The organism is Mycobacterium persicum (assembly GCF_002086675.1).
GTDB classification, from domain to species: Bacteria; Actinomycetota; Actinomycetes; order Mycobacteriales; family Mycobacteriaceae; genus Mycobacterium; species Mycobacterium persicum.
This window is the reverse complement of sequence record NZ_MVIF01000023.1, coordinates 1-57671: the sequence shown is the minus strand read 5'-3', so window position 1 is coordinate 57671 and position 57671 is coordinate 1. Positions and strand designations below refer to the sequence as shown.

The following is a 57671-nucleotide window of genomic DNA, read 5'->3' as shown; positions in this document are numbered from 1 at the left end:
TCAACCCGGCCCGACACCGATAGCCGAAGCGAGGACCAAGTCATGGCAATCACCGAATATCAGCCCGGCACAACGTTTCCCGGTGTGATCGGCCGCACCGCCGACGAGTCGACGCCGGCCTGGCCGGCTTTCAAGCGACCTCCCGAGGGCGCGCCGAACGTGGTCTTCATCGTGCTCGACGACACCGGATACGGGCACCTGGGCTGCTACGGCAGTCCGATCTCGACACCGAACATCGACGCCCTGGCCGCCGACGGCCTGCGGTATTCCAACATGCACACCACCGCGCTGTGCTCGCCGTCGCGGTCCTGCATCCTCAACGGCCGTAACCACCATTCCAACCATTTGGCGTGTCTGACCAACGGGTCGACCGGATTCCCCGGCTCCGACGGCTACATACCCTTCGAGAACGGATTCCTCTCCGAAATTCTGCGGGCCCAGGGCTACAACACCTACTGCGTCGGCAAATGGCATCTGGCGCCGGAGGAAACGATGACCGCGGCCGGGCCCTACGACCGCTGGCCGCTGGGACGCGGGTTCGAGCGCTACTACGGCTTCTTGGGCGGCGACACCCACCAGTACTACCCGGATCTGGTGCGAGACAACTCCCAAACCGAACCCGAGGCCACCCCGGAGCAGGGCTATCACCTGACCCCCGACCTGGTGACTAAGGCAAAAACCATGATTGCCGACGCCAAGCAGGTCGCCCCGGACAAGCCCTTCTTCCTCTACTTCGCCCCCGGCGCGACGCACTCGCCCCACCATGTGCCCAAACAGTGGGCCGACCGCTATGCCGGCAAGTTCGACACCGGCTGGGAGGTCTACCGCCAGCAGGTGTTCCGACGACAAAAGGAACTCGGGCTTTTGCCGGCAACGGCCGAGCTGTCGGCAGCCGATCCCGATGTCGCCGACTGGGAGACGCTGCCGGCCGACGAACGCCGGCTCTACGCCCGGATGATGGAGGTGTTCGCCGGTTTCCTCGAACACACCGACCACTACATCGGCGAACTCGTGCAGTTCCTCAAAGACCTGCAGGAGTACGACAACACGGTGATCATGCTGGTCTCGGACAACGGGGCCAGTGCCGAGGGAGGCCCCACCGGCTCGGTCACCGAGGTCCGCTTCTTCAACAACGTCGCCGACACCGTTGAGGAGGGACTGGCCCGCATCGACGAGATCGGCGGCCCCACGGTGTTCAACCACTTCCCCTGGGGCTGGACGCACGCCGGCAACACCCCGTTTCGGCGGTGGAAGCGCGAGACCTACCGCGGCGGCTCGAGCGATCCGTTGATCGTCACCTGGCCGCGCGGTATCACTGCGCGAGGCGAGGTGCGATCCCAGTACACCCACCTCATCGACATGGTCCCGACGGTGCTCGAGGCGCTACACATCGACCCGCCGACGGCGATCGGCGGTGTCACCCAGTCGCCGATCGAGGGGGTGAGCTTCGCGCACACCTTCGACGACGCCGCCGCCCCCACCCGCCACCTCGCCCAGTACTTCGAGATGCTGGGACACCGCTCGATCAACCACGACGGGTGGCGCGCGGTATGCCCTTGGCCGGGAACCTCATTCGCCGAATCCGAGCACAAATTCGGCGACGTGATCACCGCGGAGATGCTCAGTCAGCTCGATGCCACCGGATGGGAGCTCTACCACGTCGCACAGGATCCCGCCGAGACCACCAACCTGGCCGGGCAGGAGCGGGCACGGCTGATCGCGATGATCACGCTCTGGTACAGCGAAGCCGGAAAATACAACGTGTTGCCGATCGACAGCCGCGGCCTGGCCCGCGCTTTCGTCGAACGTCCGCGGATCGCCGCCGCCAACCGCACTCGATACGTGCTCTATCCGGGCACCCAGGCCATTCCCGCGGCCGCCGCACCCAAGATCCTCAACCGGGCCTACTCGATCAACGCCGCGGTTGAGCTCACCGACGAGTCGTCGGGCGTCCTGCTGTCCATGGGCGGCAATGACGGGGGAATCACCTTGTATGTCAAGGACCGTCGGCTCTGCTATGCGCACAACTACGTCGCCAAGGAGATCTTCACGATTCGCTCGGCGCAACCGATCCCGCCGGGGCGGCACTTCCTCAGCGTGGAATTCACCCCGACGGGCCCGGTGGATCTCAAGAACGGCAGAGGCACTCCCGGCGACGTGACGCTGTTCGTCGATGGCGCTGCGGTCGGCCGCGGCGATTTTCCGGTAACCACACCCCTTCGGTTGGCCCAAGGCGGAGCGATGCTGGTCGGCGCGAATACCGGGTCGTCGGTAACCCCCGACTATGGTCCGCCGTTTGCGTTCGACGGCCGAATCCACCGGGTGATTGTCGACGTCAGCGGCGCGCACGTCGAGGACTACCAAGCCCAGATGAAGATCGCGCTCACCAAGCAGTAACCCCGCGAATGTCGTTGGTGCTCTTCAGGTGAGCCGCGATCAAGAGCACATGTCGACCCGCGCGAGAGCAACCTTTCAGGCGGGCACCCAACTGGTGGAGTCACCGCACACATTCTGCACCCAACCGCTTGGCAACATGGGTACCCGCGCACCGTCACAATGTGTACCGTCGCTCAGCGTGGTCAGCCCTGCGGCTTGCGGGACGGTCCCGCTGGTGACGGTTCCGGCAAAGCCCACCGCCCCGCCCAACTGAGCGGGCGAAACCACGCCGCCAGCAGTTGCAAGCGACCCGACGGCACCAACAGCCGTAGCGCCATATGGCGCCGCCGCCAACTCCAGTGCCACAGCCGTGCCCTTCGACGCGCCGACGCCCAGAGCAGCACCGCTGGACAGCGCTGTCGTCGTCGCCAAGTGAGTCAGCAACCCCGTTGCGCCCATAGATCCTAGATTCCCTAAAAACCATGCGATCACCAATTTGCAAATATCCACCGTGGCCATGACGAAAATCAATCCGGCCTCGGCGAGGAATTGGAAGGGAATAATCGCAAGATTCATTATGAAGCCAAGGAATTGTTCGGCCAGAACAGCATGTCCGGTTAAGAGCGCAACCGCCGCGGCCACAACGCATAGCGGTATGAAAATCCATGCGAGAACAGCAGCCAACAGCGATTCTTTGAGGTAATGCAATACCCCGGCGATGCCGTTCATCAGTATTTCGAGAATCTGCCAGATAGGAAATGGTGTGACGGTTACTTGAGTGGCGTCCGCGGCACTGGCGCCGGGCTTGATGATGGCCGGCGCCGGCGCGGCGTGCGGTGTCGAAGCACGCGCGGGCGAAGAAATGGTTTCATAGACCGTCATGGTGGTAGCGGCCTGGATCCACATTCGCGCATAGTCGGCCTCATTGAATGCAATCGGTATCGCGTTGACACCAAAGAAGTTCGTTGCCAACAACACCGCGTGGGTGGCGTGGTTGGCAGCCAACTCGCCCAGTGTAGGCATTGCAGCCAGCGCTGCCTTGTACGCCGAAGCCGTGATCTCGTGGACAGCAGCGAGCTGAGCGCAATCGGCACTCACCTGCATCACCCATGTCAGATACGGCGCATAGGCCGCGACACAACATTCCGCGGCTGTACCCCACCATGCTTCGGCCCGCACTGCCGTCATCACCGCGGTCAGTTCGGCTGCCACCGCGCCATACTCGACACTTAACGATGACCATGCCTGGGCTGCGTCAATCAGGGACGCAGGTCCGGGTCCGGTGCTCAGCAGTGCCGAATGCACTTCCGGCGGGGACGCCATCCACACTGGCGCGCTCACCGGCACAACTTCTTTTCTGTGTCCCACGGCCGCCGTGCGGAACTCGACGTCACTTCGACCCCCTCACACAGCTGCATCGCAGCTATGGCCATTAACGAACCGGCGCCTTCGATTTCGCGCCGGAAAATCCTGGTGAATTTAAGGGATTGTTTCGGTAAACGAGGATGGGCGGTATCCACCGGTATGCGGATTCCGCTGTCCCCCGATCGGCGGACAAACAGCGTGTGATCGAGTTGATCGTAGATCGATCGCGACCAGCCTGCGGCGAAGGAATTCGCGATAGCCGGTCCGCCGTTACCGCTGGCCGAGTCAGACGTTGAAGTATTTGGCCTCGGGATGGTGCAGGACGAACGCGTCGGTCGACTGCTCGGGATGCAGCTGCAACTCCTCGGATAACGTCACGCCGATGCGGTCGGGCTCCAGCAGCTCCATCATTTTGGCGCGGTCCTCGAGGTCCGGGCATGCCCCGTACCCGAAAGCGAACCGGGCACCCCGGTAACCCAGCTTGAAATAGTCCTCGACGGCGTCGGGGTCCTCGGCCGCCATCGTGCGGTCGGCCGAGTACCGGAGCTCCTCTCGGATGCGCCGGTGCCAATATTCGGCCAGCGCTTCGGTGAGCTGCACGCCGATACCGTGCACTTCGAGATAATCGCGGTACGAGTTGGCCGCGAACAACTCGTTGGCGAAGTCTGCGATTGGCTTGCCCATGGTGACCAGCTGGAACGGCAGCACATCGACTTCGCCGCGCTCGTTAGCCAGCTCGCGGGACCGGACGAAATCGGCGATACACAAGAACCGGCCGCGCTGCTGGCGCGGGAACCGGAAGCGGTACCGTTCCTCGGCGTCGGGTGCGGGCTCGGTGAGCACCACGACCTCATCGCCGTCGGACACCGCCGGGAAGTAACCGTAGACGACGGCGGCGTGCGCCAGGATACCGTCGGTGGACAACCGATCCAGCCAGTAGCGCAGCCGCGGCCGTCCTTCGGTCTCGACGAGGTCTTCGTACGATGGGCCCTCACTATTGGGACCGCCACGTGTTCCCCGTAATCCCCACTGGCCCAGGAACAATGCGCGCTCGTCGAGCATACCCGTGTAGTCGGCGACAGCCAGGCCCTTGACGATCCGCGAACCCCAGAACGGCGGGGCCGGCACCTCGATATCAGCCGCGACATCGGAGCGTTCCGGGATTTCGACCGGCTCTTCGGCAGCTTTGCGTTGCGCGGCAATGCGTTTGGACCGTTCGTGACGGGCCTTGCGCTCGGCTTCCTTCTCGCGGGCCTTGACCGCTTCGGGGCTGTCGTCGTCGGGCGCTTCGCCCCGCTTGGCGCTCATGATGGTGTCCATGAGCTTGAGGCCCTCGAAAGCGTCACGCGCGTAGTGCACTTCGCCTTCGTAGATGTCGGCGAGGTCGTTTTCGACATAGCTGCGGGTCAATGCCGCGCCCCCGAGCAGCACCGGGAATTTTTCGGCGACCCCCCGGGTGTTCATCTCCTCGAGGTTTTCCTTCATCACCACAGTGGATTTCACCAGCAGGCCCGACATTCCCACGACGTCGGCGCTCTTGTCTTCGGCGACTTCGAGAATGGTGGCGATGGGCTGCTTGATGCCGATGTTGACAACCTCGTAGCCGTTGTTGCTCAAGATGATGTCGACCAGGTTCTTGCCGATATCGTGGACGTCGCCCTTGACTGTGGCCAGCACGATCCGGCCCTTACCCGTGTCGTCCTCGGATTTCTCCATATGCGGCTCCAGATACGCCACGGCGGTCTTCATCACCTCGGCGGACTGCAACACGAACGGCAGCTGCATCTGGCCCGAGCCGAACAGCTCACCGACCGTCTTCATGCCGGCCAGCAGGTTCTCGTTGATGATCTCCAGCGGCGGCTTCTGGGTCATCGCCTCGTCGAGATCGGCTTCCAGGCCGTTGCGTTCGCCGTCGACGATGCGTTGCGCCAGCCGCTCGAACAGCGGCAGCTTGGCGAGTTCGGCGGCACGAGATTCCTTCGACGACGCCGCCGACACGCCCTCGAAGAGGCGCATCAGCTCCTGCAGCGGGTCGTAGCCGTCACGGCGGCGGTCATAGACCAGGTCCAGTGCCACGTTGCGTTGCTCGTCCGGGATCCGGTTCATCGGCAGGATCTTCGAGGCGTGCACGATCGCCGAATCCAGCCCGGCTTCCTGGCATTCGTGCAGGAACACCGAGTTGAGCACTTGGCGCGCAGCGGGATTGAGCCCGAAGGAGATGTTGGACAGCCCGAGCGTGGTCTGCACCTTCGGGTGGCGTCTCTTCAATTCCCGGATGGCCTCGATGGTTTCGACGCCGTCTTTGCGTGATTCCTCCTGCCCGGTGGCGATGGTGAAGGTCAAGGTGTCGATGAGAATCGACGACTCGTCGACGCCCCAGTTGCCGGTGATGTCATTGATCAGCCGCTCGGCGATCTCGACCTTCTTCTCGGCGGTGCGGGCCTGGCCCTCTTCGTCGATGGTCAGTGCCACGACGGCCGCGCCGTGTTCGGCGACCAGCTCCATGGTCTTGGCAAAGCGCGACTCCGGTCCGTCGCCGTCCTCGTAGTTGACTGAGTTGATCGCGCAACGGCCACCGAGGTGTTCCAAACCGGCTTGCAGCACCGGGGTTTCGGTGGAGTCCAGCATGATCGGCAGGGTCGACGACGTGGCCAGCCGGCTGGCCAGGGCCTTCATGTCGGCCACACCGTCGCGGCCGACGTAGTCGACGCACAGGTCCAGCAGGTGCGCGCCGTCGCGGGTCTGGTCCTTGGCGATGTCCAGGCACTTCTGGTAGTCCTCGGCGATCATCGCCTCGCGGAAACCCTTGGAGCCGTTGGCATTAGTGCGTTCGCCGATCACCAGCACCGAGGCGTCCTGCGCGAACGGCACGGCGCTGTACAGCGACGACACCGACGGCTCGTAGCTCACCTGGCGTTCGGGGCGCGTGACGTCGGCGACTACGGCGGCCACCTCGCGGATGTGGTCCGGCGTGGTGCCGCAGCAACCGCCGACCAGCGACAGCCCGAACTCGGCGATGAATCCGGACAGCGCCTCGGCCAGCTCGTCGGGCCGCAGCGGGTACTCGGCGCCCTTGGCGCCCAACACCGGCAGGCCGGCGTTGGGCATCACCGACACCGGGATGCGGGCGTGCCGGGACAGGTAGCGCAGGTGCTCGCTCATCTCAGCGGGGCCCGTCGCGCAGTTCAAGCCGATCATGTCCACACCGAGGGGCTCGACCGCGGTCAGCGCCGCGCCAATCTCACTGCCCAGCAGCATGGTGCCGGTGGTTTCCACGGTGACGTGGGCGATCACCGGAATGTGGCGGCCGGCCTGCTTCATCGCCCGCCGCGAGCCCAGCACCGCCGCTTTCAGCTGCAGCAGGTCCTGGCAGGTCTCCACCAGGATCGCGTCGGCCCCGCCGTCAAGCATGCCCAGGGCGGCCTCGGTGTAGGCATCGCGAATGACGGCGTACTCGGTGTGGCCCAGGGTCGGCAGCTTGGTGCCCGGTCCCATCGACCCGAGTACATAGCGTCTGCGCTCGGCGGTGCCCATCTCGTCTGCCACCCGGCGGGCGATCGCGGTGCCCTTCTCGGACAGGTCGCGGATCTTATCGGCGATATCGTAGTCGCCCAGGTTAGACAGATTGCAGCCGAAGGTATTGGTCTCGACGGCGTCCGCACCCGCTTCGAAATAGTTGCGGTGGATGGTTTCCAGCACGTCAGGGCGGGTTTCGTTGAGGATCTCGTTGCAGCCCTCCAGGTTGCTGAAGTCGTCGAGCGTGAGATCGGCGGCCTGCAGCTGGGTGCCCATTGCGCCGTCTCCCACCACCACACGCTGCGCCAAAACGTCAAGAAGATCAGTGTCGTAGCGGGGTTTGTTCGCGGCAGTCACATGGCAAGGATAGTCGGCCTATGGATTTGCCTCAGTCGTTGACAGCGCTCTGACAGGTCAGGCCCAGGCCGTACGCTGATCGTGTGACTCTGCCCGATGCTGAGCCCGACGGCGGCCACCTGCTGCCCGACCTGCACAACACCGTCGTCGTGGCGGCTTTCGAGGGCTGGAACGACGCCGGGGACGCGGCCAGCGATGCGGTGGCGCACTTGGCGGACATCTGGGATGCGCGTCCGATCGTGGAGATCGACGACGAGGCGTACTACGACTACCAGGTGAACCGCCCGGTCATCCGTCAGGTCGACGGCGTCACCAGGGAGCTGGAGTGGCCGGCCATGCGCATCTCGCACTGCCGGCCGCCCGGCAGCGACCGTGACGTGGTCTTGATGCATGGGGTGGAGCCGAACATGCGCTGGCGCACATTTTGCGCCGAGCTGCTGGACATCGTCGACAAGCTCAATGTGGACACCGTCGTCATTCTCGGAGCGCTGCTAGCCGACACCCCGCACACTCGCCCGGTGCCGGTGTCGGGTGCGGCGTACTCCGCCGAATCGGCACGGATCTTCGGGTTGCAGGAAACCCGCTACGAGGGGCCGACCGGCATTGCCGGGGTGTTCCAATATGCATGCGTGGCCGCGGGCATCCCGGCGGTGACGTTCTGGGCCGCGGTGCCGCACTACGTGTCGCACCCACCGAACCCGAAAGCCACGGTGGCGCTGCTGCGTCGCGTCGAAGACGTGCTCGATGTCGAGGTGCCGCTGGGCGACCTGCCGACACAGGCCGAAGACTGGGAGCGCGAGATCACCGAGATGGCCGCCGAAGACGACGAGCTGGCCGAGTACGTGCAGTCGCTGGAACAGCACGGCGACGCCGCGGTCGACGTCAACGACGTGCTCGGCACGATCGACGGTGACGCGCTGGCCGCCGAGTTCGAGCGCTATCTGCGGCGCCGCCGCCCAGGATTTGGGCGCTAAGCCGGTCGCGGATCGGCCGGATCGGCCGGCGACCCGTTGCGCAGCATCGCGATCACGGCGGGTGGCTCGCCGATCAACCGGGCGTTGATGCGCCGGCTGACCATGGGAAGCCATGCCATTCGCAGCGCCATGCGGCGGATCCACAGCTTCGACGGCGATCCCGGCAGGAGCCAGTCGACCGTATCGCGGCCGGCTTCCTGTTTCGCCTCGATCACCGGACGCCACAGCCGCTCATAGAAAGCGAACGCCCGCTCCACCGACGATGTTCGGCGCAGCTGTTCGGCCAGCACGTAGGCGCCCGCGACGGCCATCGACGGACCCTGTCCGGTGAGCTGTGAAACCGCCGAGCAGGCATCGCCGAGCAGGACTACCCGGTCCTGATGCCAACACGTCATCTCGACCTGTGCTACCGGTTCGACATGGATGTCCGCTGCCGGCGGGCATCGGTCGAGTACGTCCGGAATCGACCAGCCGATGCCCCCGAAGACGTCCCGCAGGACGGCGCGGCTATCACCTGGCATCTCGGGGTCGGCCGCGCGAAACACCGCAAGCACCGCCGTCCGACCGTCCCGCAGGGTGTGCACGCTCACCTGACGGCTCACGGCGTCGGTCACCACGTAATGCTGGCCGCTCGCATCGGTGAGGTCGTGGGCGTCGCACACGAAGGCGGCGAAATGGAATCCGAGGTAGCGCAGAAACTGCGACTCGGCGCCGAATACCAGGGACCGCACGGTCGAGTGAATCCCGTCAGCGCCGACCAGGAGATCGGCTTCCAGTTGCTCGCCGTCGTCGAGGGTCACCAGCACGCGGTCGTCACCGGATGACACCTGCGACACCTGGGTGCCGAAGCGCAGTTGCACGTCCCGCGGCAGGTTGTCGCGCAACACTTTTTCCAGGTCTGTCTGCGTGACCCGGCATAGCCGACCAGCCAGTGCCGCGATCATGCGCTGGTAGGGCAGCGGGGCTTGCCGGCGACCGTCCTGGTCGAACAGGCTTGCCGTGCCGACGTGATAGGAGACTTCCTGGATCGCTGGCAGGACGCCGATCGCTTCGGCGGCCTCATAGCCTGGACCGAAAAAGTCGATCATGCAGTCCTGCGACCGGGGAGTAGACGAGCGTTCCAGCAACACCACCTCGGCGCCGAGCGCCGACAACCGCTCCGCCAGGGTGAGCCCGGCGATTCCGGCGCCGCAGATGGCGACTTTCACCGCGTCACCAGCGTCAGCAGCGCCGAGTCGGCTATTTCTGCTCCACGGCTTGGTTGTAGGCGCTGGTAGACCGACCGAGCGCGGCCACTTCGGCATCCAGGCGGGGCAACAGCTCGGCCGCGGTCTTGCGGATCGGACGTTCCCCCACCGACGTCGACAGCACCGGCTTGAGCCAGCGCAACAGGCCCACCCATCCTGGGCAGAAGACACGCGTCTTGCGGGCCTCGATGCCCTCGACGAACGCCACCGCGCACTTCTGAACCGACGTCGTCTTGTTCAGCGGCCAGGGCAGTCTGGCAATGAGTTCGGTGAACGCCGACAGGTCGGACTTGGCGTCGCGGACCAAGGGCGTGTCGATCCAGGACATGTGCGCCGAGCCGACCTCGACGCCGTGGTGGGCCACCTCCAAGCGAAGCGCGTTAGCGAATATCTCTACGGCGGCCTTGGACGCGTTGTAGGGCGCCAGCCCGGGAGACGCCGCGTAGGCCGCCAGCGACGACACGATCAACACGTAGCCGCGGCGCTCGATCACCGCCGGCAAGGTGGCACGCACGGAGTGAAAGACGCCGAGCACGTTGACGTCCAGCACCCGCTTGAACGCCTCCGGATCGACCTGGAGCACGGAGCCGTAGCTGGCGATGCCGGCATTGGCGATCACGATGTCGATGCCGCCGAACTTTTTGACCGCCTGGTCGGCCGCGGCCTGCATCGCGGGCAGATCGCGCACGTCGGCCGCCACGGTGAGCACCCGGTCGTCGCCGCCCAGTTCGGCGGCAATGGAGCTGAGCTCCGCTGTGCCCACATCGGTGAGCACCAGTTTGGCGCCCTTGTTGTGCAGCCGACGAGCGACCTCGGCTCCGATTCCGCGAGCACCGCCTGTGATGAAGACGACCTTGTCCTGCACCGAACTCATGGCCGAAAACGTACCACTGCGCGCCTACAGGCCTACCCCCAGCAGCGCATCGATCGTGGTTGCCACCGCCGCCGGCGCGCTCTCATCATGGCCGCCGTATTCGAGCGCGTCGGTGGTCCAACCGTCCAGCGCCGCAATGGCTTTGGGTGTATCGAGGTCGTCGGCCAGGTAGCGGCGCACCCGGGCGATAACGTCGGCGGCGTCTGGGCCCGCGGGTAGCGCGGTCGCGGTGCGCCAGCGTTGCAGCCGGACGGCGGCCTCGTCGAGGACCTCCTGGGTCCAGAAGCGGTCTTCCCGGTAATGGCCGGCCAGCAGACCGAGCCGGATGGCCGACGGTTCGACGCCCTGGGCGCGCAGAGTCGACACCAGCACCAGATTGCCGCGGCTCTTGGACATCTTGTGTCCGTCCCAGCCGATCATGCCGGCGTGCACATAGTGCCTGGCGAATCGCCGCTCACCGGTGACACATTCGGCGTGGGCGGCGGTGAACTCGTGGTGCGGGAAAATCAGGTCGCTGCCACCGCCCTGGATATCGAGCCCGCTGCCGATCCGACTGAGAGCGATAGCGGCGCATTCGACGTGCCAGCCCGGTCGGCCGGGCCCGAACGGCGACGGCCAACTGGGTTCGCCGGGCCGTGCGGCGCGCCACAATAGGGCGTCGAGTTGGTCGGTCTTGCCGGGCCTGGCCGGGTCGCCGCCGCGCTGCCCGAACAGTCTCAGCATGGTGTCACGATCGCAGCCGGACTCGTAGCCGAACTGCATGGTCGCGTCGGCCCGGTAGTAGATGTCGGGATATTCCCCTATTTCCGGGTCGAGGGTGTAGGCGGCGCCGGACGCCAACATCTTTTCGACGAGCTCGACCATTTCCGCGACCGCCTCGGTGGCCGCGACATACTCGTGGGGCCGCAGCACCCTCAACGCCTCCATGTCGGCGCGGTACACATTGACCTCGCGCTCGGCGAGCTCGCGCCAGTCAATGCCGTCGCGGTCGGCCCGCTCGAATAACGGATCGTCGACGTCGGTGACGTTCTGTACGTAATGCACGTCGTGGCCCAGATCCAGCCACAGCCGATGTATCAGGTCGAACGCCAGATAGGTGGCGGCGTGTCCGAGATGTGTGGCGTCGTAGGGGGTGATGCCGCAGACATACATGGTCGCCCTGGTTCCGGGTGTCACCGGGCGCACCTGCCGGTCGGCGGTGTCGTATAGCCGCAGCTCCGGCCCGCGTCCCGGCAGGTTGGGAACCGGGGCAGAAGACCACGACCGCATGCCCTCGACTCTAGGCCCGGCGACTCAAACGTTCCGAGCGGCCCGCGCAGCGGGGCGAGGAGGAGCCGGGCGATCAAGCCCGGCCCGGCGACTCACACGTTCCGAGCGGCCGGGCTCGGTGCATCGAGTGTGAACGCCGGACTTTGGTTGTGCAGCTATGGCGACTGGATTGCGTGTCGGCCCACCCTGCGCGCACGCTCGGCGCCCAGAGCGCACACTCACCGCCACCAACGCCCACTCGGCGCCCAGAACACACGCTCACCGCCCCTACCGCCGACGATTGTCCGGCGGCTTACCACCACGCTCGCCGGATGGCACCAAGCAGGACGGGTGCCAGCTCTTTGCGGCACATCAATAAGTCGGGCAAGTAGGGGTCGAGTTGGTTGTACTGCAGCGGCGAGCCGTCCAGCCGTGATGCGTGCATGCCCGCGGCGAGCACCACGCCTGCCGGCGCCGCCGAATCCCATTCCCATTGGCCCCCTGCGTGCAAGTACGCGTCGGCGTAGCCGTCGATCACGGCCATTGCCTTTGCACCCGCCGAGCCGATCCGCACCAATTCGATAGCCACCGTCTGCCGCATGTAATGCAGGATCGCCGGCGGCCGGGTAGCGCTGACGGCGACTCTGATGACGTCTGGAATGCCGGCAGGCGCGGCGTCGGCGGTCACAGTGTCGCTGCGGTACACGGCGTTCCCTCGGGCCGGCAATGAAACCGCCGCGTCGGTGATCTGCGGTCTGCCATCGGCGGTGCGCTGCCACAAGGCGACATGAACCGCCCAGTCGTCGCGGCCGCGCGTCGAAAATTCGCGAGTACCGTCCAGCGGGTCGACGATCCACACCCGGTCGGACCGCAGCCGCATCAAGTCGTCGTGGGCTTCCTCGCTGAGCACTGCGTCACCTGGCCGCTCCTCCCGCAAGCGGCGCAGCAGTAGCGAGTTCGCGCGGGCGTCACCGGCCTCGCCGAGCGCCCACGGGTAATCGAAACCGATCTCCTCGCGCACGGCAAGCAATAGCTCACCGGCCTCCGCGGCGAGGCCAGCGGCCAGTGCGGCGTCGGTCAGGTCGGCACGCTGGTTATCGGCGGCCGGGCTCATCGGATCAGTATCGCCGAATGCGTGGTGGCCAATCGCATGCCCTAGAACGCCGGCCATGGAATCGGACGATGACGGTTGGGTCCGGGCATCACCGGACTGTCCAGCAGCGCACGCACCCGCCGGCGCAGCGCCGCGATCTCGGCGCTGGTGACGTGATCACGCAGCGCATCGACAAGCGGTCCGGCAAGGGCATCGGCGAGCCCGGCCACCGCCTCGAGCGTCTGGTCGTCGATCGGCTTGCCCGCCCACCCCCACAGCACGGTGCGCAACTTGTCCTGGACATGCATGCACACGCCGTGGTCGACGCCGTACACCCGGCCGTCGACACCACACAAGATATGGCCGCCCTTACGGTCGGCGTTGTTGACCAGGACGTCGAACACCGCCATCCGCCGCAACCTGTCGTCGTCGGCGTGCATCAGCACGACCTCGTCGCCGGCATAGTCGTAGGCGCGCAGCACGGGCAGATACCCCGGCTGCGGTTTGCGGGTGGGAAACAGGTCCACCAAATCCGGCCCGGAACGCGCATCCGCGCCCAACGAGTCACCAGGTTGCCGCACCCACAGCTGCAACATGCCCGGTCCCGCCGGTCCGTCACGAATGACGGTGTAGGGCACGATGTTCCAGCCCAGCCACGCCGACACCAGATAGGCGCTGAGTTCGCGGCCGGCCAACGTCCCGTCGGGAAAGTCCCATAGCGGCTGCTCACCCGCCACCGGCTTGTAGACGCAATGGACGGTCGTGGCGCCCAGCGTGGACTCACACAGAAATGTCGCGTTGCTCGCCGAGCGGATGCGGCCCAAGACCGTCAGCTCGCCGTCGCGCAACACCTCACCCTCGTCATTGCTCGGGTTCATCGTCAGACCCGAACAACAGGTCGCGCCGGTACCCGTTGGTCCGTGCGCAGATGTGTCCCTGCGGATCCAACGGTTCCTGACACAGCGGGCACGGCGGACGACCCGCGGAGATGACACGGTTGGACCTGGTAGCGAACTGCCGTGCCGACTCCGGCGTCAGGAACACCCGTACGGCGTCGGGGCCCTCGTCGGTGTCGTCGAGCACCACCGAGGCATCGAACTCCGCGTCGGTGACGGCCAACAGCTCCACGACCACCGTCTGGGCCTCGGAATCCCATCCCAGCCCCATCGTCCCGACCCGAAACTCGGCGTCCACCGGCATGATCAACGGATTCAGGTCCTCGACCTCGGCGGGCTCCGGGGGCACCGGCGTACCGAAGCGGCGGTTCACCTCCAGCAGCAGCGCGCCGATGCGTTCGGCCAGCACCGCGACTTGCTGCTTCTCCAGCACCACCGAGACCACCCGGTCGTCATGAGCCGCCTGGATGTAGAACGTGCGGTTTCCGGGCTGGCCAACAGTCCCGGCGACGAAGCGGTCGGGTGTGCGGAAGACGTGAATAGCGCGGGCCATGGCACCTCCAAAATACCGTGCAGACGCCGCCGGATCGACCGGGCCGGCGGAGGCCGATCGTGCTAATCGGTGGAACCGCCGATCACCGCATCGCCGGATGGCACCTGCCTGTCCGACTCCGTCGCCTGCTCGTTGCCAGGCTCCCTTGTGGGCGGAGGCGCCGCACGCAGCCCCGCCGACAACCGCGCCCCGGTGTGGTTGACGTGCAGCACGAAGGGTCGTAATTCGGTGTAGCGGACCACACTTGCCGACGCGGGGTCGGCGGTGATCCGTTGAAAGCTATCCAGATGCATCCCGTAGGCGTCGGCGATCACCGCCTTGATGACGTCCCCATGGGTGCAGGCCAGCCATAACACGTCGCCCTCGGATTCCAGGGCCAGCCGCCGGTCGTGCTCGCGGATCGCGGCAACCGCGCGGGCCTGCACCTGCGCCAGCCCCTCCCCACCCGGAAACACCGCCGCACTGGGATGCGCCTGAACCACCCGCCACAACGGCTCATTGGTCAGGTCGCCGATATTGCGGCCGGTCCATTCGCCGTAGTCGACCTCGGCGAGCCGGTCATCGATGAGCGGCTCCAGACACAGCGCATCAGCCAACGGTTCGACGGTGCTGCGGCACCGCAGCATCGGCGACGACACCACCGCGCGGACCGGCAAGTCACCGAGCCGATCGATCAGGGCCGCCGCCTGCTCTCGCCCCTTGTCGTCGAGGTCGACGCCTTCGGACCTGCCGGCCAGGATGCCCGCCGTGTTCGAGGTGGAACGGCCATGACGCAACAGGATGACCGTCACGTCGCGGCCACCGTCCCGGTTGCCAGCAACACAAGCACTGCTCCGCCGGCCAAGATCCGATAACCCACGAACCAATACATGTTGTGCCGCAACAGGAAATGCAGGAACCACGCCACCGCGGACAGGCCGACCACGAACGCGATCAGGGTCGCCACCAGCAGCTGCGGCCCGGTCGCGCTCATCCCTTCGGTCACCGGGTGGAAGGCGTCCGGTAGCGAGAACAAACCGGAGGCGAACACCGCGGGGATGGCCAGTAGAAAGCCGAATCGGGCGGCCAACTCGCGGTCGAGCCCCAAAAACAGGCCCGCGCTGATGGTCGACCCGGACCGCGAGACGCCCGGGACCAACGCCAGGGTTTGGGCGACGCCGACCACCACGGCATCGCGCCAGTTCAGTTGCTCGACGTGACGACGCTGGCGACCCAGGTATTCGGCGAGTGCGATCACCCCCGAGAACACCACCATTGCCGTCGCCACCACCCATAGGTTGCGGACCCCGGAGCGGATCTCGTCTTTGAAGAACAAGCCCAGAATGCAGATCGGGATGGTCCCGATGATGACGTACCAGCCCAGTCGATAGTCGGCGTTGCGATGCGACTTGACCACCAGACCGTCTACCCAGGCCCGCAGAATGCGCACGATATCGCGCGCGAAATACACCAGGACGGCGGCTTCGGTGCCCAACTGGGTGACCGCGGTGAACGAGGCGCCGGCGTCGTCGTCGAAGAAGATCCGCGACATGATCGCCAGATGCCCCGAGGACGACACCGGCAGGAACTCGGTCAAGCCCTGCACCACCGCCAATGAAATGACTTGCCACCAGGACATCGCCGCAACCGCAGACACGACGACGACCGTACCTGGTACGGCACACGGGTACCGGGTGCGACTAGCGCGAAACGGGTGCCGCCTGGGCGACCGCATCACGCACCGCGGCGGCCAGGCTGCGCTCGTCGGTGACATCGATATCGACCAGACTGCGAACCGACCGCGCGACGACGTCTTCGGCCTGCGGGACGGGCGCGGTCAAGCGCGGCCGGTAGATTTCGACGATGAGCGACCGGTGTTCGATGTGGAAGGAAAAACTGCGTCCGTCGCCGACCTGTCCATAGCCGCTGGCGAAGATGCCCGTCGACATGTCTTCGATAGCAAACTGTTTGTTTGCAACATGCCGGTCAGCAGTGACGGTCATGCCGCGACAATACCTCTCCAGACCTCTCTAGCACCGCTTTTCGTGGGCAACATGACGAGATCGGACGCGACATGGATAGTCGAAATTCCTTGAGATGTGGGACCCAGGCTCGACGTTCGGAGGACTAGGCAGTTGCTGACAGCTACTAAGCAAGCAGCTCAACGCTGCCTTTGGGCCGCTGCCGCTTTGCTGACATTGGTGACGGCTTGTTCGTCGAATCCGCTGCAAACCGCGCCGCCGACGATCCCGCCTGCGCAGCCTGCCGTGTCTCCGCCGGTTTCCCAGGAGCCGGCGGGGGTGATTCGGCCGTTGAGCGGCCATCCACAGGCGGCGCTGTATGACAACGGCACGCGTCGGCTGGCGGTTCTTACCCCGGGCGCCGATCCGTCCGCGCCATCGGGCATCACCGTGTTCGACGATGCGCGGAATCCGCCGCGCGTGATCAGCCTGCCCGGGCCCGCGACCGCGGTGACCTGCGACAACCGCGGCACCGCCTACCTGGCCACCCGGGGTGGTTACTTCGTGGTCGACCTGTCCGCCGGCCGCATCACGCAGGTCAGCGTCGCAGACGCCGCGGGCACCGAGTTCACCGCGATCGCGCGGCGCGCCGACGGCAAACTGGTGCTGGGCAGCGCCGACGGCGCGGTCTACATCCTGGATTCCACGAACTCCGGCACTGCCCGGACAGCCAACCGGATCAAGATCTTTGCGCGCGTGGATTCCCTTGTGACACAAGGAAATATCGCTGCGGTCTTGGATCGCGGCCAGACGTCGGTGACGACGGTCGGCGCCGACGGTCGCGTCCAGCAGGCACTGCGCGCCGGAGAGGGCGCCACTACCCTGGCCGCCGATCCGCTGGGCCGGGTACTGGTCGCCGACACTCGCGGCGGCCAACTGCTGGTATACGGTATCGACCCGCTGATCCTGCGCCAGGCCTACCCCGTGCCGCAGGCCCCGTATGGGCTGGTCGGCTCCCGCGAGCTGGCCTGGGTATCCCAAACCGCGTCCAACGTCGTCATTGGTTACGATCTGTCCACCGGAATACCCGTGGAAAAGGTGCGTTACCCAACCGTGCAGCAACCCAACTCGCTGGCCTTCGACGATGCGTCGGGCACCTTGTACGTGGTGTCGGGGTCGGGCGCCGGGGTCCAGGTCATCGACCATGCGGCGGGTGCCGCGTGAAAGGCCGGCCCGCGCCGAGACGGAGCCGGCTGCCCGCGGGCTGGGATACTGACATGTCGGACGAATATGAGTGGGCGCCGTTACGCCTGCCGCCGGAAGTGACCAGGCTGAGCGCGTCCACCCGGTTGTCCATCGAGGCCGAGTACCGCGGCTGGGAGCTGACACGGGTGCGGCTCTATACCGACGGCAGCAGACGGGTGTTGTTGCGCCGCAAGAAGTCTCGACTGGACAATGCGTCGTCCGACCAGCCGGAACCGTGACGGTCGGCGACCGGCGCCACGGTTGGATCTACGGCCTGGTGCGGCGGCTGCTGTTCCTCCTTCAGCCCGAGCGTGCCCACACATTCGTCTTCGCCGTGCTACGTGCCGTCACCGCCGTCGCGCCGGCACGCCGGGTGCTGAGCCGATGCCTGGGCCCGACGGATCCAGTACTGGCCAGCACCGTGTTCGGGGTGCGCTTTCCCGGACCGCTGGGGCTGGCCGCGGGTTTCGACAAGGACGGGACCGGGCTGGACACCTGGGCCGCGATGGGATTCGGCTATGCCGAGGTGGGAACCGTCACCGCGCATCCGCAACCCGGAAACCCGCCGCCGCGCATGTTCCGGCTGCCCGCCGACCACGCGCTGCTCAATCGGATGGGATTCAACAACCACGGCGCCGGAGCGCTCGCGATTCGGCTCACCCGGCATCGACCCCGGGTGCCGATCGGGGTCAACATCGGCAAGAGCAAGACGACGCCCGCCGGCGAAGCGGTTGACGACTACCGGGCCAGTGCCCGACTGGTCGGCCCGCTGGCCTCCTACCTTGTGGTCAACGTCAGTTCGCCGAACACACCTGGGCTGCGGGATTTGCAGGCGGTGGAGTCACTTCGACCCATCCTGGCCGCCGTGCTGGCCGAAACCTCGACTCCGGTGCTGGTCAAGATCGCGCCGGATCTCGCCGACTCCGACATCGACGACATTGCGGACCTGGCGGTCGAGTTGGGTGTTGCCGGGATCGTCGCGACCAACACCACGGTGTCGCGGGACGGCCTGGCGACCCCCGGAGTCGACGAGCTGGGCGCCGGCGGTATTTCCGGACCGCCGGTGGCACGCCGCGCCACCGAGGTGCTGCGCCGGCTCTACGACCGGGTCGGCGATCGCCTGGTGTTGATCAGCGTGGGCGGTATCGAGACCGCCGACGACGCATGGGAGCGCATCACCGCGGGCGCGTCGCTGCTGCAGGGCTATACCGGGTTCATCTACGGCGGGGCCTTGTGGGCCAAGCACATTCACGACGGGATTGCCCGCCGGCTGCATGACGGCGGGTTCGCCTCGCTGGGTGAGGCGGTGGGCTCGGCCGTTCGGAAGGTCGAGAAACCGCCCGGTTAGGCCTGGTAGCCGCGAGCGCTGCAAACTGCCGTGGCCCGGCCACCCGCCGGGGGTGATTAGAAGGGTGATCGGGCGGGAGCACCGGCTCCGCCGGTGCCGGCGGAGCCGCCATCGCCACCCGCCCCGCCCGCGGAACCCAGCGGCGCCGCGCCCGGGCTTCCGCCGCCGCCACTGGTGCCGACGCTACCGAATCCGCCACCGCCGTCACCGCCGGTGCCGCCGTTGCCGCCGGTGCCACCGGTGCCGCCGGTACCGCCGATGCCGAATACTGCATTGCCGCCCGCTCCGCCCGTGCCACCGATAGCGGCATCGCCGCCTTTGCCGCCGGCGCCCGCGCTGTTCTTGGTGCCGTTTCCGAACCCGCCGTGGCCACCGGTGCCGCCACTGCCACCGGTCCCGCCGATGCCGCCGTTGCCGATCAGGCCCGCAGAACCCCCCGCACCGCCGGGCTGCCCGGCCGTCGTCTGGGTAAAACCGTTGCCGCCGGTGCCGTACAAAATGCCACCGGCACCGCCGTTAGGACTTGTCGCCGTCCCGTCCGCGCCATTGCCGATGAACGGCCGCCCGAACAACGTCTGGGCGGGCGCGTTGATGGCGCCCAACAAGCTTTGCTCCAACGTCTGCAACGGCGTGACGTTAGCCGCCTCGGCGCCCGCATACGCCCCACTGGCCGCGTTCAACGTCTGGACGAAACTCTGATGAAGCTGCGCGACCTGGGCGCTCACCGACTGATACTGCGCGGCGTAGCCGTTGAACAGTGCCGTAATGGCCTGCGACACCTCGTCGGCACCGGCCGCCAGCACTCCTGTCGTGGACGATGCCGCCGCGGCGTTTGCCGTACTCAGCGACGTGCCGATGGTGGCCGCATCCTGCGCTGCCGCTGTCAGAAACTCCGGAACTGCGAACACAAACGACATCGAACCCTCCCGAGACCCGTTACGTGACGTACGCCACGGCTGTAAGCAATGCCGGAGGTAATTGTCAACGTTTCGGCAAACGTTGTCAGCGGTTTCGCCAGATCGAGCGGTCATCGCGCGCCCGGGCGTTACATCGCCAGAGCGTCGGGGTACCCAAGCCGGTACCTAACGAGGAGGCTGCCATGAAGCACACAGAAGACCGCCCCGCAACGCTGCGGATGCCGCGCTCCCGCGGAGTGGTGACGGGATTGCTCCTAGTGATTCTGGGCGCCTGGGGTGCGCTGATTCCGTTCATCGGTCCCCGATTCGATTTCGCCTACACCCCGGGTCAGGTGTGGACCGCCGCGCGGGGCTGGCTCGAGGTGTTGCCGGGCGTCGCCGCGGCGCTCGGGGGTCTGCTGCTGATCATTTCCGGCAATCGCGCCATCGCAATGCTCGGTGGCTGGCTGGCCGCCCTCGCCGGTGCATGGTTCGTGGTCGGCACCCAGTTCGCCCCGCTGTTGCGGATCGGCTCGGTGGGGGATCCGGTCGCCGTAACGGATCGCAAGCGCGCTGCGTTGGAGCTCGCCTACTTCTCCGGCTTGGGGGTGCTGATCGTCTTCCTGGCCGGCGCGGTCCTGTCTCGCCTGGCGGTGCGGCTGGCCCGTGATGTCCGGCCGGTGCCTGCCGCGCCGCCGGCTGACGAACAGGTCGCTGCGGCGGACGAACCCGCGGCCGGGGCGTCGCCAGAGCCGTATTCGGACGCAAAGTATTCCGAAGCCCTCACCATGCCGCGGGCACAAAAAATGCCGGCGGCGAGCGGTGAAGCCGCAAGCACCGAGCACCGCAGCCGGTTCCTGCGCCGACACCGTGCCGGCGTGTAAGCCAGCGGGCAGGGCCCGCGTCACTGCCGGCTATTTCAGAGCAGTCCGAGCAAACGCAGGTCACTGAGGTACTTCGCGATGATCTGCGGCGAGATGTGCGGAATATCCTTATCCGGGCCTACTTTCGCGTCCTGCACGGCCGCTCGGAACCGGTCGGTCGGAGCCATCGACCCGTGCAGCGGCGGCGCCGGTTTCTGGTAGTTGTGCAGCAACGGCAGTAGTGACGCGTGACGCTGCTTTTCGGGCAGGCCGCGCAGCGCGGTCTCGAATCGTCGCAGCCAGTCGCCGTAGTCGTCGATGCGGTGGATGGCACATCCGGCCCCATTAGTCGGGGAGACGAGCCAGTCGACGAACTGGTCCATCCCGATGCCGTCGTCGTACGGGTTCATCACGTGGTAGGTCTGGAAGCCGTCCCCGCCGCGGGCGCCCAGCGTCGCGATGGCCTCGGCAATGAACTCCACCGGCAAGCCGTCGTAGTGGGCACGCTGGCGGTTGCCGTCGGCATCCAGCTCGTAGAACGAACCGGGTGCGATGCCGGTGGCCACCAGGCTCAGCATCATCCGGGTGAACATGTCCGGCACGTTGAGCTGACCCGCCCACGTGGTGTCGGCCAGGATCATGTCGCAGCGGAACACCGCGACCGGCAGCCCGCACAGATCATGGGCCTCGCGCAATAGCACCTCGCCGGCCCACTTGCTGTTGCCGTAGCCGTTGGCGTAACTGTCGTTGATCTGCCGGGTCGCGCTGATTCGCCGGATGTCGGCGTCCTCGGTGAACGTGCCCGGCTCGATCTGATCCCCCACCCCGATGGTCGACACGTAGGTGTAGGGCTTGATCTTCGTGGTGAGCGCCAACCGGATCAGTTCGGCGGTGCCCAGCGCGTTGGGCCCGAACAGCTCGCTGTAGGGCAGCACGTGGTTGACCAGAGCGGCCGGGTCGACGATCAGGTCAATGGTGTCGGCCAGCCGCTGCCAGGCCGCCGGGTCCAGACCGAGGTTGGCCTCGCCCTTGTCGGCCGCGAGGACCTCGAGGTGGTCGGCCGCCAGCCGCCGGTAGTGCGCCAGCAGCTCGGGGTCGCCACTGTCGAACGTCTTGTCCAGGCGTGCCCGGGCATCGTCGTCCGACTTCGCCCGCACCAGGGCGATCACCTTGCCGTCGACCAGGTCCATGCGCTCCAGCCAGTCCAGCGCCAGGTAGCGGCCCAAAAAGCCGGTCGCGCCGGTCAACAGGACGGTGCGCACCTCGGCGCTTGGGCGCGGCAGCGCGGGCGCGGCCACCAGGGTGGATGCGTCGATGAACCTGTCTAGGGTGAGGTCGCTCGCGTGCACCTCCAGCGCGTCCCGGCCGTGGATCACCGCGAACGTGGGCCGCTTGCTGCCCTGCCGCTCGCCCTCGATGTAGTCGGCGATCGCTGCCAGGTCGCTCGCCGGGCTGACGATCACACCCACTGGCACGTCGACGTCGAAGATCTCCCGCAGCAGGTTGCCAAATGTCAACGCGGACAACGAGTCTCCACCTAGATCGGTGAAGTGCGCGTCGGGTGACAAGTCGGTGCTCGCCGCGCCCAGCAGGGCCACCGCCGCCCGACTCACTGTTTCGCGCACCGGCGCATCGGCGCCGCTGCGCCGCAGCTCGCTCAGCTCGTTGGCCTGGCTCGCGGCCAGCTCGCTGTACAGCTGTTCGAGCCGATCGCCGTAGTGTTGCTTCAGCCTCGGCCACGCCAGCTTGCGGATACCGGTGAGCAGACCGTTCTCCAGCGTGAATGGCGTTGTCTCGATGATGAAGTCGCGCGGCACCTCGTAGGACTGCAGGCCTGCCTCCTTCGCCACGGTCTGCAGCGAGTCGGCGATCAGCGGCTTCAAGGCCGCTATGTCAGTGCCCGCCGAGCTCGCCAGCGCTTCTTCGGTGGGGACTACGACGGCCAACAGGTAGGGATGCGCGCTGTTGCCGTAGACGTAGATCTGGCGCACCAGCGGGCTATTGCCGAACGCCGCCTCCAGCTTGGCGACGGTCACGAACTCGCCCTGGGCAAGCTTCAGCACGTTGTTGCGGCGGTCCACGTACACCAGCCGGTCCGGAGCGACCTCCGCCACGACGTCTCCGGTCCGGTAGTAGCCGTCCGCGTCGAACACGCCGGCCGTAACCTCCGGCCGCTTGTAATAGCCCGGGAACATGTTCTCGGTCTTGACCAGCAACTCGCCCCGCGGATACGGCTGGTCGGTGCTGAAATAGCCCAGATCGGGAACGTCGACCAGCTTGTAGTCGATCACCGGAGGACGCTGAACTTCACCGTCGAACAAGACCATCCCGGCCTCGGTGGAGCCGTAACCGTCGAGCAGCGGGATCTCCAGCAGCGCTTCCGCCCAGTTCCGCAGCTCCGGGGAAATGGGCGCTGAGCCCGTCATCGCGAAGATGTAGCGCCCACCCAGCAGGTCCTGGCGTTGCTCGGCCATGACCTGGGCTTCGACGGCCTCGCGGGCGGCGGGGTCACCGGGATCAATCGAGCGCTGGTCGACCGCGCGCCGGTATTCGCTGTACAAGGTCTCCCAGATCCGCGGCACGAAGTTCAACTCGGTGGGCCGCACCAGCCGCAGGTCCTCCAGCAGCGTCGAGAGGTCACTCCTGGCCGCGAAGTACGCGGTGCCGCCGTTGCCCAGCGTGCCGTAAAGGATTCCGCGTCCCATGATGTGGCTCATCGGCATGAAGTTGAGGGTGATCGAGGCCGCGGTGGGCCCGAACCAGTTTTTACTCGACCGGCGCCACATCTTGCCGACGTTGCTCTGTCGATACATCGCACCCTTGGGCGCGCCGGTGCTGCCGGAGGTGTAGATCAGCAGCGCCAGCGAGTCGGTGTGGCCCGACACCGCCGGTGGCTCGACAACCGGCCCCGCCGGCAGCGTTGTGCCGCGGTCCAGGACATCCTCTAGGGTCTGGACCACCACCGCCGTGTCCGCCAGCCGCTCCCGCGCCGTGTCGAGCGCCTCGCGCTGGTCGTCCACCTCGGGGTGATAGTCGAACACCACCAGCTTGGCCGGAAGATGACCGCTCAACAGCACGTCCACGGCATCCGACAGCTGATTCACACTGGCCGCCATCATCGTGGGCTCGGTCTCGGCCACGATCGGCTGCAGCTGGGTGACCGCCGCACTGGTCTGCAGCGGCACCGACACCGCCCCGATCATCGCCAGCGCCATGTCGATGGTGGTGTAGTCGAGGCTGTTGAAGCCCAGCACGCAGACCCGGTCGTCGGCGCGCACCGAGTCGTGGGTGAGGGCGCGCGCCAGTGCACCGACCCGGTCGCCTAGCTGACGGTAGGTGATGGTCTCGAAGTGGGGCAGCGGCCGCACCGAGGTGCGGCCGTTCTGGGCGTCGGTGAGGTACTCGACAGCGCGCTGCCCGAGCGCGGGCCGGTCGGCGTAGCCCTGCAGCGCGGTCCAGATGATCTCCGGCAGGCTCAGGCCGGGTTTTTCCAGGGCGGCGGCGATTGCCGGGTCCGGCTTGGCGGCGGCGAACTGTGCGTCGTCGTGGATCAGGGTTTCGATGCGGCGTTCGAGGTGCTTGTCACGAGTAGTAGTCGACATGACAGTTCCTTGCGGTCACTGAGGCGAAAGATGGTTCGCGCCACGCTGCGCTGAGCAACTAGAACGTTAGCGAAACTAACGGTATTCCACAACGGTCGGCATCCGCCCGCACTGTGAGATGGCGCACGTCGGTGGGCGGGGTTACCGGCGCGCTTCGTCGGGATCGAGGCTGTCGAGCAGTCGTTGCATGGTGTCACACATATGCCCGAAGTCGCCGGTGCCGACCAGTTTCGACCATCGCGCCTCGATGTCGGCGACCCGCTCGCCCGCGTCGGCAAGCAACCGATGTCCGCGGTCGGTGAGTTCGATCAGCTTGGCTCGCCCGTCGTCGGGGTCGGCCCGCCTGGTCAGGTACCCCAACGCGCATAGATCGTTTACCAACTCCGAGGTCGCCGCGAGGCTGAGCTGTGCGCGGGCCGCCAGTTCGGTGAGCCGGACACCGCCGGTGCCGATATTGCCGAAGATCTGCAGGTGCGGATCACGGACATCGCCGTAGCCGCGCGCGGCGCGGGGTTCGGCCAGCTCGCGGCGAAATTGCCGGGTCAATCGCACCAACAACTGACCCACTGCCTGCCGGTCCGCCGGCAATTCCATTGACGCCGCCATAGCCGAGGAGGATACTACGGTTACCGAAGTTTCGGGTTCCGAATTAGTTGGAGGCTCTCATGGCAGACCGCACCGATGAATTCGTCCCGACCGCCCTGGGCCGGCTGCACGTGATGCGACGGGGGACAGGACCCGTCACCGCCTTCTGGCATAGCTTGTTTCTGGATTCCCGATCGTGGGCGCCGCTGACCGACGCCCTGGAAACGCTGGCGCCGCACCGCGCCGTGGTCACTGTCGACGGGCCATCGCACGGACCCAGCGAACCGCTGCGCCGCGACTTCACGTTCGACGAATGCACCCGCGCCGCGGTTGAGGTCCTCGACGGGCTCGGCATCGCCGAACCGGTCGACTGGGTCGGCAACGCTTGGGGCGGACACGTCGGCATCCTGTTGGCCGCCACCCAACCACGGCGGATCCGCACGTTGACCACCATCGGCACCCCGGTGCCGGCGCTGAGCACCCGGTTCCGCTGGACCAAGGCCTGGCCGTTGGTGGCGCTGTATCGGTGGTCGGGACCGACGCGGTTTCTGTGCGGTGCGCTTTCCGATGCTCTGCTGGGGTCCGATGCCGTTGCCGCGCAACCGGATCAGGCTCAGGCGGTTATCGACGCATTTCGTCGCGCCGACCGCTCCGGCATGTTGCACGCGATGCGCTCGATGATGCTGAAGCGACCCGACCTGAGCGAGTATCTGCCGCGGGTGGCCGCGCCCACCCTGATGCTGGCCGCCCGCGACGACGACGAAGGCTGGCCGCTGCAGCAGGCCGAGGCTGCCTGCGCCACCATGCGCAACGCCCGCGCCGGCCAGCTGTCCGGTAGCGCGAGGGTGGCGCCACTGCTGCTGGACGCCGAGCTGATCGCGCGAACCCTGCTCGGCTTCTGGTCAGAGGTCGCCCAGGATCCCGCACATGATGTCGAGGCCTTCGGCCAGTAGCTCGTCGGTAATGGTCAGCGGCGGCAGTAGCCGAACGATGTTGCCGAACATGCCGCAGGTCAACAGGACCACCCCGGCGCGGTGGGCCGCGGCGGCCAGTTTCTCGGTCAGCACGGCATCGGGTTCTGCGGTTCCGGACTTCACCAGTTCGACGGCGATCATGGCGCCGCGGCCACGCACGTCGCCCACTCGGTCGTCGGCCGCCTGCAGCCGCAACAACCGGTCCATGATCTGCTGCTCGATCTGCCGGGCCCGTTCCACCAGGCCCTCGCGTTCAATGGTTTCGATGGTGGCCAGCGCGGCCGCACACGCGACCGGGTTGCCGCCGAAGGTGCCGCCCACACCGCTGGCGTGCGGTGCATCCATGATCTCGGCCCGACCGGTCACCGCGGACAGCGGCAGGCCGTCGGCGATGCCCTTGGCGGTGACGATCAGGTCCGGCTCCAGGCCGCGGGGGCCCTCGTGCTCGCAGGCGAACATCGCGCCGGTGCGGGCAAAGCCGGTCTGCACCTCGTCGGCGATGAAGACCACGTCGTTGGCACGGCACCAGTCCAGCAGCGCGGGCAGGAACCCGTCGGCGGGAACAATGAAACCGCCCTCGCCCTGGATGGGCTCGATGATGACGGCGGCCAGGTTGGCCGCGCCCACCTGCTTGTCGATGACGCTGATGGTCCGGGCGGCGGCCAGTTCACCATCGGTGGCCAGCTCCTTGTCGAGCAGCCCGTCGCGGTAGGGGTAGGACAGCGGTGCCCGGTAGATCTCCGGAGCGAACGGGCCGAAGCCGCTCTTGTAGGGCATGGACTTGGCGGTCAGCGCCATCGTCATGTTGGTGCGGCCGTGATACGCGTGGTCGAACGCGACCACCGCGGGCTTGCGGGTGTACGCGCGGGCGATCTTGATGGCGTTCTCGACCGCCTCGGCGCCGGAGTTGAACAACGCCGAGCGCTTCTCGCCGGCGCCCGGGGTGATCCGGTTGAGCTGTTCGGCGACCGCTACGTACTGCTCGTAGGGCGTCACCATGAAACAGGTATGGGTGAACTGCGCCACCTGCGCGCGCACCGCGTCCACGACGTGGGGAGAAGAGTTGCCGATCGTGGTGACCGCTATTCCGGAACCCAGATCGATGAGCCGGTTCCCGTCGGCGTCCTCGAGGATTCCCCCGCCGGCGCGGACGACGAACACCGGCAGCATGACCCCTACGCCACTGGACACCGCCGCGACCCGCCGTTTGTTCAGTTCCAGTGAGGCGGGACCCGGGATTTCGGTGACCAGGTGGCGTGTCTGCTCGAGGCTGGCCACGCGTCCTCCTCTCCTCGCGGCGCGGCGGTCATGTTCGCGGGTAAAGCCTATCGGTTCGCCGCGGCGGTACGGCCCTGCCGGGCCGGTCCGTTCGCGACCTGCGGGAATGGCAGACTGGACGGTTACGAGGCGTGCGAGCTTCCGAGTCGAGTTCGGCGCCGCCCTCGAAATGTCGAGGGATACCGCATACGAAAGACAGGCGTGTTGATGGAGAGTTTGGTCTTATTCCTGCCGTTCCTGCTCATCATGGGCGGGTTCATGTATTTCGCGTCGCGGCGTCAGCGACGCGCCATGCAGGCCACCATCGACCTGCATGAGTCGCTGGAGCCGGGGGACCGGGTGCACACCACGTCCGGGATGGAAGCCACCGTCGTGGGCATCACCGACGACACCGTCGACCTCGAGATCGCCCCTGGCGTGGTGACCACGTGGATGAAGCTGGCGATCCGCGACCGGATCCTGCCGGACACCGATGAGGATCACGACGATGACACCCACGAGGACCTGGACGAGGAACCGGCCCACCCGGACGACGACGAGCAGGTACCAGCCGGCGACGAGAGCCGAGCGACCAAGGAGTCCTGAGGGTTCCCGACCGGACTGCTGACCAGACCGACAAGCCCGGTTGCGCGACGTGCCCCGGAGCGCCACGTAGGCTCTGTTGGGGGTAAGAACCGACTTTCAAGGAGACATACGGAACGTGGCATCGTCTTCGGCGCCGGTGCATCCTGCCCGCTACCTGTCCGTATTCCTGGTGCTACTCATCGGCGTTTACCTGCTGGTGTTCCTCACCGGCGACAAGAAGGCCGCCCCGAAACTGGGTATCGACCTACAGGGCGGAACCCGCGTCACGTTGACCGCGCGTACCCCCGACGGCACGGCGCCGAGTCGGCAGGCGTTGAACCAGGCTCAGCAGATCATCAGCGCCCGGGTCAATGGTCTTGGCGTGTCGGGCTCCGAGGTCGTCGTCGACGGCGACAACCTGGTCATCACGGTGCCCGGGAACGACGGCAACGAGGCCCGCAACCTCGGCCAGACCGCCCGGCTCTACATCCGTCCGGTGCTCAACTCGATGCCGGCACAGCCCGCGCAGGAAGAGCCCAAGCCGCCCGCGGGAACGCCGCCACCCGGCCAGCCCGGGGCGCCGGCCGCGCCGCCATCGGGGGCCCCGGCCGCACCACCGTCAGGGGCCCCGGCGCAACCGCGGCCTTACCCTCAGGAGCCGCCGCCGTCACCTGCTCCGGCGCCGACTCCGAGTGCCAGCCCCGCTCCGCCGAGCGCCGGCGGGGCGCCGCCAGCCGACCTGCCGCCCGGTGAGCAGCCGGCACCCCCGGATCCGCGCAAGGACCTGGCCGAGCGCATCGCGCAGGAGAAGAAGTGGCGGCAGAGCACCAGCCCCTACATCCAGATGGTCGCCCTGCAATTCGAGGCCACCCGCTGCGACAAAGAGGACATCCTGGCCGGCAACGACGACCCCAAGCTGCCGCTGGTGACCTGCTCGACCGACCACAAGACCGCTTACCTGTTGGAGCCGTCGATCATCAGCGGCGACCAGATTCAAGACGCCAGCTTCGGGATGGACCAGCGAGGCGTCGGCTACGTCGTCGATCTGCAATTCAAGAGCGGGGCCGCCGACGAGTGGGCCCGCTACACCGCGGCCCACCTGGGCAAACAGACCGCCTTCACCCTGGACTCGCAGGTCGTCAGCGCGCCGCAGATTCTGGAGCCGATACCCGGCGGCCGGACCCAGATCAGCGGGGGAGACCCGCCGTTCACCGCGGCGGCCGCGCGCCAGCTCGCCAACGTCTTGAAATACGGGTCGCTGCCGCTGTCCTTCGAATCCTCGGAGGCCCAAACGGTTTCGGCGACATTGGGTTTGACGTCGCTGCGAGCGGGCCTGATCGCCGGCGGGATCGGTCTGGCGCTGGTGCTGGTCTATTCGCTGCTGTACTACCGGGTGCTGGGCCTGCTGACGGCGCTGTCGCTGGTCGCTTCGGGCGCAATGGTTTTCGCGATCTTGGTGCTGCTCGGCCGCTATATCAACTACACCCTCGACCTGGCGGGCATCGCGGGTCTGATCATCGGTATCGGTACCACCGCCGACTCGTTCGTGGTGTTCTTCGAACGCATCAAAGACGAGATCCGCGAAGGCCGTTCGTTCCGATCGGCGGTGCCGCGCGGTTGGGCCCGGGCCCGCAAGACGATCGTGTCGGGCAACGCGGTCACCTTCCTGGCCGCTGCTGTGCTGTACTTCCTGGCGATCGGACAGGTGAAGGGATTCGCATTCACCTTGGGTCTCACCACGATCCTGGACCTGGTGGTGGTGTTCCTGGTGACCTGGCCGCTGGTGTACTTGGCCTCCAAGTCGTCGACGCTGGCCAAGCCGGCCTACAACGGACTGGGAGCCGTGCAGCAGGTCGCGCGCGAGCGCCGGGCTCAAGCGGGTGCCGCCAAGACGGGACGGGGATAACGCCATGACGTCCAAGACCAAGACCAAGACCGAAACCGACACCGGCAACGCGGCCCAAGGCGCGGTAGAGCTCAGCGGCCCCGACCCCGACCGGGCCACCAGCGGGGTGCAGCGCAGCTTTTTGTCCCGGCTCTACACCGGCACGGGTGCGTTCGAGGTGGTGGGACGCCGCAAGCTCTGGTACGGCGTCAGCGGTGCGATCGTCGCGATCGCCATCTTGAGCATCATCGTGCGCGGGTTCACTTTCGGGATCGATTTCAAGGGCGGCACGACGGTGTCGTTTCCCCGCGGCGACGTGAAAGTGACCGAGGTCGAAGAGGTGTTCCACAAGACCCTGGGCAGCGATCCCGAATCGGTGGTGACGGTCGGCAAGGGAGCCTCGGCGACGGTGCAGATCCGCTCGAAGACCTTGTCCAACGCCCAGACGGAAAAGCTGCGCGATTCCCTGTTCGACGCGTTCCACCCCCAAGGCGCCGACGGCAAACCCAGCAAGAAGGCCATCAGCGATGCGGCGGTATCGGAGACCTGGGGCGACCAGATCACCAAGAAGGCGGTGATTGCGCTGGTGGTGTTCCTGGTTCTGGTCGCGATCTACATCACCGTGCGCTACGAGCGGTACATGACCATCTCCGCCATTGCGGCCATGGTCTTTGACCTGACCGTCACCGCCGGCGTCTATGCGCTGGTGGGCTTCGAAGTCACCCCGGCGACCGTCATCGGGCTGCTGACGATTCTCGGGTTCTCGATCTATGACACCGTCATCGTGTTCGACAAGGTCGAAGAAAACACCAACGGCTTCCAGCACACCACCCGGCGCACCTTCGCCGAGCAGGCCAACCTGGCGGTCAACCAGACCTTCATGCGCTCCATCAACACCAGCCTGATCTCGGTGCTGCCGGTGGTGGCGCTGATGGTGGTGGCGGTGTGGCTGCTGGGCGTGGGCACGCTCAAGGACCTGGCACTGGTACAGCTGATCGGCATCATCGTGGGGACCTATTCGTCGATCTTCTTCGCAACGCCGCTGCTGGTCACCTTGCGGGAACGCACTGACCTGGTACGCACCCATACCCGCCGGGTGCTCAAACGCCGCGCTGCCGCCTCGCCGGCGGCTGGCGAGCAAGGCGAGGACACCGCCGCAGAACTGACTGAATCCGCCGCCCTCGAGGCCTCACCGCAGGCATCCGACCATCCACAGAAGGCGGACAGCAAACCGGCGGTGTCGACCAAGCCGGCACCGGGTGCCCGGCCGGTGCGGCCCTCCGGCACCAAGCAACGTCCGACCGGCAAGCGGAACGCCGGTCGGCGGTAGGAGTCATGGCCACCTGGCGCCGCCACGGCGGAGGCAATTTCGGCCAGTGGTCCGGATTGCGGAAAGCCTTGCGCGGCAATGTCGTCGGGATGACCGTTGGCACCGCCGCGACGGTGGCGGTGGCCGCCACGCTGACCGCCTGTTCGGGGAGTGCCGCCGGTCAGATCGATTACGTCGTCGACGGTGCGCTGCCGACCTACAACACCAACACCGTCATCGGCGCCGCCTCGGCCGGAGCGCAGGCGTTTGCCCGGGTGCTCACCGGCTTCGGCTATCACGGGCCCGACGGTCAGGTGGTCGCCGACCACGACTTCGGCACCATCTCGGTGGTGGGCGGCTCGCCGCTGGTGCTCGACTATCAGATCGCTGACAACGCCGTCTATTCCGATGGCAAGCCGGTGACCTGCGACGACCTGGTATTGAGTTGGGCCGCGCAATCCGGGCGGTTTCCCGGTTTCGACGCAGCCACGCAGGCCGGCTATATCGACATCGCCAATATCGAGTGCACACCGGGCCAAAAGAAGGCCCGGGTGTCGTTCATCCCGGATCGCGGGGTCGTCGATTACACGCAGCTGTTCGGCGCGACGTCGCTGATGCCGTCACACGTGATCGCCGAGCAGCTCAACACCGATATCACCGCGGCGCTGCTCACCAACAAGGTGCCTGTGGTGGAACAGATTGCGCGACTGTGGAATACCACGTGGGACCTCAAGCCTGGCCTCAAACCCGACGAGATTTCGAAGCACTTCCCGTCATCGGGCCCGTACAAGATCGAATCCGTCCTCGATGGTGGCGCGGTGGTGCTTGTCACCAATGACCGTTGGTGGGGCGCCAAGGCGATCACCAAGCGGGTCACCGTCTGGCCGCAGGGAGCCGATATTCAGGATCGGGTCAACAACCGCAACGTCGACGTGGTGGACGTGGCGGCCGGATCGTCAGGGGCACTGGCCACTCCGGACAACTATCAGCGCACCGACTCGCCGTCCGACGGGATAGAACAGCTGATCTTCGCGCCGCGCGGGCCGCTGGCCGACGTCCGCGCCCGCCGCGCCGTCGCCCTGTGTACGCCGCGGGAGGCGATCGCCCGGGATGCCGGGGTTGCGGTCGCCAACTCACGTCTGTCCCCGGCCACCGAGGATGCTGTCGCCGCGGCCGACGGCGCGGCCGAGGCCAGTCAGTTCATCAAGGGTGATCCCGCCGCCGCCCGCGATGCGCTGGGGGGCTCGCCACTATCGGTGCGGATCGGCTACCGCGGGCCCAATGCGCGGCTGGCGGCCATCGTCGGGGCGATCGCCAAGTCCTGCGCGCCGGCAGGAATCACCGTTGCCGATGTGACGTTAGACACATCGGGTCCACAGGCCCTGCGGGACGGGAAGATCGATGTGCTGTTGGCCAGCACGGGTGGGGCAACCGGCAGCGGGTCCACCGGATCGTCGGCTATGGACGCCTATGACCTGCACAGCGGCAACGGAAACAACCTGTCGGGCTACGCGAATCCGCAGATCGACAACATCATCGGGGCGTTGGCGGTTTCCGCCGACCCCGCCGAGCGTGTCAGATTGCTCGCCGAGGCGGCGCCGGTACTGTGGGCTGAAATGCCGACGTTGCCGTTGTGCCGGCAGCAGCGCACGTTGTTGATGTCGAAAAAGATGTATGCCGTGAGCAGAAATCCGACCCGCTGGGGTGCGGGCTGGAATATGGACCGATGGGCGCTAATGCAATGAGGCTGCAGTGATGACTGTCAGGGGGAGCGCTCCCGTCGCCGACGTGATCGCGTCGCTGACCCGTGATGTCGCGGATTTTCCGACGCCCGGAATCCAGTTCAAGGACCTCACCGCGTTGTTCGCCGACCGCGAGGCGATGGGTGCGGTGATCGACGCGCTCGCTGATGTCGCCTCCGGCGCGGATTTGGTCGCCGGCATCGAATCGCGTGGTTCTGTGGTCGCGGCGGCCCTCGCCGCGCGGCTGGGCACCGGCGTGCTGTCGATCCGCAAGAGCGGCAAGCTGCCGCCGCCGGTGCTTACCGAGGAGTACGACCGGGAATACGGCGCGGCCAGTATGGAGATTCCCGCCGACAGCCTGGAGTTGCGGGGCCGCAACGTCGTGCTCATCGACGACGTGCTGGCCACCGGCGGAACCCTCAGCGCGGCAACACGGTTGCTCGAGCGCACCGGTGCCATGGTGACCGGGGTGGCCGTGGTCGTCGAACTCACGGCACTGGGTGGGCGTGCGGCGATCGCGCCGTTGCCGGTGCACAGCTTGAGCCAGGCCTAGCTCAGCGGCCTGAGGACAGGCCCTGTACCACGATTGAAGGAGATATCCTCAAGGTCGGAGGTGACGACTGTGGCGGATGACCAAAACGCAGCGCAAGCTGTGGCGTCGCCGGTCGAAGCGCCGCCGGTCATCGAAGCGCCCGAGTCGTCGCCGGTCGAGACCCTCAAAACCAGCAGCAGCGCTTCTCGCCGGGTTCGGGCCCGGCTGGCACGACGGATGACCGCTCGCAGCGGTGCCATCAACCCGGTGCTCGAGCCGCTGGTGGCGGTGCACCGGGAGATCTACCCCAAGGCCGACCTGTCGATGCTGCAGCGGGCCTACGAGGTCGCAGATCAACGACATGCCGGCCAGTTTCGACACTCCGGAGATCCCTACATCACCCACCCGCTGGCCGTCGCCAACATTCTCGCCGAGCTGGGTATGGACACCACCACCCTGGTGGCCGCACTGCTGCACGACACCGTCGAAGACACCGGTTACACCCTCGAAGCGCTGTCCGAGGATTTCGGCGAAGAGGTGGGCCATCTCGTCGACGGGGTGACCAAACTGGACCGCGTCGTGCTCGGCAGCGCCGCCGAAGGCGAGACCATCCGCAAGATGATCATCGCGATGGCGCGCGATCCGCGGGTGCTGGTGATCAAGGTGGCCGACCGGCTGCACAACATGCGCACCATGCGCTTCCTGCCGCCGGAGAAGCAGGCCCGCAAGGCCCGCGAAACATTGGAAGTCATTGCGCCGCTTGCGCATCGGCTGGGTATGGCCAGCGTCAAATGGGAACTGGAAGACCTGTCGTTCGCGATCCTGCATCCCAAGAAGTACGAGGAGATCGTGCGGCTGGTCGCCGGCCGCGCGCCGTCGCGAGACACCTACCTGGCCAAGGTTCGCACCGAGATCATCAACACCCTGGGCGCCTCGAAAATCAAGGCGACCGTTGAAGGTAGGCCCAAGCACTACTGGTCGATTTACCAGAAGATGATCGTCAAGGGCCGCGACTTCGACGACATCCACGACCTGGTCGGCATCCGCATCCTCTGCGACGAGATCCGGGACTGTTATGCCGCTGTGGGCGTGGTGCATTCGCTGTGGCAGCCGATGGCCGGACGGTTCAAGGACTACATTGCCCAGCCCAGATACGGGGTGTACCAGTCGCTGCACACCACCGTCGTCGGGCCCGAGGGTAAGCCGCTGGAGGTGCAGATCCGCACCCGCGATATGCACCGCACCGCCGAATACGGCATCGCCGCACACTGGCGCTACAAGGAAGCCAAGGGCCGCAACGGCGTTCCGCATCCGCATGCCGCCGCCGAGATCGACGACATGGCCTGGATGCGTCAGCTGCTCGATTGGCAACGCGAGGCCGCCGACCCCGGCGAGTTCTTGGAGTCGTTGCGTTATGACCTTGCGGTACAAGAGATTTTCGTGTTCACTCCGAAGGGCGATGTGATCACCTTGCCCACCGGATCGACACCGGTGGACTTCGCCTACGCGGTTCACACCGAGGTCGGTCACCGCTGCATCGGCGCCCGGGTCAACGGCCGGCTGGTGGCGCTGGAACGCAAGCTGGAAAACGGCGAAGTGGTCGAGGTTTTCACCTCCAAGGCGCCCAATGCCGGGCCGTCGCGAGACTGGCAGCAGTTCGTGGTGTCGCCGCGGGCCAAGACGAAGATCCGCCAATGGTTCGCCAAGGAGCGGCGTGAGGAGGCGCTGGAGGCCGGCAAAGAGGCGATGGCGCGCGAAGTGCGTCGCGGCGGACTTCCGTTGCAGCGCTTGGTCAATGGCGAATCCATGGCGGCCGTGGCACGCGAACTGCACTACGCCGACGTGTCCGCGCTTTACACCGCGATCGGTGAGGGCCATGTGTCGGCCCGCCATGTCATGCAGCGGCTGCTGGCCGAGCTCGGCGGGATCGACCAGGCCGAGGAGGAGCTTGCCGAGCGGTCCACGCCCACCACGATGCCGCGCCGCCAGCGCAGCAGCGACGACGTCGGGGTGTCGGTGCCCGGTGCCCCGGGTGTGCTCACCAAGCTGGCCAAGTGCTGCACCCCGGTGCCGGGCGACCAGATCATGGGGTTCGTCACCCGCGGCGGCGGCGTCAGCGTGCACCGCACCGACTGCACCAATGCCACGTCGCTGCAGCAGCAGGCCGAGCGCATCATCGAAGTGCTCTGGGCGCCCTCACCGACGTCGGTGTTCCTGGTCGCCATCCAGGTCGAGGCGCTCGATCGGCACCGGCTGCTGTCGGACATCACCCGGGTGCTCGCCGACGAGAAGGTGAATATCCTGTCCGCGTCGGTCACGACTTCGGGTGACCGGGTGGCGATCAGCCGGTTCACCTTCGAGATGGGTGATCCCAAGCATCTCGGCCATCTGCTCAACGTCGTCCGCAATGTCGAAGGCGTCTACGACGTGTACCGGGTGACTTCCGCTGCTTAGAAGCGTCCGGGATCCACGCAATTCAGTTGCCGAGTCTGCGCTCACGGCGCCGAACCTGCGCCTACTGCGCTAGATCGCCCAAAGGTCAAGCACTCAGCGCAGTCTCGGCAAGCGCCTGTTCGACTCGGCGCGACGGCCAGCAGATGGGCCGGGCTGCTGCGAGGTTATCGCTAGTCGAGCAGCAACGACTTGATGACGACGTCGAGGGCGGGCGGGCCGTCCTCACCGCCGCCGGCGACACCGGCCTCGGCGATCTTGTCCAGGGTGGCCAGTCCGTCGGCCTGGATGGTGCCGAAAACGGTGTACTCGGGTGGCAGCGCCGAGTCGCGATAGACCATGAAGAATTGGCTGCTGTTGGTGTCGGGTCCCGCGTTGGCCATGGCCAGGGTGCCCCGCGGATAGATGACCGGCTCCTTGAGCTTCGGGTCGTTCGGCGGGTACTGGTTGGTCGGGTATTCGTTGGCGAACTGATAGCCCGGCCCGCCGGTGCCGTCACCCTTGGGATCACCACACTGCAGCACCGACAGTGACGACGAGGTGGTCAGCCGATGGCATTTGGTGTCTTTGAAGAAGCCCTGCTGGGCCAGGCTGGCGAAACTGTTGACCGTGCACGGTGACTCGTTGTTGGCCAGCATCAGGCCGACCTTGCCTTGGCTGGTCATCATGCTGGCGCTGATCTGCGCCGGCTCGGTGGGCACCTTGCCGGTGCGCGGCGGCTTGGCCTCTTTGGCAGCCTTGTCGGGCGACGGCGGGTACTGGCAGTTGGCGCCCAGATTGGCCGGCGCCTTGAATGCCGGCATCGGCACGGCGTTGCCAAGCTGCACCGGCGGCAGACCGGTCGCCGAAGGCGAGTTGGGCGCGGAGCTGCTGGGGCTGGCTGACGTGGTCCCTTTGTGGTCGTCCTTGTTGACGAAGATGACGTACACCACCGCGGCGACCACGGCTACCGCGACCACGGAAGCCCCGATGATTGTTGCGATGCGGCGCCGCTTGGCCTGCTTGGCGCGGCGTTCCAGCTGGCGTTCGAGTTTGCGCTTGGCGGTGGCACGTCGCTGCTGATTGGTCGGCACGGCCGATATCTTTCCATGACGCCGGGAATGGGAGACTGGTGACCGTGTTGATCACCGGATTCCCCGCCGGCGTGCTGGCATGCAATTGTTACGTGCTGGCCGAGCGGCCCGGAACTGACGCCGTCATCGTGGACCCCGGCCAGCGTGCGCTGGGCCCGCTGCGTCGCATCCTGGACGAAAACCGGCTGACCCCCGCCGCGGTACTGATCACCCATGGGCACATCGACCACATGTGGTCCGCCCAGAAGGTCTCCGACACCTTCGGCTGCCCCACCTACATCCACCCCGAGGACCGGTTCATGCTGACCGACCCGATCTACGGCCTGGGGCCGCGGGTGGCGCAGCTGGTCGCCGGGGCGTTCTTCCGGGAGCCCAAGCAAGTCGTCGAACTGGACCGCGACGGCGACAAGATCGACCTCGGCAACGTTTCCGTCAACGTCGACCACACGCCCGGGCATACCCGCGGATCGGTGTGCTTCCGGGTGTTGCAGGCCAGCAAGGACGACCGGGATGTCGTGTTCACCGGCGACACGCTGTTCGAGCGCTCGATCGGACGCTCCGACCTGTTCGGCGGCAGCGGCCGCGACCTGCTGCGCTCCATCGTCGACAAGCTCCTGGTGCTCGACGACAAGACCGTGGTGCTGCCCGGCCACGGCAACGCCACCACCATCGGCGCCGAGCGGCGCTTCAACCCGTTCCTCGAAGGCCTGAGCCCGTGACCGAATTCTCGGCTCCCAAGGGAGTCCCCGACTACTACCCACCGGACTCCGCGCAGTTCGTCGCGGTGCGCGACGGCCTGCTCGGTGCGGCCCGCCGGGCAGGTTACGGGTATATCGAGTTGCCGATCTTCGAGGACACGGCGCTGTTTGCCCGCGGGGTGGGTGAGTCCACCGACGTGGTGTCCAAGGAGATGTACACCTTCGCCGACCGCGGCGACCGGTCGGTGACGCTGCGGCCGGAGGGCACCGCCGGGGTGGTGCGGGCGGTGATCGAACACGGACTGGACCGCGGCGCGTTGCCCGTGAAGCTGAGTTACGCCGGGCCGTTTTTCCGCTACGAGCGGCCTCAAGCCGGCCGGTATCGGCAGTTGCAGCAGGTCGGCGTGGAGGCGATCGGCGTCGACGACCCGGCGCTGGACGCCGAGGTGATCGCCGTGGCCGACGCCGGTTTCCGGTCGCTGGGCCTGGCGGGGTTCCGCCTGGAAATCACCTCGCTGGGCGATGAGACCTGTCGGCCGCAGTATCGGGAGCTGTTGCAGGAGTTCCTGTTCGGGCTCGACCTTGATGAGGAAACCCGGCGCCGCGCCCAGCTGAACCCGTTGCGGGTGCTCGACGACAAGCGCCCGGCGGTGCGGGCACTGACGGCCGATGCGCCGGTGCTGCTCGATCACCTGTCCGATACGGCCAAGCAGCACTTCGACACCGTGCTGTCGCACCTGGACGCGCTCGGGGTGCCCTATGTGATCAATGCGCGCATGGTGCGTGGGCTGGATTACTACACCAAGACGACGTTCGAGTTCGTCCACGACGGGTTGGGCGCGCAGTCCGGTATCGGCGGCGGTGGCCGATACGACGGCCTGATGCGCCAGCTCGGCGGACAGGATTTGTCGGGTATCGGGTTCGGGCTGGGCGTCGACCGGACGATGCTTGCCCTGCATGCCGAAGGCAAGAGCGTGGGCGAGACGACCCGCTGCGACGTATTCGGCGTGCCGCTCAGCGAGCAGGCCAAGCTGAAACTGGCGGTGCTGGCCGCGCAGTTGCGCGCCTCCGGGGTGCGCGTCGACCTGGCCTACGGCGACCGCGGGCTCAAAGGCGCGATGCGCGCGGCCGACCGGTCCGGTGCGCGGATCGCGCTGGTCGTCGGCGATCGCGACATCGAGGCGGCCACGGTGGGGGTGAAGGACCTCACGACCGGTGGCCAGGTCTCGGTGCCGACGGATGCTGTTGTCGCCGAGGTGATTTCACGATTGACTTGGTAAGTCTTGAGCATCTTTCAACCACTGACGAACGCCATCAGTGTCGTAGCACGCTGTTACAATCGAAAATATGTTCCCCGGGGTCTTCGGGACCGTGTCCTCGATGTAGTGAACCGGAGTGAAGGTCGGCTTCAAGTCCGGTCCTCTGGTGTTATCTCGGGTCTGTTGCAGGCGATGGGGTCGGTAGCGCCTTGACCGGCGTTTCTGATCGGACACACTGGACAGATGTTCCGGGCGGTCGACTATGACGACGGGCTCCATCGCGGCTACGAACTAGGTCGGGGGCTCTCGTGGGACGCCGTAATGGCATGGCGCGCGGCGCTTACCCGCTGGCTTCCGCACCAGCGGCCGCTGGCCGTTCTTGAGCTGGGCTCTGGCACCGGACGATTCAGCCGGTTTATTGCCGACGTTGGCGGCGGTCGGGTGTATGCGGTCGAGCCCTCGCACCGTATGAGAGCTATCGCGGTTGCAGAACACCGCCACGACCGAGTGCACTGCCTCGCCGGTCGCGCGGAGGCCATCCCGCTTGCGGCAGCGAGTTGCGACGCCGCCGTGCTGTTCTTTGTCCTGCACCACGTTGCCGATCTCGAAGCTGCCGCCGGCGAGCTGGCGCGTGTCCTGCGCGACGGCGGTCGCGTACTCGTCGCCGGTAGCTTTTCCGAGCGGCTACATCCGCGCACCTACTACCGCTACTTGCCGCGTGCGCGCGAGATTGAGTCGGAGTTGTTTCCAAAGCTTGAGGACGTCGCTCGCACCTTCGGGAAAACGGGACTCACAATCACCGGGTTCGACGAGGTCGAGCACGAAGGTCGCTGACAGCCTTGCCTCCTACCGCAGCAGGCTCGGGTACCGGGCGATCTCAACCTTCGAGCACATGACTGAAGACGAAATCAACGAGGGACTTTCGCGCCTTTCAACAGACGCTGACGCCGAGCACGGGCTGCAGCCCGTCCGACACGTCCACGATCTCGTTACCTTCAGCCTCAGTTGAGCCATCGGACGGAACGGAATTCGCGGCCGGGCGACGCAAGAAAACGAAATGTCGGTGGGGGTCGTAGCGTCGCCATAGGTAATTCCTCGATGGCTGAGACCAGAAGGGGGCGGCGTTGCGGGTGCAGCAGGTCCTGGCGCCGGGCGGCGGCCCGGAGTCGTGGACAGTGGTGGATGAGCGGTTCGCAGTGGTCGAGCCAGCGGATGTGTTTCTGGCTCATTTGACAGCGATTGAGCGGTCGCCCGGAACGGTCCGGGCCTATGCGTTCGATCTCCGAGACTACTTCGAGTTTTTGACTGCCCATGGGATTAATTGGCGGACAGTGCGTTTGGAACATCTCGGCCGGTTCGTCGGCTGGTTACGTCTGCCACCGACGATGCGGAATGCATCAGTGACGTCGCTTTCGACGATGGAGGCGCAGTGTTCGGCGCCAACGATCAACCGGAAGCTCGCGGCCGTGGGCTCGTTTTACATGTTCCATCACCGACACGGCGTGGACTGCGGCGAGCTGCTGTCGACGATGAAAGCCGGCGGGGCGCGAGGTTCGTGGCGACCATTTCTGGCCCACCTGGGTTCTGCTGGTGACCAACGTCGCCGGACGATCAAGCTAAAGACCCGCCGTCGGCTGCCCCGGACGTTGCCAGAGGAGTCGGTGCAGCTGATCGTCAATGCGTGTGATCGGTTGCGGGACCGGTTCTTAATCGAACTGCTCGCGGGCACCGGCATGCGGATCGGGGAGGCGCTCGGGCTACGGCATGAGGATATCGACGCCGCCGCGACCCTGATTCGAATCCGGGCCCGCCGCAACAGCAACGGCGCGCGGGTCAAGGGGGGGGGCAACGCGAGATTCCGGTCGCCCCGTCGTTGATTCGGCTCTATACCGACTATCTCGTCGACGAGTACGGCGAGCTGGATTGCGACTATGTGTTCGTCAATCTGTGGGGCGGATCGGTCGGCACACCCTGGCGGTAATGGAACGTGACCGACCTCGTCGGCCGGCTACGCGAACGCAGTGGAGTCGCGTTCTCAGCCCACGCATTTCGCCACACCTACGCCACCGGACTGCTCCGGCGCGGAGTCCCGGCCGAGGTTGTCCAGAAACTCCTCGGCCATGCTTCAGTGACGACCACCGCCAGCACCTATGCGCACCTGGAGGTCGAAGACCTCCGGCGAGTCCTGCGCGACAAAGGCTGCCTGGACCGCGCTGTAGAGGGCCAGTGATGACCACGCCGCTGAGGGTTGTCGGACCTGCTGGGGACGCCGAGCGCACTTCGCCGCTGCCGCTGCAGGATCAGCTTCGTGAGCTGGTGGCGTCGATTCTGGTCGACGACTGCCGGGTCTTTGTCACGGCCGATGACCCGGTGGGAGGTGGGCCGGCCTGCGCAGTGGCGGGTTGCCCTCGATCGCGCAAAGGCGACGCGACCGTATGTGCTGTTCACCACGACCGCTGGGTTGCGGCGGGGGAAAGCCCGATCTCGACCATTGGGACGATCCGGGGCCATGTCCTGGCCCTGAGTCGGTGCTCCTGGGCAGGCTTCCGCCGCCGTTGCGCCGGGAGATCGCCTACGGCATCGTCCAAGCGCGACAACACCCCAACCCGCCGTCGTTGCGGCTGGTCTCGCTGCAGGGCGCGATAGATGGCCTCGCCGACACCGGTATTCGCTCGTTGCTTGAGCCTGATGAAGACCGGTGGCCCAGCCCGGGCCGCCGGAGTCACGGCCGAATGCCCAAGCCAGTAGGCACCCTTAAGGTCGGCTTCTTCACATTCACCATCGACGAGCTCGATCGGCTACGCGGCCAGTTCGGGCACGAGCATGAATATGCCCGAGACGTCTGGCGGTTGCGGCGGCTGGGCGTCACCGGGGTTCCCGGCGGTTGGCGGCTGGACTTCCGCGATATTCAGCAGGGCTGGCTACGCGCTGCGGTCAAACAGTTCCTGCGCTGGCGCCACGACACCGGCCACAGCCCCAGCGGCATGCACCGCGACCTCACCGTGCTGACGCTGCTGTCGTCGGCAATGATCGAATGCGCTGGCACCAACGCCCGGCCTGAACAGTTCGACCGTGCCGTGATCACCCGGTTGTTGACCGTTCTGACCGAGCGGGGTCACCCACCGAATGCACGCCGCCAACGACTATCGTCGGTGCGCCGGTTCCTGGAGATCGCCCGCCAGCATGACTGGATCGCCGGGGTTCCCGCCGGTGCGGCACTGTATTCCGAAAACTTCCCCAAAGAAACCAAACTCTCACCGAGAGCCTTGCCGGCGTCGGTCATGGCGCAGCTGGAAAGCCCAGAGGACCTCGCCAAACTCACCGACCCCCGCTGGCGTCTGTTATTCCCGCTGCTCATGGAGACCGGACTGCGGCTCAACGATGCCCTACACCTGCCGCAGGACTGCGTCATCCACGACCAGCAAAACGTGAAGCGCTGGTGCCGATCTCGCCGGAAATGGCGGCAGCAATCAACGAACAAGCCGCACGGGTGCGCACCCAGTACTCAGCCAAGGCGGTGCTGTTCCCCCGCCACACCATGAACCCCGACGGCCGCCACCCAGTCAGCAGTTACGCCCACCGGACCGCGCTCGATACCTGGATACAGCAGTGCCACATCGTCGACGAGACCGGCGCACCCATGCGAGTCACTGCCCATCAATTCCGTCACACCCTGGGAACTCGGCTGATAAACAACGACGTTCCCCAGGAAGTGGTCCGCAAGATCCTCGACCACACCTCGTTGGAGATGACCGCCCACTATGCGCGCCTGCACGATGTCACCGTGCGCCGGCATTGGGAACGAGCACGCAAAGTTGACATCCACGGCAACACCATCACCATTGACCAAGACAGCCCGCTCGCCGATGCCCAGTGGGCCAAACAGCACCTGGCCCGCGCCACCATGGCGCTGCCCAACGGCTACTGCGGACTGCCGCTGCAGCAGACCTGCCCCCACGCCAATGCCTGTCTGACCTGCCCCGTCTTCATCACCACCCCCGAGTTTCTGCCCCAACATCGCGAGCAACTCGAGCTGACCCGCGGCATCATCGAGCGCGCCCGCCAACGCGGTCAGCTCCGGGTCGTCGAAATGAACCAACGCACCGCCGACAACCTGCTCACCATCATCACCAGCCTCGAAAACCCCTCACCCCCAACAGGTTCGGACACCGACGATGCGAGCTGACAACACCGCACACCTCCAAAAGGCCGCCGCGGCCCGCCGCGAACGCACACGTCAGCGAGCCGCCGACGCCCTCGACCGCCTCCAAAGCACCGGCGCCGCCGTCACCGTCGCCGGCCTCGCGCGTTCCGCCGGCGTTGCCCGCTCCTGGATCTACACCCAGCCCGACCTGCTCGACCGAATCAACACCCAGCCGGCGTCACCCCGCGCGGCGGCCAACCCTCGCACGCGCGCCAGCGAGGAATCCTGGCAGCAACGGATCGAGCTCGCCCACCAGCGGATCAAAGAACTCATCAAAGAAAACCAGCAACTCCGAACTGAACTCGCTATCGCACACGGTCAACGCAGAGCCGGACAAATTACCGCGTCCAGGACACCGTCCGCAACGCATAACCCCTGATCATGACCGACCAACCCAAGGGAACATTTGTTCGAAGATGGGTCGCCGCCGGAGGTGATTGCCCGGTTTAATGAGTTGTTCGAGCGGCGCCACCCCTCGACGACGGCCGAGTCGGCGGTATTGCTGGAGCGCGTCGGAGCGGCGGCGCGGTGCGAAAACCGGGCCGCCGCCGCGCAGCTGGCCGCCATCGGGGAGCTGTTCGCGTATCGGCTCGCACACTGCTCGGCGACCGAGGACTGGGCGGTTGACACCGAGGCGGCGGTAGCGGCCGAGGTGGGCGCGGCGTTGCGGATCAGTTAGGGGCTGGCGGCCAGCCGGCTGCGCTACCCGCGAGCCATGAAAGAGCGGCTGCCACGAGTGGCACAACTGTTCAAAGCCGGTGACATCGACTACCGACTGTTTCAGACCATCGTCTATCGCACCGGTCTGATCGAGGATCGCCAGGTGCCGTGCCCGTAGCCAAGACCGCGCCTATCGGGTGGCCACCGAACGCCGAAACGACCGCCACATCCGTCAAACCGGGCACACCGAAAACGCCTGGTACGACGGCCTCGCCCCACCCGACGGGGAGCCACCACCCTTCTAGCGCCGTTCGAAGCTTGACTCGGTATCGAACTATTGTTCGAATAGAGTCATGCGCTGGACCAGTCAGGCGGTAGCGGTCAACGGGGCGCCGCTCGACGATGGAGCGTTGCCCGGGCTGCAGCGGATCGGCTTCGTCCGAAGCGTGCGATCACCGCATTTCGAGGGCATGACGTTCCATGAGGTGTTGTGCAAGTCCGCCCTGAACAGGGTGCCGAACGCGGCGGCCCTGCCGTTTCGCTACACCGTCAACGGCTACCGCGGCTGCTCGCACGCCTGCCGCTACTGCTTCGCCCGTCCGACCCACGAGTACCTCGACTTCGACCCCGGCGCCGACTTCGACACCCAGGTAGTGGTGAAGACCAACGTCGTCGAGGTTCTGCGCCGCGAACTGCGCCGGCCGTCATGGCAGCGCGAGACCGTTGCGCTAGGCACCAACACCGATCCCTACCAGCGCGCGGAAGGACGTTACGCGCTGATGCCGGGCATCATCGGCGCGCTTGCCGAATCCGGTACGCCGCTGTCGATCCTGACCAAGGGAACGTTGCTGCGACGGGACCTGCCGGCACTCGTCGAGGCGGCCCGACGAGTGCCGGTGTCGGTGGCGGTATCCCTGGCGGTCGCCGATCCGGAGCTGCACCGCGACGTCGAGCCGGGCACCCCGACACCCCAGGCGCGTCTGGCGCTCATCACCGCAATCCGCGCGGCGGGCCTGGACTGCCATGTGATGGTCGCGCCGGTGCTGCCGCACCTCACCGACTCCGTCGGTCACCTCGACCGGCTGCTGGGCCAGATCGCCGCGGCCGGCGCCACCGGCGTGACGGTTTTTGGCCTGCACCTGCGCGGCTCGACACGCGGCTGGTTCCTGTCCTGGCTCGGCCGGGCGCACCCCGAACTCACCGACAACTACCGCGAACTCTACGGTCGCGGCGCCTACCTGCCGCCGAGCTATCGCGAGATGTTGCGAAAACGGGCGGCACCGCTGATCGCGAAGTACCGCCTGGGCGGTCAGCACCGCGAGTCCTCGGCCGCGGCCGAAGCGGCGATACTGCCCAAGTCCGTTCAGCCAACCCTATTTTGAGACGGCGACCACCAGAACCACGGTGAGCGCATCACTGGACGACGTCGCCGATTGGGGAACCTAGCCTGACAGGTGCCACGTTGCTTCCACGGCGCTCCCGGCTAATGCAGGTGCGGTTCGAGCAGTGCGGCCTGGCCGGTGGCCATGGGGCCGGCCGCCAACCACTGGCGAGTCGCCTCGTGTGACCGCTCGATGAGCGTTGCCGCATGCGAGAAGTCGACACCGGAAATGGAGACCGGACACAGCGGGCGGATGACGCGCAGGTCCGCTGTCTGCTCGAAGCGCTCGACGTCGAGGGCGAGGCGATGATTCACGGCAAGGGATATCGCGTGCAAAACCATCGTCACCGCCGATGGTGGTGACGTGGGCAGGGCACATGAGTAGCCGGTCGGCAACACCCAGACCTGGTCGGCGCCCAGGGCGATCGCGTGTGATACCGGGGTGTTGTTCACCACGCCGCCGTCCATCAGATCGCGCCCATTGATGTTGACCGGCGGGAAGATGCCCGGGATGGCCGCGCTGGCCGCGATCGCGTCGACCGCGTCTCCGGACGACAGCAGCACGTCGATGCCCGAGATCACGTCGGTGGCCACGACGTGGAAGGGGATCGGTGCATCCTCGAGCCTGGCGAAACCGAGTTCCCGGGTGAGGATGCGCCGCAGACCCGCGCTGGGCACCAGGTGCTGACGGCGGCCGAGGAAGCCCAGCAACCCGGCGACCGGGTGGGTGGGGAACACCTCTTTGCGGCTGAGCGACAGCCACACCTTGGCCAGTTCCCGAATGCCGTCGGTACCGGGCCGCGCGGCGATCCAGGCGCCATTGAGCGCGCCGACGGAGGTGCCGATGATCAGGTCCGGTCTGATGCCTTCATCCGCCAGGGCCTGCAGCATCCCGACCTGGATGGCGCCGAGGCTCGCGCCGCCGGAGAACACGAACGCTGTGGTCACAGATGGATACTAAGGACCTTTTGCCACCGCGGCTGCGGCTTCCGGCGAGATCGCAAATCCCTACCGTCCGTAACGAATCCGGTAGCGTTTTCGATATGACGGACGTGCGGGAGACGGTAAGCGCGGTCGCGGCCGCAGGCTGTGTGGCAATGGCCGCGGCGGCCTTGGCGGTATCGGGGATTGCGGCAACGCCGGCGGTCTCGCACGCGGACCCGGCCGGGCATCAGGTGACCTACACCGTCACCACCACCAGCGACCTGATGGCCAACATCCAGTACATGAACGCCGATCCGCCCAGCCAGGCGGCGTTCAACGCCGACTCGTCGAAGTACATGACCACCGTGCACGCCCCGATCACCGGCGGCCAGCCGCTGGTCTACACCACCACGCTGGCAAACCCGAACCAGTGGGCGATCGTCACCGCCAGTGGCGGGCTGCGGGTCAACCCGGAGTTCCACTGTGAGATCGCCGTCGACGGTCAGGTGGTGGTGTCGCAGAACGGCGGCAGCGGAGTCTCCTGCTCGACGCGGCCGTGGTGACCGGGCCGTAGTAAAGCTGTTTTGGCGCAAGGCAATTCATTGAGCGCAAGCCGCATGTAGTGCCGTCGGCCACCGGGGCCGAATCGGCCGCGGCGCCCCCCTGGAGTTCCCGGCTGCGCCCCCCGGCGACCTCGATGTGCTGTGACATGCCCGCCGTTGCGGGTACTTAGCCAGGGCACAACCACGTCGCCGGCTGGTGGGCCGGCCCGCTTCCAAGGAGCCGCACATGTCCTTCGTGACCACGCGGCCCGCGGCGTTGACCGCCGCCGCGAGCGCATTACACACCGCCGGTTCGTCAATGGCCGCCCAGAACGCGGCGGCGGCAGCGCCCACCACGGGCGTCGCTCCCGCGGCCGCGGACCAGGTCTCAGCGCTGCAGGCCGCACAGTTCGCGGCCTACGGCAGCTGGTATCAGCAGGTCAGCACCCAAGCCATGGCGATTCACCAGATGCTGGTGAACACGCTGGCGAGCAGCGCGGGTTCGTATGCGGAGACCGAGGCCGCCAACCGCACCGCGGCCGGTTCGACATCGTTGTCGGGACTTCTCGGCGGGCTCGCCACCGGAGGCTCTGGTTTGTCGTCATCGTCAGGCGCGACCATCGGAACCCCAATCGGGTGGGCTCAGAACTTCAGCGCCGCCGCCTCGGACCTGGTCCAAGTCGTGCCCGGGCAACACGGAGCCGACTCCGGCAACGTCGCCGCTGCCGACTCGATGGACGGCGTGGCAGCCGGGCTGCCCGCGGCCGCGGTGGGACCGGCGGGGTCGGCCGGCCCCGCCTCGGCGTCGGTGCTGGCCAGTTCGGGGCAGGCGCCCTCAATCGGCGCCATGTCGGTGCCGCCCAGTTGGGTCACGGCCGCCGGCCCGGCCGGTTCGGTCCCGACGACGTTGGCGGGCACCGGCTGGACCAGCGCGGCACCGCCGAATGCGCCGGTCACCGCGATGCCGGCCGGTGTGCCGTTGGCGGCCTCGATCGGGCGAGCAGGCCTTGGCTTGGGTATGCCACGCTACGGCGCCAAGCCCACGGTGATGCCCAAGCCGACAGTCACCTAGCAGCCCCGACCACGGACAGGAGCGCAGAGATGGTTTTCGATTTCGGAGCACAGCCGCCGGAGGTCAACTCCACCCGGATGTACACCGGCGCCGGGGCGGGGCCGATGATGGCGGCCGCGGCGGCTTGGAGCAACCTGGCCGATGAATTGAGTACGACGGCCCGCGTCTGCGGGTCGGTGATCTCCCAGCTGACCGGCGACGAGTGGATCGGAGCCTCGTCGGTGGCGATGGCCGGCGGGGCCGAGCCCTATGTGGCATGGATGCAGACCACAGCCGGGCAACTTCAGCACGCGGCCGACCAAGCCGTCGCCTCGGCGGCCGCATATGAAACTGCCTTCGCGATGACGGTGCCGCCGCCGGTTGTTGCGGCCAACCGGGCTCGGCTGGCGGCTCTCGTCGCTGCCAACATTCTCGGACAGAACACCCCGGCGATCGCGGCCACCGAAGCGCAGTACGCCGAAATGTGGGCCCAGGACGCCGCCGCCATGTACGGCTACGCCGGTTCGTCGGCGAGCGCCGGGGTGTTGACCCCGTTGACCTCTCCGCCGCCGACCACCAATCCCGGTGGACTGGGGGCCCAGGCCGTCGCGGTATCTCAAGCCGCGGCAAGCAGCTCGGGGTTTGGCGGGCTGGTGTCCAGCCTGCCCGCCGCCATGCAATCACTTGCGGCACCGTTGGCCGTCTCGTCGGTGACCAGCCCGTTGGACGATTTCTTCAACAACAATCTGGTGATCAATATCGGGCAAGCGGTCTTCGACACCGTGGCGTGGAACATGTTCGCCGTCGTCGCATCCTCGATCCTCAACGGAAACACCGTTCCGGCGTCAGGCGCTGCGGCTTCCGCCGCGGGGATGGGCGCCGGTGTCGTCGGGGCGACGGCCGGCCCCGCGGGCTTGGGTGGAACACCGGTGCTGGCGGGTATGGCTTCGGCGTCCGCGGTCGGCAAGTTGTCGGTACCGGCCGCCTGGTCCGCGGCGGTCCCGGTTGACGATGCTGCCGCGGGGCTGACCGGCTCGGGCTGGGCCGTCCCCGCAGAAGAGGGCATGCAGGCCACAACGTTGCCGGCCGGTACGCCGGCGGTTGCCTGGGCCGGACGGGGAGGCTACGGCGCGGGACCGCGATACGGAGTCCGGCCCAAGGTGGTCCCCCCGCAGGTGCTGGGGTAACGCGCTGTCAGTCGGAGATTTCGTCGACGGTGAACCACCGTGACGAACGCGGGTCTTCTTCCTCGCGGAACAGGGTTTCGTAGGACATATCGCCTCCGTTCACTGCGACTCCTGATGTGGCGAGGCTAACAGCGCCACGTCGATCGCCGCAGCGTAATCAGAGACCGGCGTGGGTGACGACGACGACCTCCGCGCCCCCGACGCCGGCCGCCCGCAAGGTGTGACCGACCGACGCGTCGAAGTAGGCGCTGTCGCCGGTGTCGAGTGTGATGGTCTGGTCGCCGTAGTCGAGTTCGACACTGCCGGTGTGGACGAATACGAACTCCTGGCCGGCGTGCTCGGGATGGGGATCGTCGGCGGGGTTGCCGGCAGGGCAAACCAGGAACGGCGACATGGACTTTCCCAGCAACGTCGACGCCAGCGCCCGATAGCGTCCCGGTACCGGGCCGGCGCGATCGCCTGCCCGGTCGATGGTGATCTTCTCCTGGGCCGTCTCGTCGGAGAACAGCCGCCCGACATCGACGTCGAGCGCTCGAGCGACCTTGAGCGCCACCGCGATTGACGGTGTGCTGTGCCCGCGCTCGATCTTGGACAGGTAGCTCTTGGTCAGGCCGGTCTGTTCCGCGAGCTGTTCCAGCGTGAGGCCGCGATGCCTGCGAACGGCGCGCAACAGTGCTGTCAACGGACAACTCCCTTCGCCTCGACACCCGGGGACACAAGGTTTCCTATAGTGCTACTATTGTGTCATACGCTCGCGACACCGGGGAGCCGCTGATGGCAACCACCTTTACCGATTCCAAGGCCGAACTGATGCGCCGTGCCCAGGAGCGGCTGCGCGCCGAGACGGCCGAAGCGGCGTTGACGACCCGGCAGAAGGTGGCGCTGACCTGCCGCGCCCTGTTCGACGCCGGCCATGACTCCGGCCTGGCCGGGCAGATCACCGCCCGCGCCGAAGATCCCGGGACGTACTACACCCAGCGGCTGGGCCTGGGGTTCGACGAGATCACCGAAGACAACCTGCTGCTGGTCGACGAGGACCTCAACGTCCTGGCCGGAGACGGTATGGCCAATCCTGCCAACCGTTTTCACAGCTGGATCTATCGGGCGCGTCCCGACGTACAGTGCATCGTGCACACCCACGCCTTCCACGTGGCGGCGTTGTCGATGCTGAAGGTCCCGCTGATCGTGTCGCACATGGACACCACGCCGCTCTACGACGACTGCGCATTTCTCGCCGACTGGCCGGGCGTTCCCGTCGGCAACGAGGAGGGCGAAATCATCACCGCCGCACTGGGTTCCAAGAAGGCGGTGCTGCTGGCCCATCACGGGCAGGTGGTGGCCGGGGCCAGCGTCGAGGAGGCGTGCTCGCTGGCGGTGCTGATCGAGCGTGCCGCCAAGTTGCAGCTGGCCGCCATGGCCGCCGGAACCATCGCCGAGCTGCCCGGGCAGCTGGCCCGAGAGGCCCACGACTGGACGCTGACGCCGGCGCGCAGCCGGGCCAACTTCGGCTACTATGCCCGTCGCGCCCTGGCGCGTCATCCCGATGCACTGAGTAGCTAATCCGTTATCCGCCAACAGAATCGGAGGAGCCCCGCTGTGGCCCAACCAGCCGCGCCCAAGATCCACGGGATCATCGCCTACCCAGTCACGCCATTCGCGCCCGACGCAACCGGTGGTATCGACACCACCCGACTCGCGGCCCTGGTCGATCGCCTGGTCGGCTCCGGCGTGCACGCCATTGCCCCGCTGGGCAGCACCGGTGAACTGGCATACCTCGACGAGTCAGAGTTCGACACCGTGGTCGACACCACCATTGCGGCCGTCGATCGGCGGGTGCCGCTGATTGTCGGCGTGTCGGATGTGACCACTGCCAAGACCATTCGGCGTGCCCGGTACGCCGAGCGGGCCGGCGCCGACGCGGTGATGATCCTGCCGGTGTCCTACTGGAAGCTCACCGAACGCGAGATCGCCCAACACTACCGCAGTATCGGCGACGCGATCGGAATCCCGATCATGGCCTACAACAATCCGGCCACCAGCGGCGTCGACATGAGCCCCGAACTGTTGGTCACCATGTTCGACAACATCGAAAACCTCACCATGGTCAAGGAATCCACCGGCGATCTGTCCCGGATGCACCGCATCGCCCAACTCAGCGACGGCCAGCTGCCCTTCTACAACGGCAGCAACCCGCTGGTGCTGGACGCGTTACGGGCCGGTGCGGCCGGATGGTGTACGGCTGCCCCCAACCTGCGGCCGCAGCCCTGCATCGACCTCTATGAGGCGGTGCGCCGCGACGACCTCGAGAAGGCCCAGCTCCTTTACGACGACCTGAAGCCGCTGCTGCAGTTCATCGTCGCCGGCGGCCTGCCGAAAACGGTGAAGGCCGGTCTCGAGTTGTTGGGTTTCCCGGTGGGGGATCCGCGAGCGCCGTTGCTGCCGCTCGACGAGCGGGCGCGTGCCGAGTTGTGGGACTTGCTGGCGGGCGGGTAATGCTTGTCGCGACTTTGGTGCCGCAGCTGAGGCGACTTTCGACTCTACGCCGGCAGTCGGTGCGTCGCGGACCATCGGAAGTCATTGTTGACCTCATCGCCTCCGTCGATGTCGAACGCGTTGTTGCGGTTGGTGTTTGAAGCCAAGCGCGACGGTGAGGCCAACCGGGCGGTTGCGCGGCAGTGAAGGTCGGGCTGCGGGCTATCTGGACTCGATCACCGTCATCGTGCCATCGAGGTAGCTCGTGACGTATGCGGTGTGGATGTTTGGGTCCACCGCGACCCCCCACGGGTGCTTACCGACGGCCACTGTGGCCGTGACCGTGTGCGCCTGTCCGTTGATCACCCACAGTGTGGGGTCCTCGTCGTAGTTGGTGACATAGGCGGTGTGCGTCACCGGATCCACCGCAACCTGCCACGGTTTCGTGCCGACGGGCACGGTGGCGATGACCGTGTTCGTCCTTCCGTCGATCACCGACACGGTATGGCCGTCCGGGTTGGCGGTGTAAATCGTGTGCGTGCCAGGATCCACGGCCACTCCGTACGGTCGCTTACTGACAGCCACGGTGGCCGTGACGGTGTGTGTCGACCCGCCGATTAGCGACACCGTGTCGTCGTCGCTGTTGGTGACGTAGGCGGTGTGGGTCTCCGGATCCACCGCCACCCCGAACGGGCCGGAGCCGACGTGCACGGTGGCGGTGACGGTGTGCGTATTCCCGTCAATCACCGACACGGAAGCGTCGAAAGCGTTGGTGACGTAGGCGGTGTGGGTCTCCGGATCCACCGCCACCCCGAACGGGCCGTGGCCCACCCGCACGGTGGCGGTGACGGTGTGCGTCTTTCCGTCGATCACCGACACCGTGTCGTCGTCGTTGTTGGTGACGTAGACGGTGTGGGTGTCTGGATCCACCGCTGCCCCGACCGGAGAGCCGCCGACGGGCACGGTGGCCGTGACCTTGTGTGTCTTTGCGTCGATCACCGACACCCTGCCGCGGACCGTGTGGTTGACGGTGTAGATGGTGCGGGTGCCAGAATCGACCGCTACTCCGTTGGGGAGAGAGCCGACGGCCACGGTTGCGGTGACAGTGTGCGTCACCGGCGTCGTCGATCCCGGTCCGGTGGTTGTGCTGCCGACGCGGTCGTGGCCGGAGTTGAGCACCGAAAACCCAAGCACGGCAAGCGCGCCCACAAGAAGCAGACTCCCAACAATCATGGCTGCGCGCCTGATCTTGGCGTTCTTCCACGACCCCCATACCATCCGAAACGACGGCCCGCTGCCGGACTCAGGGAGGTCCGCATAAATGATGCCGCCCGCGACTGATGGCGCCGCACCGATGATCGGGGCACCGCACTCATCACAGAAGGGCCGGTTCACCGATGTAAGGTGGCCCGCTGGGCAGAGCACCATAGCGGGCACCATCGGGGCTCCGCACTCCCCGCAGAAGCGGTAGTCGTCGGGGTTTTGGTGACCGTTCTCGCACGTCACCATGAGTTAGCGTCCCTTCTTCTGCGGCCTGCGGCCTGCGGCCTGCGGCCTGCGGCCTGCGGCCGGGTAAGGATTCGCCGTCATCGATGTCATCAGATTCCACGCGGCTACCAGAGTCAACCCGAAGCCAGCGGAATCAGCGGTTTAGGGCCAGGCCGCCGAATAGATGCAGCGGCTTCCGCTGCCGTGCCTGGCCGCCCCTACCGCAGCGCGGCAACGGCGCGACCGTATGCTGAGCGGCGATCGCGAACCGACGCGCTTGGCCTCCGCCGGTGCGCATGGACTACGGGCCAGAACTGATTTGCCAAGCGCTGCAAGAGTTTTGCGTTGCGCAATTAGGGCTCTGGCGCTTGCTGGCAGGGACGCGGTGGAACAACGGCCATGTCGTTTCGTTCATCAACCGGCTACGACGGGGCTGGCATCGAGGAACCGCTGACCCTGACGATGCGGGACTATTCCGTTCGTGGTGTGGCCACCAACCATTCCGACGAGTCCGGGTCGGCGGTGTCTAGTCGCATGCCCACCTCGTTGAGCAGGGCTTTGAGTTCGTCGGTTGTCACGTGGTGGGCTTCGAACGATTGGGTCAGCCTTTTGTCGTCGTTGTCCAGGGTGAACTCGCCAACGACAGTCCCGTCCTCGTTGCTCAGGATCGTCATCGTCTGCAACATCTGACCATCGGAGCGCTGGTAGCTGCCCGGTGGTCGCTGGGCGAACCACTCTAATGGTCGCCACTGGATGATGGCCTTGCCGTCCGGCTCGAGGTGGTGGGCGATGGTCGCCAGGAGGCGCCTGCGGAATTCGATACCCGGATAGTTGATCAAGCTGCTAGCCAGCAGGACGGCGTCGAACTTCTCGGCAAGCCGCACGTTCTCGATGCGGGCCTGGACCGTTCGCCCAGGGCGGACATGGGCAAGCATGTCGGCGGAGTCGTCCACCGCGGTTAGCTGATGGCCCAGTTCGGACAGCGGATTAGCGATTCGGCCGACCCCGGATCCCAAGTCCAACACCGTGCTTGCCGGGTTGAGCATTGCGGCGATGACCTGCACCTCGGCGTCCCCCGACACCCGGCGGTAGATCTCGACCACGCTGCCGTCGGAGGTTATCGGGCCGCCGGAACCCGGTTCGGCGCTGCCGCGCATGCGATGTACCTGCTGTCCTGTCGTGCGCCGCCGGGCCAGCGGGAGTGATGCAGACCTGCTGATCAAACTCCCGCTGGCCGTGTCGGCTAGTGGATCCAACCGATGGTCACCGTCAGTGGACGATGTCGTCGACGACGAACGAGATCAACGCATAGGGCGTCTCGTGTGCATTGAACAAGAGCTCGTGGGACATGATCAATCTCCTTTCTTGCTCAATAATCTGTGTCTATCAACGTCTCCGATTGTCGTTACACATTGAGCAAATGTGTATCCCCTGGCTGGGTAGGACCACGTGTCCCCCAGATGGGGGACACGGCGGGTGCCGTCGCACGGGTGAGTGTTATCCCAGCATGACGGGAAGCTCGGCGTATCGATTGAGCAGCGGGATCGGTTCGAGGCGAAGCTCCTCCGCGGCGATAACCAGGGTGAGACCGGGGAACCGGGTGATCAAGCCGGCGATCGCGATGCGGGCTTCCATCCGCGCGAGATGTGAGCCCAGACAGAAGTGACTGCCTCGGCTGAAGGCCAGGTGGTGGTTGGGCTTGCGGGTGATATCGAAGCGGTCGGGATTGTCGAACTCGGCGGGGTCGCGGTTGGCAGACGTCAGCAGCGGCACCACCATCGCTCCGCGCGGAATGCTGACGCCGTGCACGACGATGTCCTCGGCGGCGAACGTGGTCGCCTCGGTGCTGCCAACGGTGCCGGTATAACGCAGGACCTCTTCGACGGCGCCGCCGATGAGCTCGGGTCGTCGCTGTAGCAGGCTGAGCTGTTCGGGGTGGGTGAGCAGGGCGGCGATTCCGTTGGTGATCACGTTCGGGGTCGTTTGATAGTCGCCGGTGATGAGCAGGAACACCATCGCGATGATCTCGTCGTCCGATAGCCGGTCGCCGTCCTCGCTGGCCTCGATCATCGCGGTGATGATGTCTTGCCCCGGGTCGCCGCGACGCTGTTGGACCAGATCCCGCAGATAGTCGACGAAGTCGTCCATGCGCCGTGCTGCGCCCTCGGCCCCGCCGGCCAACATCATCTCGAACAGCGAGTCGATGTAGTCGTAGCAGGCGGACCGATCCTGAGCGGGTATGCCGACCATCTCACTGATCACCGTGGTCGGGATCGGCAACGCGTAGTCGCGTTGCAGGTCGATCCGCTGCCCTGCCGCAAACCCGTCGAGCACAGCACGGGTGACGGTCTGTACTCGATCGCCAAGGCGCGCGATCGCGCGTGGGGTAAACGGCCGGCTGACCAGCTTGCGCAGCCGCAGATGCGCGGGATCGTCCTGATACACCATGGTGCCGCTGGTGAGCATCCGGATTGCGTCGGGCAACGGGAGATGTTCGGCGCCCTCCACGACGCGCCGGATCCGCGGGTCGGTGACCACGGCCACGCAGTCTTGGTAACGGGAGATGAAATAGACATCCCGGTCGGGTGGTCGCAGGGCCAGCCGCCCCCGGTAGACCGGAGCATTGCGGCGCATCCAGTCGTAGTACCGGTGCTGGTCGGCGTTGAACTCCGCCGTCCCTACCGTGATCGGGTGGTTGATCAACCCGGCTCTATCCCAGGTCGGCGGCTTTGAAGGTGTCGCACTTGTTGGGATCGCCGGTCTGATAGCCGACGGTGAACCACTTTTGCCGCTGCGTCGACGAGCCGTGTGTCCACGTGTCGGGGTTGGTGCGTCCGTTCACCTGCTGCTGGATGCGGTCATCGCCGACGGACGCCGCGGCCGAGAGTGCGTCTTGAATGTCCTTGTCGCTCAATGGCTGCAGGTACGGCACTCCGGTGCTCTGCTGTTTGACGGTCGACGCGTAGTAGGCCCAGACGCCGGCGTAGCAGTCGGCCTGCAACTCGGTGCGCACCCCGTTGCCACCGGCGCCCTGCGCTCCCTGCTGAGCGCGGCCGAGCACCCCCAGCAGGTTTTGCACGTGATGGCCGTATTCGTGGGCTACGACGTATTCTTCGGCGAATGGTCCACCGCTGGAACCGAATTGGGTGACCAGCAGCTGGAAGAAGTCGGTGTCGAAATACGCGGTCTTGTCCACCGGACAGTAGAACGGCCCCACGTCGCTGCTGGCCGGTCCGCAACCGGTGCTGACCTGACCACTGAACAGCCGCAGATGCGGGCGGGTGTAGCGGTTGGGCATCAGCTGCTTCCATACCGCGTCCAGGGAGTTGCCGGTGGCCACCACCCGGCACTGCACGTACTTGTTGGCGTCGGCGCCGGTCTTGCACCGGCTCAAGTCGAAGCCGGGTGCCACGGCCTCGCGGCTGTCGACCGGTTGCTGGCTCATGATGCCGCCCGGATCGACTCCCAGGAACAGGGCGACCACCACGATCAACAACCCGCCGATGCCGCCGCCGATGGCCATCCGCCCGCCCGGGAAACCGCCCGACGACGACGCGGTGCTGGTGTCGATCTGCATACCCTCGTTGAAGGTCATCGCGTGCTCCCCAATCCGGACCGCCTACCGGGTCGAACCAGCCTAACCCTGCTTCCCGGTGGCGAACCGCGCGTCGGTGTACCTGCGCAGGTTGGCAAGAAATCGGCGCAGGGCCAGGTTCAGCAGCGGCCGGAACAAGAACATGCCCAGGACCGCTGGGCCGGCGGGCTTTTGCGCCATGGTCCAGGTGAGCCGGCAGCCACCGGGAATGACCTCGACCCGGTAATCCTCGGCGAACGCGGCGACCGCTTGGGTCGAGCATTCGTTGAACCGAAATGCCATGCGATGCACCGGCTCCCAGACCAGAAACTCCTCATTGACCTCCATGCCCCCGTGCATGTCGACGGAGCGCGTGGTGCCGACGTGATAGGGCTGCGGACTGGTCCAGGTCACCTTCTTGATGGCCGATGCCCAGCGCGGCCAGGCGTCCGCGTCGGCGAGCACCTCGAACAGTTGCTCGGGGGTGATGGCAAGGTCGACGCTGTTGCGGAACAGGTATGGCGCCTCACCGGAATCCGGGTCGAGAAAGGTCAGCTCGACGCGCTCGCAGGGAAACATGACTACAGACATTAAGCCGCCAGAAAGCCGGCCAGCTAACCCGCCGACTTCGCGTGGCGTGAAGCGGCTGACTTCGCCGCCGGCGACATGCGGGCCGGAGCGCCTGCGCATCCTGCTCAATGAGGTCTGCGAAATTTGCAGGCCTGCCCAGCATTCGTATCATGGCAGCGCTTCCGGGCACGCCGCGGGCACCGGGGTGGCGCCTTCGGCGCCTGGGACGCGGGCAATCGTCCGGGCTGGCGACGGCCTGGGCCGCACCGGCTTTGACACAAGCCCACAAATGGCCGGCAAATGGCCTCGAAAATGCGTCGGCGAAATATACGCTCTGCTGGAAGTTATCGATGCCGACGACAGTCAGATTGCGCGGATTGACGGAGGTGCCAGATGTCGTTTGTCATCGCAACGCCGGACGTGGTGGCGCTGGCGGCGGAAGACCTGGCGGATATCGGTTCCGCTCTGACTGCAGCCAACGCTGCGGCCGCGGTCCCAACAAGTGGGTTGGCGGCTGCTGCCGCCGATGAGGTATCGAAGGCAATTGCTGCGGCCTTTTCCAGCTACGCCCAGCAGTATCAGGCGCTGAGCGCTAAGGTGGCGGCGTCACAGGGCCAGTTCGTGCGGGCGCTGACGGATGCCGCGAAAGGATACGCGGCCACTGAGGCGGCAAATGTCTCGCCGCTGCAGACTCTCCAGCAAGTCCTACTTGGTGCGATCACTGCCCCTACTATCGCGGGCCGCCCGTTGATCGGCAACGGCGCCAATGGGGCCCCGGGGACAGGGGAACCCGGTGGGCCTGGTGGTTATCTGTTGGGTAACGGCGGCAATGGTGGCTCAGGGGCCCCCGGGCAGGCTGGGGGTGCCGGTGGGGC

At 66.5% G+C, this 57671-nt stretch carries 51 protein-coding genes and 2 pseudogenes (1 of these 53 running past the window's edge); 30 read left to right on the top strand and 23 right to left on the bottom strand.

The window, feature by feature from the left end; translation table 11 throughout:
* Both BST40_RS10345 and BST40_RS10340 read left to right on the top strand, forming a co-directional pair.
* Positions 1–88 carry the final stretch of an alkaline phosphatase family protein gene (locus tag BST40_RS10345; RefSeq protein WP_083154178.1) on the top strand. Its footprint begins 572 nt before the window's first position, so 88 of the gene's 660 nt are visible here — the last part of the coding sequence; its start codon lies off the left edge, out of view; the stop codon is at positions 86–88.
* On the top strand, positions 43–2397 hold the full coding sequence (locus BST40_RS10340) for an arylsulfatase (protein WP_083154176.1): 2355 nt from the start codon (positions 43–45) through the stop codon (positions 2395–2397). The genes BST40_RS10345 and BST40_RS10340 overlap by 46 nt, the downstream gene beginning before the upstream one ends.
* A gap of 75 nt (positions 2398–2472) precedes the next feature.
* On the opposite strand, the gene BST40_RS10335 is transcribed toward BST40_RS10340, so the two are convergent.
* Complete coding sequence (locus BST40_RS10335; RefSeq protein ID WP_308736959.1) at positions 2473–3699, bottom strand: PPE family protein; 1227 nt, start codon at positions 3697–3699, stop codon at positions 2473–2475.
* A 327-nt stretch (positions 3700–4026) separates the two neighbouring features.
* Positions 4027–7614: a methionine synthase gene (metH, locus tag BST40_RS10330; protein WP_075547408.1), complete on the bottom strand. Its 3588-nt coding sequence runs from the start codon at positions 7612–7614 to the stop codon at positions 4027–4029.
* Positions 7615–7703: 89 nt separating this feature from the next.
* On the opposite strand from metH, the gene BST40_RS10325 reads away from it, so the two are divergent.
* Complete coding sequence (locus tag BST40_RS10325; RefSeq protein ID WP_371687234.1) at positions 7704–8588, top strand: PAC2 family protein; 885 nt, start codon at positions 7704–7706, stop codon at positions 8586–8588.
* Here BST40_RS10325 and BST40_RS10320 read toward each other — a convergent pair.
* From BST40_RS10320 to BST40_RS10280, 9 genes are all read right to left on the bottom strand, one after another.
* On the bottom strand, positions 8585–9796 hold the full coding sequence (locus BST40_RS10320; protein WP_075547406.1) for an FAD-dependent monooxygenase: 1212 nt from the start codon (positions 9794–9796) through the stop codon (positions 8585–8587). The genes BST40_RS10325 and BST40_RS10320 overlap by 4 nt on opposite strands.
* A 31-nt stretch (positions 9797–9827) precedes the next feature.
* Positions 9828–10709 (bottom strand): SDR family oxidoreductase, encoded by an 882-nt coding sequence (locus tag BST40_RS10315; RefSeq protein ID WP_075547405.1) that lies wholly within the window; start codon positions 10707–10709, stop codon positions 9828–9830.
* A 24-nt stretch (positions 10710–10733) separates the two neighbouring features.
* Positions 10734–11978: a cysteine--1-D-myo-inosityl 2-amino-2-deoxy-alpha-D-glucopyranoside ligase gene (mshC, locus tag BST40_RS10310; RefSeq protein WP_075547404.1), complete on the bottom strand. Its 1245-nt coding sequence runs from the start codon at positions 11976–11978 to the stop codon at positions 10734–10736.
* A 292-nt stretch (positions 11979–12270) separates the two neighbouring features.
* Positions 12271–13071: a 3'(2'),5'-bisphosphate nucleotidase CysQ gene (locus BST40_RS10305; RefSeq protein WP_075547436.1), complete on the bottom strand. Its 801-nt coding sequence runs from the start codon at positions 13069–13071 to the stop codon at positions 12271–12273.
* Positions 13072–13112: 41 nt separating this feature from the next.
* Positions 13113–13928, bottom strand: coding sequence for an SCO1664 family protein (locus tag BST40_RS10300; protein ID WP_083154175.1), 816 nt, complete (start codon positions 13926–13928; stop codon positions 13113–13115).
* A complete protein-coding gene (locus BST40_RS10295; RefSeq protein ID WP_023364713.1) occupies positions 13912–14499 on the bottom strand; it encodes a DUF3090 domain-containing protein in 588 nt (195 codons plus the stop codon). The genes BST40_RS10300 and BST40_RS10295 overlap by 17 nt, the downstream gene beginning before the upstream one ends.
* A gap of 62 nt (positions 14500–14561) precedes the next feature.
* Positions 14562–15290 (bottom strand): histidine phosphatase family protein, encoded by a 729-nt coding sequence (locus tag BST40_RS10290; protein ID WP_083154173.1) that lies wholly within the window; start codon positions 15288–15290, stop codon positions 14562–14564.
* Positions 15287–16117, bottom strand: coding sequence for an undecaprenyl-diphosphate phosphatase (locus BST40_RS10285; RefSeq protein WP_083154171.1), 831 nt, complete (start codon positions 16115–16117; stop codon positions 15287–15289). The genes BST40_RS10290 and BST40_RS10285 overlap by 4 nt, the downstream gene beginning before the upstream one ends.
* 61 nt (positions 16118–16178) lie before the next feature.
* On the bottom strand, positions 16179–16481 hold the full coding sequence (locus tag BST40_RS10280) for a hypothetical protein (protein WP_075547400.1): 303 nt from the start codon (positions 16479–16481) through the stop codon (positions 16179–16181).
* A gap of 132 nt (positions 16482–16613) precedes the next feature.
* On the opposite strand from BST40_RS10280, the gene BST40_RS10275 reads away from it, so the two are divergent.
* Genes BST40_RS10275 through BST40_RS10265 form a run of 3 tightly spaced genes read left to right on the top strand, consistent with a single transcriptional unit; the run spans position 16614 to position 19032 of the window.
* Entirely contained in the window at positions 16614–17663 is a 1050-nt protein-coding gene (locus BST40_RS10275; RefSeq protein ID WP_183155011.1) for a YncE family protein, read from the top strand.
* A 53-nt stretch (positions 17664–17716) separates the two neighbouring features.
* Positions 17717–17923: a DUF5703 family protein gene (locus BST40_RS10270; protein WP_042311690.1), complete on the top strand. Its 207-nt coding sequence runs from the start codon at positions 17717–17719 to the stop codon at positions 17921–17923.
* A gap of 26 nt (positions 17924–17949) precedes the next feature.
* Positions 17950–19032, top strand: a complete 1083-nt coding sequence (locus BST40_RS10265) for a quinone-dependent dihydroorotate dehydrogenase (protein ID WP_075547434.1) — start codon at positions 17950–17952, stop codon at positions 19030–19032.
* 71 nt (positions 19033–19103) lie between these two features.
* On the opposite strand, the pseudogene BST40_RS32505 reads toward BST40_RS10265, so the two are convergent.
* Positions 19104–19949: pseudogene (locus BST40_RS32505) on the bottom strand (PE family protein); the annotation flags it as partial.
* A 182-nt stretch (positions 19950–20131) separates the two neighbouring features.
* Between BST40_RS32505 and BST40_RS10255 the strand changes: the two are divergent.
* Complete coding sequence (locus BST40_RS10255; RefSeq protein WP_083154168.1) at positions 20132–20812, top strand: hypothetical protein; 681 nt, start codon at positions 20132–20134, stop codon at positions 20810–20812.
* Positions 20813–20847: 35 nt separating this feature from the next.
* On the opposite strand, the gene car is transcribed toward BST40_RS10255, so the two are convergent.
* Together car and BST40_RS10245 are read right to left on the bottom strand one after the other, a co-directional pair.
* Positions 20848–24393, bottom strand: coding sequence for a carboxylic acid reductase (car, locus tag BST40_RS10250; RefSeq protein ID WP_083154166.1), 3546 nt, complete (start codon positions 24391–24393; stop codon positions 20848–20850).
* Between the two features lie 141 nt (positions 24394–24534).
* Positions 24535–24999 (bottom strand): MarR family winged helix-turn-helix transcriptional regulator, encoded by a 465-nt coding sequence (locus BST40_RS10245; protein WP_176358317.1) that lies wholly within the window; start codon positions 24997–24999, stop codon positions 24535–24537.
* 59 nt (positions 25000–25058) lie between these two features.
* Between BST40_RS10245 and BST40_RS10240 the strand changes: the two genes are divergently transcribed.
* Entirely contained in the window at positions 25059–25931 is an 873-nt protein-coding gene (locus tag BST40_RS10240; RefSeq protein ID WP_075548240.1) for an alpha/beta fold hydrolase, read from the top strand.
* On the opposite strand, the gene gabT is transcribed toward BST40_RS10240, so the two are convergent.
* A complete protein-coding gene (gene gabT / locus BST40_RS10235) occupies positions 25881–27230 on the bottom strand; it encodes a 4-aminobutyrate--2-oxoglutarate transaminase (protein ID WP_075548239.1) in 1350 nt (449 codons plus the stop codon). The genes BST40_RS10240 and gabT overlap by 51 nt on opposite strands.
* A 207-nt stretch (positions 27231–27437) precedes the next feature.
* Here gabT and yajC point away from each other — a divergent pair, with 207 nt between their 5' ends.
* The 6 genes from yajC to BST40_RS10205 all read left to right on the top strand — a co-directional run bounded on the left by yajC (position 27438) and on the right by BST40_RS10205 (position 35716).
* Positions 27438–27815: a preprotein translocase subunit YajC gene (gene yajC / locus BST40_RS10230; RefSeq protein ID WP_075548238.1), complete on the top strand. Its 378-nt coding sequence runs from the start codon at positions 27438–27440 to the stop codon at positions 27813–27815.
* Between the two features lie 115 nt (positions 27816–27930).
* Positions 27931–29700: a protein translocase subunit SecD gene (gene secD / locus BST40_RS10225; RefSeq protein ID WP_075548237.1), complete on the top strand. Its 1770-nt coding sequence runs from the start codon at positions 27931–27933 to the stop codon at positions 29698–29700.
* A 4-nt stretch (positions 29701–29704) separates the two neighbouring features.
* Complete coding sequence (gene secF, locus BST40_RS10220) at positions 29705–31009, top strand: protein translocase subunit SecF (RefSeq protein ID WP_075548236.1); 1305 nt, start codon at positions 29705–29707, stop codon at positions 31007–31009.
* Positions 31010–31098: 89 nt separating this feature from the next.
* Entirely contained in the window at positions 31099–32733 is a 1635-nt protein-coding gene (locus BST40_RS10215; protein ID WP_176358320.1) for an ABC transporter substrate-binding protein, read from the top strand.
* A gap of 10 nt (positions 32734–32743) precedes the next feature.
* Entirely contained in the window at positions 32744–33283 is a 540-nt protein-coding gene (locus BST40_RS10210; RefSeq protein WP_075548234.1) for an adenine phosphoribosyltransferase, read from the top strand.
* 69 nt (positions 33284–33352) lie between these two features.
* On the top strand, positions 33353–35716 hold the full coding sequence (locus BST40_RS10205) for a RelA/SpoT family protein (protein WP_075548233.1): 2364 nt from the start codon (positions 33353–33355) through the stop codon (positions 35714–35716).
* A 170-nt stretch (positions 35717–35886) separates the two neighbouring features.
* On the opposite strand, the gene BST40_RS10200 is transcribed toward BST40_RS10205, so the two are convergent.
* Positions 35887–36786, bottom strand: a complete 900-nt coding sequence (locus BST40_RS10200) for a peptidylprolyl isomerase (protein ID WP_075548232.1) — start codon at positions 36784–36786, stop codon at positions 35887–35889.
* A gap of 44 nt (positions 36787–36830) precedes the next feature.
* On the opposite strand from BST40_RS10200, the gene BST40_RS10195 reads away from it, so the two are divergent.
* The 10 genes and pseudogenes from BST40_RS10195 to BST40_RS10160 all read left to right on the top strand — a co-directional run bounded on the left by BST40_RS10195 (position 36831) and on the right by BST40_RS10160 (position 44989).
* Positions 36831–37505 (top strand): MBL fold metallo-hydrolase, encoded by a 675-nt coding sequence (locus BST40_RS10195; RefSeq protein ID WP_075548254.1) that lies wholly within the window; start codon positions 36831–36833, stop codon positions 37503–37505.
* Complete coding sequence (hisS, locus tag BST40_RS10190) at positions 37502–38764, top strand: histidine--tRNA ligase (RefSeq protein ID WP_083154164.1); 1263 nt, start codon at positions 37502–37504, stop codon at positions 38762–38764. The genes BST40_RS10195 and hisS overlap by 4 nt, the downstream gene beginning before the upstream one ends.
* A gap of 222 nt (positions 38765–38986) precedes the next feature.
* Entirely contained in the window at positions 38987–39577 is a 591-nt protein-coding gene (locus tag BST40_RS10185) for a class I SAM-dependent methyltransferase (RefSeq protein WP_083154163.1), read from the top strand.
* Between the two features lie 296 nt (positions 39578–39873).
* Positions 39874–40620, top strand: coding sequence for a tyrosine-type recombinase/integrase (locus BST40_RS10180; RefSeq protein WP_341865515.1), 747 nt, complete (start codon positions 39874–39876; stop codon positions 40618–40620).
* A 110-nt stretch (positions 40621–40730) separates the two neighbouring features.
* A complete protein-coding gene (locus tag BST40_RS32845; RefSeq protein ID WP_341865514.1) occupies positions 40731–40973 on the top strand; it encodes a tyrosine-type recombinase/integrase in 243 nt (80 codons plus the stop codon).
* A gap of 298 nt (positions 40974–41271) precedes the next feature.
* The gene (locus BST40_RS29395) at positions 41272–42285 is read left to right on the top strand and encodes a hypothetical protein (protein WP_142276720.1); all 1014 of its coding nucleotides are present in this window, start codon (positions 41272–41274) and stop codon (positions 42283–42285) included.
* A complete protein-coding gene (locus BST40_RS10175) occupies positions 42201–42929 on the top strand; it encodes a tyrosine-type recombinase/integrase (RefSeq protein WP_099222703.1) in 729 nt (242 codons plus the stop codon). Before BST40_RS29395 ends, BST40_RS10175 begins: the two co-directional genes overlap by 85 nt.
* Positions 42919–43326, top strand: a complete 408-nt coding sequence (locus BST40_RS10170; protein ID WP_075548226.1) for a DUF6262 family protein — start codon at positions 42919–42921, stop codon at positions 43324–43326. The genes BST40_RS10175 and BST40_RS10170 overlap by 11 nt, the downstream gene beginning before the upstream one ends.
* A gap of 27 nt (positions 43327–43353) precedes the next feature.
* Positions 43354–43773, top strand: a pseudogene (locus BST40_RS10165) (DUF222 domain-containing protein); the annotation flags it as partial.
* Between the two features lie 187 nt (positions 43774–43960).
* A complete protein-coding gene (locus tag BST40_RS10160; protein WP_083154161.1) occupies positions 43961–44989 on the top strand; it encodes an Rv2578c family radical SAM protein in 1029 nt (342 codons plus the stop codon).
* A gap of 101 nt (positions 44990–45090) precedes the next feature.
* Here BST40_RS10160 and BST40_RS10155 read toward each other — a convergent pair whose 3' ends face one another.
* Positions 45091–45936, bottom strand: a complete 846-nt coding sequence (locus BST40_RS10155) for a patatin-like phospholipase family protein (protein ID WP_075548223.1) — start codon at positions 45934–45936, stop codon at positions 45091–45093.
* A gap of 95 nt (positions 45937–46031) precedes the next feature.
* Between BST40_RS10155 and BST40_RS10150 the strand changes: the two genes are divergently transcribed.
* From BST40_RS10150 to BST40_RS10140, 3 genes are all read left to right on the top strand, one after another.
* Positions 46032–46475, top strand: coding sequence for a hypothetical protein (locus tag BST40_RS10150; protein WP_075548222.1), 444 nt, complete (start codon positions 46032–46034; stop codon positions 46473–46475).
* 226 nt (positions 46476–46701) lie between these two features.
* Positions 46702–47526 (top strand): PPE family protein, SVP subgroup, encoded by an 825-nt coding sequence (locus tag BST40_RS10145; protein WP_083154159.1) that lies wholly within the window; start codon positions 46702–46704, stop codon positions 47524–47526.
* A 29-nt stretch (positions 47527–47555) separates the two neighbouring features.
* Entirely contained in the window at positions 47556–48692 is a 1137-nt protein-coding gene (locus tag BST40_RS10140) for a PPE family protein (protein WP_083154158.1), read from the top strand.
* 157 nt (positions 48693–48849) lie between these two features.
* On the opposite strand, the gene BST40_RS10135 is transcribed toward BST40_RS10140, so the two are convergent.
* On the bottom strand, positions 48850–49374 hold the full coding sequence (locus BST40_RS10135) for a helix-turn-helix domain-containing protein (protein WP_075548220.1): 525 nt from the start codon (positions 49372–49374) through the stop codon (positions 48850–48852).
* Positions 49375–49466: 92 nt separating this feature from the next.
* Here BST40_RS10135 and BST40_RS10130 point away from each other — a divergent pair, with 92 nt between their 5' ends.
* Positions 49467–50252: an aldolase gene (locus BST40_RS10130; protein ID WP_075548219.1), complete on the top strand. Its 786-nt coding sequence runs from the start codon at positions 49467–49469 to the stop codon at positions 50250–50252.
* Between the two features lie 36 nt (positions 50253–50288).
* A complete protein-coding gene (locus BST40_RS10125; RefSeq protein WP_083154156.1) occupies positions 50289–51185 on the top strand; it encodes a dihydrodipicolinate synthase family protein in 897 nt (298 codons plus the stop codon).
* Between the two features lie 201 nt (positions 51186–51386).
* Here the strand turns inward: BST40_RS10125 and BST40_RS10120 are convergent, their stop codons facing one another.
* From BST40_RS10120 to BST40_RS10100, 5 genes are all read right to left on the bottom strand, one after another.
* Positions 51387–52373 carry a YVTN family beta-propeller repeat protein gene (locus tag BST40_RS10120; protein ID WP_075548217.1) on the bottom strand — a complete coding sequence of 329 codons (987 nt, stop codon included), beginning with the start codon at positions 52371–52373 and terminating at the stop codon, positions 51387–51389.
* A gap of 749 nt (positions 52374–53122) precedes the next feature.
* The gene (locus BST40_RS10115) at positions 53123–53809 is read right to left on the bottom strand and encodes a class I SAM-dependent methyltransferase (protein ID WP_083154154.1); all 687 of its coding nucleotides are present in this window, start codon (positions 53807–53809) and stop codon (positions 53123–53125) included.
* Positions 53810–54149: 340 nt separating this feature from the next.
* Entirely contained in the window at positions 54150–55355 is a 1206-nt protein-coding gene (locus BST40_RS10110; protein ID WP_083154153.1) for a cytochrome P450 family protein, read from the bottom strand.
* 7 nt (positions 55356–55362) lie between these two features.
* A complete protein-coding gene (ypfJ, locus tag BST40_RS10105) occupies positions 55363–56247 on the bottom strand; it encodes a KPN_02809 family neutral zinc metallopeptidase (RefSeq protein ID WP_083154151.1) in 885 nt (294 codons plus the stop codon).
* 42 nt (positions 56248–56289) lie between these two features.
* The gene (locus tag BST40_RS10100; protein WP_075548213.1) at positions 56290–56805 is read right to left on the bottom strand and encodes an SRPBCC family protein; all 516 of its coding nucleotides are present in this window, start codon (positions 56803–56805) and stop codon (positions 56290–56292) included.
* Positions 56806–57189: 384 nt separating this feature from the next.
* Here BST40_RS10100 and BST40_RS10095 point away from each other — a divergent pair.
* A partial coding sequence (locus tag BST40_RS10095) for a PE family protein (RefSeq protein WP_083154181.1) occupies positions 57190–57671 on the top strand: 482 nt, incomplete at its 3' end.

Bases quoted from the DNA above. Each gene is read 5' to 3' on its own strand.
- secF (WP_075548236.1), top strand. From the start codon at position 29,705: ATGACGTCCAAGACCAAGACCAAGACCGAAACCGACACCGGCAACGCG.
- BST40_RS10145 (WP_083154159.1), top strand. From the start codon at position 46,702: ATGTCCTTCGTGACCACGCGGCCCGCGGCGTTGACCGCCGCCGCGAGC.
- BST40_RS10340 (WP_083154176.1), top strand. From the start codon at position 43: ATGGCAATCACCGAATATCAGCCCGGCACAACGTTTCCCGGTGTGATC.
- BST40_RS10140 (WP_083154158.1), top strand. From the start codon at position 47,556: ATGGTTTTCGATTTCGGAGCACAGCCGCCGGAGGTCAACTCCACCCGG.
- BST40_RS10255 (WP_083154168.1), top strand. From the start codon at position 20,132: ATGAAGCACACAGAAGACCGCCCCGCAACGCTGCGGATGCCGCGCTCC.
- ypfJ (WP_083154151.1), bottom strand. From the start codon at position 56,247: ATGACCTTCAACGAGGGTATGCAGATCGACACCAGCACCGCGTCGTCG.
- BST40_RS10240 (WP_075548240.1), top strand. From the start codon at position 25,059: ATGGCAGACCGCACCGATGAATTCGTCCCGACCGCCCTGGGCCGGCTG.
- BST40_RS10315 (WP_075547405.1), bottom strand. From the start codon at position 10,709: ATGAGTTCGGTGCAGGACAAGGTCGTCTTCATCACAGGCGGTGCTCGC.
- BST40_RS10185 (WP_083154163.1), top strand. From the start codon at position 38,987: ATGTTCCGGGCGGTCGACTATGACGACGGGCTCCATCGCGGCTACGAA.
- BST40_RS10285 (WP_083154171.1), bottom strand. From the start codon at position 16,117: ATGTCCTGGTGGCAAGTCATTTCATTGGCGGTGGTGCAGGGCTTGACC.
- BST40_RS10280 (WP_075547400.1), bottom strand. From the start codon at position 16,481: ATGACCGTCACTGCTGACCGGCATGTTGCAAACAAACAGTTTGCTATC.
- BST40_RS10305 (WP_075547436.1), bottom strand. From the start codon at position 13,071: ATGAGCCCGGCCGCCGATAACCAGCGTGCCGACCTGACCGACGCCGCA.
- BST40_RS10160 (WP_083154161.1), top strand. From the start codon at position 43,961: ATGCGCTGGACCAGTCAGGCGGTAGCGGTCAACGGGGCGCCGCTCGAC.
- BST40_RS10215 (WP_176358320.1), top strand. From the start codon at position 31,099: ATGACCGTTGGCACCGCCGCGACGGTGGCGGTGGCCGCCACGCTGACC.
- BST40_RS10150 (WP_075548222.1), top strand. From the start codon at position 46,032: ATGACGGACGTGCGGGAGACGGTAAGCGCGGTCGCGGCCGCAGGCTGT.
- mshC (WP_075547404.1), bottom strand. From the start codon at position 11,978: ATGCGGTCGTGGTCTTCTGCCCCGGTTCCCAACCTGCCGGGACGCGGG.
- BST40_RS10175 (WP_099222703.1), top strand. From the start codon at position 42,201: ATGGCGGCAGCAATCAACGAACAAGCCGCACGGGTGCGCACCCAGTAC.
- BST40_RS10170 (WP_075548226.1), top strand. From the start codon at position 42,919: ATGCGAGCTGACAACACCGCACACCTCCAAAAGGCCGCCGCGGCCCGC.
- BST40_RS10300 (WP_083154175.1), bottom strand. From the start codon at position 13,928: ATGAACCCGAGCAATGACGAGGGTGAGGTGTTGCGCGACGGCGAGCTG.
- BST40_RS10245 (WP_176358317.1), bottom strand. From the start codon at position 24,999: ATGGCGGCGTCAATGGAATTGCCGGCGGACCGGCAGGCAGTGGGTCAG.
- BST40_RS10335 (WP_308736959.1), bottom strand. From the start codon at position 3,699: ATGGCGTCCCCGCCGGAAGTGCATTCGGCACTGCTGAGCACCGGACCC.
- car (WP_083154166.1), bottom strand. From the start codon at position 24,393: ATGTCGACTACTACTCGTGACAAGCACCTCGAACGCCGCATCGAAACC.
- BST40_RS10115 (WP_083154154.1), bottom strand. From the start codon at position 53,809: ATGCGCGGCAGCGCCGAACCGGGTTCCGGCGGCCCGATAACCTCCGAC.
- BST40_RS10210 (WP_075548234.1), top strand. From the start codon at position 32,744: ATGACTGTCAGGGGGAGCGCTCCCGTCGCCGACGTGATCGCGTCGCTG.
- BST40_RS10100 (WP_075548213.1), bottom strand. From the start codon at position 56,805: ATGTTTCCCTGCGAGCGCGTCGAGCTGACCTTTCTCGACCCGGATTCC.
- yajC (WP_075548238.1), top strand. From the start codon at position 27,438: ATGGAGAGTTTGGTCTTATTCCTGCCGTTCCTGCTCATCATGGGCGGG.
- BST40_RS10295 (WP_023364713.1), bottom strand. From the start codon at position 14,499: ATGGCCCGCGCTATTCACGTCTTCCGCACACCCGACCGCTTCGTCGCC.
- BST40_RS10130 (WP_075548219.1), top strand. From the start codon at position 49,467: ATGGCAACCACCTTTACCGATTCCAAGGCCGAACTGATGCGCCGTGCC.
- BST40_RS10270 (WP_042311690.1), top strand. From the start codon at position 17,717: ATGTCGGACGAATATGAGTGGGCGCCGTTACGCCTGCCGCCGGAAGTG.